General features: G+C 61.1%; 40 protein-coding genes. 13 read left to right on the top strand and 27 right to left on the bottom strand.

Annotated elements, in window-relative coordinates; translation table 11 throughout:
- Positions 1-201: 201 nt before the first annotated feature.
- The 5 genes from RHSP_RS05620 to RHSP_RS05600 form a co-directional block, all read right to left on the bottom strand.
- Positions 202-642, bottom strand: coding sequence for a YqaA family protein (locus tag RHSP_RS05620; RefSeq protein WP_004110274.1), 441 nt, complete (start codon positions 640-642; stop codon positions 202-204).
- Positions 643-726: 84 nt separating this feature from the next.
- On the bottom strand, positions 727-1,563 hold the full coding sequence (locus RHSP_RS05615; RefSeq protein WP_037149871.1) for a bifunctional allantoicase/(S)-ureidoglycine aminohydrolase: 837 nt from the start codon (positions 1,561-1,563) through the stop codon (positions 727-729).
- A gap of 90 nt (positions 1,564-1,653) precedes the next feature.
- On the bottom strand, positions 1,654-2,244 hold the full coding sequence (locus RHSP_RS05610) for an ankyrin repeat domain-containing protein (protein ID WP_004110269.1): 591 nt from the start codon (positions 2,242-2,244) through the stop codon (positions 1,654-1,656).
- 189 nt (positions 2,245-2,433) lie between these two features.
- Positions 2,434-3,156, bottom strand: a complete 723-nt coding sequence (locus RHSP_RS05605; protein WP_004110264.1) for an aspartate/glutamate racemase family protein — start codon at positions 3,154-3,156, stop codon at positions 2,434-2,436.
- A 22-nt stretch (positions 3,157-3,178) separates the two neighbouring features.
- Entirely contained in the window at positions 3,179-3,808 is a 630-nt protein-coding gene (locus RHSP_RS05600; RefSeq protein WP_037149869.1) for a flavin reductase family protein, read from the bottom strand.
- Between the two features lie 135 nt (positions 3,809-3,943).
- Here RHSP_RS05600 and RHSP_RS05595 point away from each other — a divergent pair, with 135 nt between their 5' ends.
- Positions 3,944-4,621, top strand: coding sequence for a GntR family transcriptional regulator (locus RHSP_RS05595; RefSeq protein ID WP_037149866.1), 678 nt, complete (start codon positions 3,944-3,946; stop codon positions 4,619-4,621).
- 23 nt (positions 4,622-4,644) lie between these two features.
- Here the strand turns inward: RHSP_RS05595 and RHSP_RS05590 are convergent, their stop codons facing one another.
- The 7 genes from RHSP_RS05590 to RHSP_RS05560 all read right to left on the bottom strand — a co-directional run bounded on the left by RHSP_RS05590 (position 4,645) and on the right by RHSP_RS05560 (position 13,145).
- Complete coding sequence (locus RHSP_RS05590; protein WP_037149863.1) at positions 4,645-5,622, bottom strand: ABC transporter ATP-binding protein; 978 nt, start codon at positions 5,620-5,622, stop codon at positions 4,645-4,647.
- The gene (locus RHSP_RS05585; protein ID WP_037149860.1) at positions 5,619-6,602 is read right to left on the bottom strand and encodes an ABC transporter ATP-binding protein; all 984 of its coding nucleotides are present in this window, start codon (positions 6,600-6,602) and stop codon (positions 5,619-5,621) included. Before RHSP_RS05585 ends, RHSP_RS05590 begins: the two co-directional genes overlap by 4 nt.
- Complete coding sequence (locus RHSP_RS05580) at positions 6,595-8,088, bottom strand: amidohydrolase family protein (RefSeq protein WP_004110256.1); 1,494 nt, start codon at positions 8,086-8,088, stop codon at positions 6,595-6,597. Before RHSP_RS05580 ends, RHSP_RS05585 begins: the two co-directional genes overlap by 8 nt.
- Complete coding sequence (locus RHSP_RS05575; protein ID WP_004110252.1) at positions 8,088-9,281, bottom strand: amidohydrolase family protein; 1,194 nt, start codon at positions 9,279-9,281, stop codon at positions 8,088-8,090. The genes RHSP_RS05580 and RHSP_RS05575 overlap by 1 nt, the downstream gene beginning before the upstream one ends.
- Before the next feature lie 4 nt (positions 9,282-9,285).
- Positions 9,286-10,239, bottom strand: a complete 954-nt coding sequence (locus tag RHSP_RS05570) for an ABC transporter permease (RefSeq protein ID WP_420820087.1) — start codon at positions 10,237-10,239, stop codon at positions 9,286-9,288.
- A 27-nt stretch (positions 10,240-10,266) separates the two neighbouring features.
- The gene (locus RHSP_RS05565; RefSeq protein WP_037149854.1) at positions 10,267-11,235 is read right to left on the bottom strand and encodes an ABC transporter permease; all 969 of its coding nucleotides are present in this window, start codon (positions 11,233-11,235) and stop codon (positions 10,267-10,269) included.
- Between the two features lie 344 nt (positions 11,236-11,579).
- A complete protein-coding gene (locus RHSP_RS05560; RefSeq protein ID WP_037149851.1) occupies positions 11,580-13,145 on the bottom strand; it encodes an ABC transporter substrate-binding protein in 1,566 nt (521 codons plus the stop codon).
- A 170-nt stretch (positions 13,146-13,315) separates the two neighbouring features.
- Here RHSP_RS05560 and RHSP_RS05555 point away from each other — a divergent pair, with 170 nt between their 5' ends.
- On the top strand, positions 13,316-14,791 hold the full coding sequence (locus RHSP_RS05555) for an amidohydrolase family protein (protein WP_004110241.1): 1,476 nt from the start codon (positions 13,316-13,318) through the stop codon (positions 14,789-14,791).
- Positions 14,792-14,844: 53 nt separating this feature from the next.
- On the opposite strand, the gene RHSP_RS05550 is transcribed toward RHSP_RS05555, so the two are convergent.
- The 3 genes from RHSP_RS05550 to RHSP_RS05540 all read right to left on the bottom strand — a co-directional run bounded on the left by RHSP_RS05550 (position 14,845) and on the right by RHSP_RS05540 (position 20,100).
- Positions 14,845-15,657: an alpha/beta fold hydrolase gene (locus RHSP_RS05550; protein WP_037149848.1), complete on the bottom strand. Its 813-nt coding sequence runs from the start codon at positions 15,655-15,657 to the stop codon at positions 14,845-14,847.
- A gap of 225 nt (positions 15,658-15,882) precedes the next feature.
- On the bottom strand, positions 15,883-18,957 hold the full coding sequence (locus RHSP_RS05545; RefSeq protein ID WP_004110238.1) for an efflux RND transporter permease subunit: 3,075 nt from the start codon (positions 18,955-18,957) through the stop codon (positions 15,883-15,885).
- Positions 18,958-18,966: 9 nt separating this feature from the next.
- Positions 18,967-20,100, bottom strand: coding sequence for an efflux RND transporter periplasmic adaptor subunit (locus RHSP_RS05540; protein ID WP_037149845.1), 1,134 nt, complete (start codon positions 20,098-20,100; stop codon positions 18,967-18,969).
- Positions 20,101-20,660: 560 nt separating this feature from the next.
- On the opposite strand from RHSP_RS05540, the gene RHSP_RS05535 reads away from it, so the two are divergent.
- Positions 20,661-20,963: a hypothetical protein gene (locus tag RHSP_RS05535; RefSeq protein WP_004110234.1), complete on the top strand. Its 303-nt coding sequence runs from the start codon at positions 20,661-20,663 to the stop codon at positions 20,961-20,963.
- 190 nt (positions 20,964-21,153) lie between these two features.
- On the opposite strand, the gene RHSP_RS34495 is transcribed toward RHSP_RS05535, so the two are convergent.
- The 3 genes from RHSP_RS34495 to RHSP_RS35440 all read right to left on the bottom strand — a co-directional run bounded on the left by RHSP_RS34495 (position 21,154) and on the right by RHSP_RS35440 (position 23,204).
- Positions 21,154-21,303 (bottom strand): hypothetical protein, encoded by a 150-nt coding sequence (locus RHSP_RS34495; RefSeq protein WP_157385295.1) that lies wholly within the window; start codon positions 21,301-21,303, stop codon positions 21,154-21,156.
- A gap of 357 nt (positions 21,304-21,660) precedes the next feature.
- Complete coding sequence (locus tag RHSP_RS05525) at positions 21,661-22,995, bottom strand: acetyl-CoA hydrolase/transferase family protein (RefSeq protein WP_004110228.1); 1,335 nt, start codon at positions 22,993-22,995, stop codon at positions 21,661-21,663.
- Between the two features lie 23 nt (positions 22,996-23,018).
- Positions 23,019-23,204: a hypothetical protein gene (locus RHSP_RS35440; RefSeq protein WP_037149838.1), complete on the bottom strand. Its 186-nt coding sequence runs from the start codon at positions 23,202-23,204 to the stop codon at positions 23,019-23,021.
- Between RHSP_RS35440 and RHSP_RS33350 the strand changes: the two genes are divergently transcribed.
- Together RHSP_RS33350 and RHSP_RS05515 are read left to right on the top strand one after the other, a co-directional pair.
- The gene (locus RHSP_RS33350; protein WP_240535368.1) at positions 23,118-23,396 is read left to right on the top strand and encodes a hypothetical protein; all 279 of its coding nucleotides are present in this window, start codon (positions 23,118-23,120) and stop codon (positions 23,394-23,396) included. The two genes, RHSP_RS35440 and RHSP_RS33350, sit on opposite strands and share 87 nt — an antisense overlap.
- A gap of 206 nt (positions 23,397-23,602) precedes the next feature.
- Complete coding sequence (locus RHSP_RS05515) at positions 23,603-24,481, top strand: glycosyltransferase family 2 protein (RefSeq protein WP_004110226.1); 879 nt, start codon at positions 23,603-23,605, stop codon at positions 24,479-24,481.
- 103 nt (positions 24,482-24,584) lie between these two features.
- Here the strand turns inward: RHSP_RS05515 and RHSP_RS05510 are convergent, their stop codons facing one another.
- The gene (locus RHSP_RS05510; protein ID WP_004110225.1) at positions 24,585-25,097 is read right to left on the bottom strand and encodes an NUDIX hydrolase; all 513 of its coding nucleotides are present in this window, start codon (positions 25,095-25,097) and stop codon (positions 24,585-24,587) included.
- Positions 25,098-25,512: 415 nt separating this feature from the next.
- Positions 25,513-26,187, bottom strand: coding sequence for a GntR family transcriptional regulator (locus tag RHSP_RS05505; protein ID WP_004110224.1), 675 nt, complete (start codon positions 26,185-26,187; stop codon positions 25,513-25,515).
- 302 nt (positions 26,188-26,489) lie between these two features.
- Here RHSP_RS05505 and RHSP_RS05500 point away from each other — a divergent pair, with 302 nt between their 5' ends.
- The 7 genes from RHSP_RS05500 (at position 26,490) to RHSP_RS05470 (ending at position 36,426) form a co-directional block, all read left to right on the top strand.
- Positions 26,490-27,518, top strand: coding sequence for a trans-3-hydroxy-L-proline dehydratase (locus tag RHSP_RS05500; protein ID WP_004110222.1), 1,029 nt, complete (start codon positions 26,490-26,492; stop codon positions 27,516-27,518).
- 89 nt (positions 27,519-27,607) lie between these two features.
- A complete protein-coding gene (locus tag RHSP_RS05495; RefSeq protein WP_004110221.1) occupies positions 27,608-29,347 on the top strand; it encodes an ABC transporter substrate-binding protein in 1,740 nt (579 codons plus the stop codon).
- A 188-nt stretch (positions 29,348-29,535) separates the two neighbouring features.
- Positions 29,536-31,386: an ABC transporter ATP-binding protein gene (locus RHSP_RS05490; RefSeq protein ID WP_157385294.1), complete on the top strand. Its 1,851-nt coding sequence runs from the start codon at positions 29,536-29,538 to the stop codon at positions 31,384-31,386.
- Positions 31,383-32,351, top strand: a complete 969-nt coding sequence (locus RHSP_RS05485; protein ID WP_004110219.1) for an ABC transporter permease — start codon at positions 31,383-31,385, stop codon at positions 32,349-32,351. Before RHSP_RS05490 ends, RHSP_RS05485 begins: the two co-directional genes overlap by 4 nt.
- Positions 32,348-33,301, top strand: coding sequence for an ABC transporter permease (locus RHSP_RS05480; RefSeq protein WP_004110218.1), 954 nt, complete (start codon positions 32,348-32,350; stop codon positions 33,299-33,301). Before RHSP_RS05485 ends, RHSP_RS05480 begins: the two co-directional genes overlap by 4 nt.
- Before the next feature lie 12 nt (positions 33,302-33,313).
- Positions 33,314-34,615, top strand: a complete 1,302-nt coding sequence (locus RHSP_RS05475) for an alpha/beta fold hydrolase (protein WP_004110217.1) — start codon at positions 33,314-33,316, stop codon at positions 34,613-34,615.
- A 14-nt stretch (positions 34,616-34,629) separates the two neighbouring features.
- Positions 34,630-36,426 carry an aminopeptidase P family protein gene (locus RHSP_RS05470; protein WP_037149873.1) on the top strand — a complete coding sequence of 599 codons (1,797 nt, stop codon included), beginning with the start codon at positions 34,630-34,632 and terminating at the stop codon, positions 36,424-36,426.
- Between the two features lie 64 nt (positions 36,427-36,490).
- Here RHSP_RS05470 and lhpI read toward each other — a convergent pair whose 3' ends face one another.
- The 7 genes from lhpI to RHSP_RS05435 all read right to left on the bottom strand — a co-directional run bounded on the left by lhpI (position 36,491) and on the right by RHSP_RS05435 (position 44,171).
- On the bottom strand, positions 36,491-38,179 hold the full coding sequence (gene lhpI / locus RHSP_RS05465) for a cis-3-hydroxy-L-proline dehydratase (RefSeq protein WP_004110215.1): 1,689 nt from the start codon (positions 38,177-38,179) through the stop codon (positions 36,491-36,493).
- Between the two features lie 72 nt (positions 38,180-38,251).
- Positions 38,252-39,493 carry an NAD(P)/FAD-dependent oxidoreductase gene (locus RHSP_RS05460; RefSeq protein ID WP_037149833.1) on the bottom strand — a complete coding sequence of 414 codons (1,242 nt, stop codon included), beginning with the start codon at positions 39,491-39,493 and terminating at the stop codon, positions 38,252-38,254.
- The gene (locus RHSP_RS05455) at positions 39,493-40,215 is read right to left on the bottom strand and encodes an amino acid ABC transporter ATP-binding protein (RefSeq protein ID WP_004110213.1); all 723 of its coding nucleotides are present in this window, start codon (positions 40,213-40,215) and stop codon (positions 39,493-39,495) included. Before RHSP_RS05455 ends, RHSP_RS05460 begins: the two co-directional genes overlap by 1 nt.
- Entirely contained in the window at positions 40,208-40,861 is a 654-nt protein-coding gene (locus tag RHSP_RS05450; RefSeq protein ID WP_004110212.1) for an amino acid ABC transporter permease, read from the bottom strand. Before RHSP_RS05450 ends, RHSP_RS05455 begins: the two co-directional genes overlap by 8 nt.
- Before the next feature lie 12 nt (positions 40,862-40,873).
- Positions 40,874-41,539, bottom strand: coding sequence for an amino acid ABC transporter permease (locus tag RHSP_RS05445; protein ID WP_037149830.1), 666 nt, complete (start codon positions 41,537-41,539; stop codon positions 40,874-40,876).
- A 69-nt stretch (positions 41,540-41,608) separates the two neighbouring features.
- Entirely contained in the window at positions 41,609-42,415 is an 807-nt protein-coding gene (locus RHSP_RS05440; protein ID WP_037149828.1) for an ABC transporter substrate-binding protein, read from the bottom strand.
- A 238-nt stretch (positions 42,416-42,653) separates the two neighbouring features.
- Positions 42,654-44,171 carry an aldehyde dehydrogenase (NADP(+)) gene (locus tag RHSP_RS05435; RefSeq protein ID WP_004110209.1) on the bottom strand — a complete coding sequence of 506 codons (1,518 nt, stop codon included), beginning with the start codon at positions 44,169-44,171 and terminating at the stop codon, positions 42,654-42,656.
- Between the two features lie 134 nt (positions 44,172-44,305).
- Between RHSP_RS05435 and RHSP_RS05430 the strand changes: the two genes are divergently transcribed.
- Complete coding sequence (locus tag RHSP_RS05430) at positions 44,306-45,343, top strand: Ldh family oxidoreductase (protein ID WP_004110207.1); 1,038 nt, start codon at positions 44,306-44,308, stop codon at positions 45,341-45,343.
- Positions 45,344-45,420: the final 77 nt, after the last annotated feature.

Here is a 45,420-nt window from a genome sequence, read left to right as displayed (position 1 = left end):
CCTTGTATTCAACTTGTCGACAAGAAATATGCAGCGAAGCAAATTTGCACCCGCCTGGATACGGTCATCGGTTTCATCGAAAATCAAGCACCCGGAAACGGAAGCGCCACCGTCATCGCCCACGAGTATTCCTTTGGCCAGGGCTCGATCTGCTAGAGCCTCCGGCGCTGCGGTGCGATTTACGCACGACCCCTTATTCCATCACGATGCCAAACTGGTCGCTGCCAGCGCCAGGACGGCATAGCGGCCGACCTTGGCAATGGCGACCAGCAAGAGAAACGTCGGCAACGGCTCGCGCAAGGCGCCTGCAACGACGGTGATCGGATCGCCTACGACCGGAAGCCAACTTGCCAGCAGCGACCATCGCCCGTAGCGGCGATACCAGCTCTGTGCCCGCGCCATGGCACTTTCACCGACCGGGAACCACCGCCGATGCCGAAAGCGTTCGATCCAGCGCCCGAGGCCCCAATTCACCAGCGAGCCAAATACATTGCCTAAGCTCGCGACGGCAACAAGCGCGGCGGCCGGATAGGACTCGGTCAGCAGCATGCCGACAAGCACGGCTTCGGACTGCATGGGCAGGATCGTTGCCGCGGCGAAGGCTGCCAGAAACAGGCCGAAATAGGCGGCAAGATCGAACATGGTTCAGGAATATCCGGCGGTTTTTCGTCCAGAATGCAAAAGCCCGCGCCGGTAAGGCGCGAGCTTTTTGAGAACTGGCCCTGCTTAACGACGTGCGCCGAACGGGCGGAGCGTCATATGGCGATTGACGTCTTTGTAAAGCAGGTAGCGGAACGGGCCTGGGCCGCCAGCGTAGCATGCCTGCGGGCAGAAAGCGCGCAGCCACATGAAGTCGCCGGCTTCCACCTCGACCCAATCCTGGTTCAGGCGATAGACGGCCTTGCCTTGCAGCACGTAGAGGCCGTGCTCCATGACATGAGTTTCGGCAAAGGGAATGACGGCGCCCGGCTGCAAGGTGACGATCGTCACATGCATGTCGTGACGCAGATCGGACGGATCGACGAAACGGGTCGTCGCCCAACGCCCTTCGGTGCCGGGCATGGTTGCGGGCGCGATATCTTTCTCGTTGAGGATCAGCGGCTCCGGATGATCCAATCCTTCAACGGCCTCATAGGCCTTGCGGATCCAGTGGAACCGGGCATGGCTGCCGGAGCGGTTGTGGAGCGACCATTTCAGGCCTGGCGGCAGAAAGGCATAGCCGCCCGGCTGGAGAACGTGCTTGCCGGCCGGCAGCGTCAGCTCGATCTCGCCATCGACGACGAAGAGCACGCCTTCGGCTTCCGGATCCTGTTCCGGCCGATCGCTGCCGCCGCCCGGCGCCACTTCCATGACATATTGCGAAAAGGTCTCGGCAAAGCCGGAGAGCGGGCGGGCGATTACCCAGCAGCGCGTATCGTTCCAGAAGGGCAGAAAGCTGGTGACGATATCCTGCATGACCCCTTTGGGAATGACCGCATAGGCTTCGGTGAAGACGGCTCGCCCCGTCAGGAGATCGCTCTGCGGCGGATGGCCGCCAAGAGAGGAATAATAGATTTTTTGCATCGTCTCGCCCTTCGTTCTCAGTATTTCCCGGGAGGCGCCAGCATTTACCTCCATCGCACTATTGGATGGCCGTAAAGCCTTAATACTGCGTCACTTCGCTCCCGCCTTTTCCAACAATGCCGCGATCTTGTCGTAACTGCGGCCACGAGCATGCTGCAACGGTGTCACACCTTCATGATCAGCGATATTGACATTCGCCCCAGCGCTGATCAGCAGCTCAACGATTCGCAGATGGCGAAGACCTCCGTCGCTGAGGATAATGGCCTCCAGCAGGGCCGTCCAGCCGAGCCGATTGACGTGGTCGACATTGATGCCCGCCTTGATCAGCGTATCGACCGTCTCGACATGACCGCGCTCCGATGCCGGAATGAGCGCCGTGCCGCCATAACGGTTTACGCTCGCAAGGTCCGCCCCGTGGGCAAGCGTGAGCTTGAGGATTTCGAGATGGCCGCGGGCGCCCGAATAGAGATAGGGGCTGTCCTGAATATCGTCCTTGGCATTGACGTTGGCGCCGGCCTCGATCAGCGCGCGTGCGGCATTTACCTTGTTGCCGTGCGTGGCGACCAGCAAAGCGGTCGCGCCGCTCTCGTCCCGCGCATCGATATTCGCGCCGCCCGCGAGAAGCCGCCGGATAGCCGCAACATCGTCCACAGCAGCCGCATTGTGCAATCGAAGATCCATGGAGTTACCACTAGCAAGAAGAGGAAGGTAAAGAATAGCGAGGAGGAGCCATGCGGAGAGCAAGGCCAGCTTCCATAGGTGCCGCCGCGTTGGCCTGCCAAGAACAGAGCCGGCAATAGGCCACGGCAGCACAAATCGAATATCCCAATCCCGGTTCATTCGGTATGAACGCTCTCGGTTGACGATCGGTTAGGCGCAGTTGCGGCGCGGCATTTCCTTGACGCGAGGATAATCATAGGCGTTGACCTTGGACGTCGTATAGCCTGCGCCGACGAGCGCTTCCGCAAGCTTGATGGCGGCCGTGACGCCGTCGATAACCGGTACGCCGGTTGTCGCCTGCAGCCGGTCGCAAAGGGAAGACATGCCCGCGCAGCCGAGAATGATAGCTTCGGCGCGATCTTCGCGCTTGGCTCTTTCGATCTCAGCGACCAGCAGCCGCTCAGCCTCGACAGGATCCTCCTCCAGACCAAGAACCGGCAGATCGATGGCACGTACATTGCGGCAATGGCGCTCGGCACCATAGTCGCTCACCAGATCCTCGATGATCGGGATGGAGCGCGGCAGCGTGGTGATAATCGAGAAGCGGCGGCTGATGGTCATGGCCACCTGTACGGCCGCCTGGCAGATGCCGACGACAGGCCCGCGCGCCACTTCACGCGCCGCGTGAAGGCCGGGATCGTCGAAGCAGGCAACGACATAGGCATCGACCCCGAGCATCTCGCCCTTGAGGATTTCGGCAAGCATTCCCGGCACGGCCGCGGCCTCATCCGCACCGCCTTCGATGCTGACGGGGGTGTCGAGCGGGTTCACCGCCGATACTTTGGTGTCCTGCTGCTTGACCCTTAATGCGCTGTCCAGCGCCTGTGACGTCATGGAAGCCGTGGAATTGGGATTGATGAGACGAATATGCATGAGAGGGACCTTTCATCCATCCTTAGTCGCGCGACGGCTTGATGAAATCGGTGATTGGCGGAGCCTTGAGGACGAACTGGCGATCCGAAACGATGTAGTTGTCGGCATGCAGGCGAGCAATCGGCTGATAATGTTCCGGGTCCACATAGTGACCCTCGGCGTCGAGGCAATTGCGCCGCACATGCATGTGGACGACTTCGCCCAGCACCAGTGTGCGGCGTGGATAGTCGATCAGGCGTTCGACGCGGCATTCGAAGACGCAGGGAGCCTCCTGGACGAAGGACGCATCGATCTTGCGGCAGGTGGACGGCGTGAGACCGGCCATGGCGAGTTCATCGAATTCGCTGTCGAAGCCCAGGCCGCAGATCAGCATCTGCTGCGAGATCCCCATGTCGACCATGTTGACCACGAATTCCTCGGTCCGCCTTATATTGGCGAGCGTGTCCTTCTCCTCGCCATTCAGGCGCGGCTGTATGCCCAGCACCACGATCGGCGGATCGTGCGAGAAGACATTGAAGAAGCTCATCGGCGCCGCATTGTTATGACCGGCGGACGAACGCGTCGTGACCAGCGCGATCGGCCGAGGTCCGATGAAGTTCGTCAGAAGCCGATAACGGCTCTGAGGCTCAAGTTCGGCAAAGTCGAATTCCATTGCGCATCCTGCGAGTTCATTATGATTGACAATGTCATTCCATATTGTCGACAATTCTGCAATCAAAAACCGATTGTTGTGATTGACTTTTCCCTTCGCTTCACGCTTCTCTAGCCGCAACGAGGAGTGAGATTCATGAGCGACCAAACAGGGGTCTCTGTTCAGCAGATTGTCGAGAAAGTCTGGCTGTCTATCGCCGAGCGACGGCTGAGACCCGGTGTCCAGCTCAAGGAAGAGCAGATGGCCGCCATCTTCAACGTAAGCCGCGCGCGCATTCGCCAGGCCCTGGCATTGCTGCAGCGCGACGGTCTCGTCGGCATCATCCCCAATCGCGGCGCCTTCGTGTGCAAGCCTTCCGTTGAGGAGGCCCGCGATGTCTTCTTCGTTCGTCGCACTGTCGAGCGCTGCGTGGTCGAGCGACTTTGCAAGGGGGTTTCCAAGGCCGACATCAAGCGCCTGCGCGACCATGTCGCCAAGGAGCGGATCGCCAATACGCAGGACATCACCACCGATATCATCAAGCTTTCCGGCGGCTTCCATCTGCTGCTGGCGGAGACGGTCGGCTCGGACTTCCTGTTTGCCACCATGCGCGATCTGATCTCCCGCTCCTCGCTGATCACGGCCGTCTACCGCAACACCAACCGTTTCAATTGCGGTCCCGACGAACATGCCGAGATCGTCGAGGCCATTGTCAACAACGATGCGGACAGGGCCACTCATCTGATGGCTCACCACCTCGAGCACGTCGAATCGGAACTCGACCTGACCGAGATCCGCGACCTCTCCCACGACCTGCGTGCCGCCCTGGCCTGAGCCGGCCGAGGCATCCGCCTCGATCACGCGTCCGTCACGAGATGGCAGGCCACCCTCGTTCCATTCGAGAGCCTGCGAACCTCAGGCACCTCCGCCGAACACCTCACGGTGGCAAGCGGGCACCTCGGATGGAAGGTGCAGCCCGATGGTGGCTTCAGGGGGCTAGGTACCTCGCCGCCCACCAGTTCCTGATCGCGTTTGGGGGCGTCGATGCTGGGGATGGTTTGCAGCAGAAGCTGGGTATAGGGGTGGCGCGGGCGAGCGAAGAGTTCTTCCGTATCCCCCTCCTCGACGATCCGCCCCAGATACATCACGGCGATGCGGTCGGACATGTGCCGCACGACGCTCATGTCGTGGCTGATGAAGAGATAGGTCAGGCCCAATTCGTCCTGCAGCCGCCGCATGAGGTTCAGCACCTGCGCCTGCACCGAGACGTCGAGTGCGGATGTCGGTTCGTCGCAGACGAGAAATTCCGGCTCGCTGGCAAGCGCGCGGGCAATGGAGATGCGCTGGCGCTGCCCGCCGGAAAATTCATGCGGAAACTTCTCGCCGTCGGAAACGGAAAGACCGACGGTCACCAGCAATTCCTCGACCCGCTCGGTAATCTCGGCCGCGGTGTTGCGCAGCTTCAACTCGCGCAGCGGCTCGGCGATGATGTTCTTCACCCGCCAGCGCGGATTGAGCGAAGCATAGGGATCCTGAAAGATCATCTGGGCAGAGAGCGGCGCGCCGCTGCGTCCCGGCGCAAAGCGGACTTCGCCGCCCGTCGGAGCGTAAAGCCCGGTCACGAGCCTTGCCACCGTCGATTTGCCGCAGCCGCTTTCGCCGACGATGCTGAGGCAACCGCCGGCAGGCACGGTAAAGCTGATGTCGTTGACCGCCTGAAGAAACTGGCGCGGTTTGCGTTCCACGACGCGGTTGAGCCAGGGGGCGGACACGTCGAACGTCTTGACCAGTCCATCGACGGTCAGAGCCGCTGTATTTCGAGAGGAAGTCGTCATACGGTGCCTCCCGCGTTGAGCCAGCAGGCGCTCGCGCCATCGCCGGCCGGGATCAATTCTGGCCGCTCGCGCCGGCAGCGCGGACCGGCGGATTTGCAACGCGGATTGAAAGCGCATCCTTGCGGAAGGGCATCCAGCCGGGGCATCGAGCCATCGATCTGATTGAGCTTTGCCACGCGCGCGCCAAGTGATGGAATCGAGGCCATCAGGCCTTGCGTATAGGGATGGCGCGGTGCGTGAAGCACCTGTTCCACCGGGCCGATCTCGATCAGCCGGCCAGCATACAATACCGCCACGCGGTCCGCCGCCTCGGCGATGACGCCCATATCGTGCGTCACCAGCATCACGGCTGCCTGCTTCTCCTTGCACAGCCGACGGAGCAGCGAGATGATCTGCGCCTGGATCGACACGTCGAGCGCCGTGGTAGGCTCGTCGGCAATGATCAGTTTCGGCGAGGCCGCAAGCGCAAGGGCAATCACCACGCGCTGGCGCATGCCGCCGGAGAACTGGTGCGGATAGTGATTGACCCGCTCCTCCGGCGAGGGAATGCCGACATCCCGCAATAGCTGGACGGCGCGCGCCTTTGCCTCGGCCTTGCCGAGCGACAGATGCTGCCGGATCGTTTCCGAAAGCTGCGCACCGACGGTGAACAGCGGATTGAGCGAGGTCAGCGGATCCTGGAAGATCGCACCAATTTCGCGGCCGCGCACACGCTCCATCGCCCGGTCGTCCAGCGTATCGATCCGTTGCTTGCCGAGCCAGATTTCGCCACCGGCAATGCGGCCGGGACGCTCGAGGAGCCCCTGAATGGCAAGCCCGGTCATGGATTTGCCCGCGCCGGACTCCCCGACGACGCCGAGGATTTCGCCGGCCCGGATGGACAGGCTTATGTCCGACAGCGCCGTGACCGTGCCCCGCCGGTTCGGAAACTCGACCTTGAGATTACGGACATCGATGACCGGCTGTTGCGCCTCAACCATGGCTCTCCACCTCGATCGGATAGCTGGGCGGGAAGATCTCCGACACAGGCGGATGGTTCCAGCTGCGCTCGGGATACTTGGCGATCAGCCCATCATATTGCGCTTGCGCCTGGACGCGCGCCTTTTCCATGTCGAAGCCGGCCAGCTTGCGGTCCAGCATCGAGACGCGACCATCGACGAAGACAGCGCGCGTCACCTTACCGGAACCGCCGACGACCAGTGTCGTGATCGGATCGACCGATGGCGCCATGATGGCGTCGTCCAGACTGAAGACGGCGATGTCGGCACGGGCTCCGGCCGACAGATGGCCGAGATCCGAGCGACCGAGCGCCTTGGCGCCGCCGAGCGTTGCCGCATCGAACAGATCGGCTGAGCGTACGCGGTCCGGCGCATGATCGCTGATGCGGCAGGTGATGAGGCCTGTAAGCAAGTTCATCAGCATGTCCGGCGGCGTCGTATCCGTGCCCATGGCGATGTTGATGCCGCGCTTGCGGCAGCTGGAGAAGGAATTGAGGATCGAGCCGCTGCGCGCTGAAACCAACGGACAATGCACGATGGAAACGCCGTTTTCGGCATAGAGCCCAAGATCTTCTTCCGTGGCATTCGTCGCATGAGGCGCAATCATCCGGTCGCTCAGCAGCTTGTGCTTGGCGAGCCAGACGGGAGCGGTCGAGCCATGCAACATGCGCACCGTGTCAACTTCCATCGTGCCCTGCGCCATGTGCAGGCGGAACTTGCAGCCGAGATCGCGCGCGGCCGCATCGGTGCGCTGCAGAAGGGCAAGCGTCGAGGTCTCCACCCGATCCGGCGCCAGGAGGCCGCGCACGAGATCGCCGTGCCGGCCATTCTGCCGCTCGATATAGGCGATCGCATCCTTCAGGCCCTGAAATCCGCGCTTTTCGTCGAAAACCGGAACCATCTTGCCCGGCGCTTCCAGAACCATGCCGCCCGAACGATAGGCGGGGCTCAGATAGACGCGCAGGCCAAGATCGCCGGCAGCATCGGCGGCAGCATCGAACTCGGCAACGGTCTCGCCCCATTCGCGATAGAACAGCGAGGCGATCGGAGCCGCAGTGGTGATGCCGTTCAGCAGGAGCTGACCGAAGGCAAAACGCTTCTGGAAAGCCAGCTCTTCTTGGCTATACATCTCGTAGGGACCGGCTTCCACATAGCTGCGCGGCCAGACGCGTCCCTTGGCCCAGCCGGGATGGCAGTCGATACCGAGGATGGTGGTATCCAGATCGGACAGCGCGTCGAGGTCGATCAAGCCGGGGCTGATCACGGAATTGCCGAAATCGATGCGACGCGCGACTTCGCCGGGGAAGTTGTGGCCGACGAAGAGAATGGCTCCGCTTTCGAACACGACCTGGCCGTTGCGGAGCAGCCTATGGCTGCCTTCCTTGTGGCCGACGACCCAGCTGGCGGTGATCAAGGTGCGCCCTTCCGGGCGCTGACCGAGCGAGAGGTTTTCCATTGCATGTGCCATCAGGGCATCTCCACCACGGCCTGACCACCGCGAGCCGTCACGCGGCCACCCTTGACCACGAGCGGGCGCGGCGCGATGTCGACGACAGCGTGAGCGAGCGTTTCGCCGGCCAGCAGGGTGAAATCGGCATCGCAGCCGACCTTCAGGCCGTAATTCTCGATCTGCATGACGTCAGCGCCGCCCTGCGACACAACATGGAGGACATGCTCCAGATCGCGGTCGGAGCGCAGTCCGTTCTTCATGCCGATGACCTGGGCGCGATCGAGCATGTCCGGGTGGCCCCAAGGACCCCAGGTATCGCGGATGCCGTCACAGCCGCCGCCGACGCGCACGCCTGCTTCCTTGAGCCGCAAGATCGACGGCACGGCCGCCGAAGGCGCGCCGGTGGTGAGGATTGCAATATCCAGCTTTGCGATTTCCTCGATCAGCTTGCCGACGCGCAGATAGTCGTTCATGCCGAGTGCGAAGGCATGGCTGATCGCCACCTTGCCCTGCATGCCGTTGGCGCGGATGCGCTCGAACATCAGCTCCATGGTGAAGGCACCGAGCTCGCCGGCTTCGTGCAGGTGGATGTCGATCGGAACGCCGTGCTTGGTGGCAAGGGCGAACAGGATGTCGAGCTGGCCCCTGGGATCGCGGTCGATGCCGCAAGGATCGATGCCGCCCAGGACTTCACAGCCCTGGCGCAGAGCTTCGTCGAGCAATTCCACAGTTCCGGGCATGACCATCACGCCGGACTGCGGGAAAGCGACGATTTCGATATCGATGATGCCCTTGAGCTTCTCGCGGGTTTCCCAAACGCCTTCGACGAGCCGCAAGCCGTGAGTGGGATCGATGTCGACGTGGCTGCGGATATGCGTGCCGCCATGCGCCGCAAGGCCGATAGCGTGGCGCATGGACTGGCGATGCGGATCGATACCGATTTCCAGACGATGCTCGCGCTCGAAATCGATACGTTCGCGCAGGACAGCGGCACGATTATTGACATGCCACGGCATGCCCCAGGTGGTCTTGTCGAGATGGGTATGGGCATCGATCAGGCCTGGCGCGGCGATCGCGTTGCCGCCATCCTCGACCGGCATGCCCGGCTCGGCTTCGAACTTTCCAAAGCCTGCAATCTTTCCGTCGCGGATGAGGATATCGCAGGTCTCTCCAGCCATTGGCCTGACATTACGGAGCAGAAGATCGTTCATGAACTTACCTCAGTTTGGGATTAAGGGCATCGCGCAGCCAATCGCCGAGCAAATTGACGGCCACGACAAGCAGGCAAAGCTGGATGACCGGGAAGAGCACGATCCACCAGGAACCGGCGAACAGGAACTGGTTACCGATGCGGATGAGCGTGCCGAGCGAGGGCTGGCTCGGCGGCATGCCGATGCCAAGGAAGGACAGCGTCGCTTCGGTGAGGATCGCCATGCCGAAATTGAGCGTCGCCGCAACCATGATCGGCGTCAGCGTGTTCGGCAGAATGTGCTTTGCCATGATGCGCCGGGCGGGCACGCCGATCAGCCTTGCCGCCTGTACATAATCCTTGCCGGCCTCGACGATCGCCTGTGCACGCACCGTGCGGGCATATTGCACCCAGCTCGACAGCGCGATGGCAAAGACAAGCACGGCAGACGCACCGATCTCCCGCAAGCTTTCCGGCAGCATCTGCCGCACGACCGTGGACACCAGGATCGCAACGAGGATGGTGGGGATGGACAGCATGACGTCCCCGATGCGCATCAGCAGATTGTCGATGAAACCACCGAAGAAACCGGCAACGAGACCGGCAACCAGGCCGATCAGCAGCGACAGCACGACGGAGGCCACGCCGATGACGATGGAAATGCGCGTGCCATACAAGACGGCCGACAGCATATCGCGCCCCTGCGTATCGGTGCCGAAGAGATAAGGCATTTCGCCGCCATCATGCCAGATCGGCGGCAATTCCGCCTTCCACATATCGAGCTGCGCGCCGTCATAGGGATTTTGCGGCGCGATCAGCGGCGCCAGCAACGCCGTCAGGATCAATATGGCGAGGATCGTCGCGCCGAAGATCGCCGTCTTGCTATGGGTAAAGGACCACCAGAGGTCGCTGCTGCGCAGGCGCTTGAAAAGCGATGGGTGGAGCGGCTTTTCCTGTTTCGACGTTTCGGACAGTTCCATGGTCATCGAGCTGGCTCCTGGTTTCGATCAGCGTGCAGTGCGCAGGCGGGGATCGATCACCGCATAGGCGATGTCCACCAACGTGTTGAGAACGACAAAGATGAAGGAGATGATGCAGAGGTAGGCGGCCATGACAGGAATATCGAGGAAGGTGACTGCCTGGATGAACAGCATACCCATGCCCGGCCACTGGAACACCGTCTCGGTGATCAGCGCGAAGGCGATCAGTGCCCCGACATTCATCGCCGTCATGGTGACGACAGGCATGAGACAGTTGCGCAGCGCATGACGGAAATAGATGCGCCAGCGCGGAATGCCGCGGGCGCGGGCAAACTTGATGTAGTCGGAGCGCAGCACCTCGAGCATTTCGGCGCGCACCAGACGCATGACCAGCGTGATCTGGTAGAGCGAAAGCGCGATCGACGGCAAAATGAGTGCCGCACGGCCCGTCCGCGTCAGGAAGCCTGTCGACCACCAGCCGATCTGCACCACATCGCCGCGCCCGAAAGCCGGCAACAATCCCAAGGTGACCGAAAAGCCAAGAATAAGCAGGATGCCGACGACGAAGCTCGGCAGTGACACACCGACAATAGAGAGAAACTGCAGCCCCTCCGTATACCATTTGCCGCGCTTGATCGCGGTCAGCACGCCGAGCGGAATGCCGAACAGCAGCGAGATCAGCGTCGCGACGAAGACGAGCTCCAGGGTCGCAGGGAAACGCTCGCCGATCAGCGGCAGCACCTTCTGGCCATTGCGGTAGGAGACGCCGAAGTCGCCCTCCGCCGCATTGACGACAAACCGCACATACTGCGTCGGCAGGCTGTCATTGAGACCCAACCGCTCGCGCAATGCGGCGCGATCCGCCTGAGAGGTCTGCTCGCCGACCATGAGTTCGACAGGATCGCCAGCGAGCCGGAAGATCAGGAATGCCAGCAAGGCAACGGCAAGCATGACCAGGATTGCATTCCCGAGACGCTTGATGATGAAAACCAGCATGGGGACCTCTAGGCTTCGCTTCGGTCTCCGCCAGACCTGCCTGGACAGCCTGACGAAATTCAAATTCGGCAGTATGGGAAATCGGCGTCAGTGAGCTGTTCGACTGTATGCTGCACATTGCCTGAAGCCGTCACTTTCGACGGCCGTCGCGACACGAGCATTGCTCGCTGCGAACCTCCTCCTTCACTCCCTTTGACAGCCATTAACGCAGATAATTCGGTGTTGTCAACGTGATTGTAGACAATATTGGACATTAATGTTGAACAGGGAACCGCAAAGGAAAAGAGCGCCCTGCGGGAACGCAAGGCGCTCTTTCATGTTTCGATATTGCCTCGGCTCAGTCGTCACTCGGCCATTTGCGTCAGCCACAGGCGCGGCTTGTTGTCGGCGCGGAAGTCAATGCTCTTCACCTTGCCCAGGACTGCCCAAGCGATCGGCTGCTGATGGAGCGGCACGAGCATGACCTGATCCTTGGCGATCTTCAGCGCCTGCCCTTCCAGGGCGAGCCGCTTTTCATTGTCCGGCTCCTGCGCCGCCTGCGCTACCAGCTTATCGAGATCCGGATTGGACCAGCCACCGTAGTTCGACACGCCCATGGCGCCCTTGCGGGTGGACAGAACCTGCGACAGCAGCGAGTAGGCATCGAGCGTCGGCTCGTTGGCCCAGCTCAGGTTGAAGACATCGGCCTTGCCGTTGCTGCGCTTGGGCGTCTGCACTGCGCGCGGACCGATATCGATGTTCGGCTGAAAGCCGCTGCGTTTCAGCATGTTGGCGAGGCCGGAGCAGATGTCTTCTTCGTTGATGCTCTCGTCGTTCATGCAGGTATAGGTAAAGGCGAGATTCTTCTGGCCGGCGTCGTCCAGCAGCTTCTGCGCAAGCTTGGGATCGGCAGGCTTGAAGGTATCGAGATCCTTCGCATAGCCGGAAATTTCCGGGGCGATCAGCGAGCCGGACGGACGGGCCAGACCACGCATCACCTTCTTGTTGATCAGATCGCGATCGACGGAGGCTTCGAAAGCCTGGCGCACGCGGATATCGCTGAACGGATTCGGCCGCCCGTCTTCCAGCTTATCCTTGCGATTGAAGGCGACAAAGACGGTACGCAGTTCCGTGCGTTTCTTCACCGTGATGTTCGGCGTGGACTCCAGACGAGGCAAATCCTGGATCGGTGCGGAATCGATGAAGTCGATCTCGCCCGAAAGCAGAGCGGCGACGCGCGTGGCGGCCGAGGCGATTGGCACGAACTCGATGCGATCGAGATTGTGCTTCTTCTGATCCCACCAGCTCGTATTGGCAACCAGTACCGTCTTTGCGTCGGGAACGCGGCTGTCGAGCTTGAACGGCCCGGTGCCGTTGGTATGCATCGTCGTGTAGCCTTCGACCTTCGATGCAAAATCCGTCGGCTTTTCGCTGTTATTGTCCTTCAGCCACTTGGCATTGAACATGAAAATATTGGTGATGTCGTTGAGGAACAGCGAAGTGGGCGCGGAAACCTCGATGTCGACCGTGTAGTCATCGACCTTCTGAATACCGGCATAGAGCGGAATATTGCCGCGCAGCGGCGAAGCTGGATCCGAAGCGCGCTTGAAGGATGCGACGACGTCATCGGCAGTGAAATCGGCACCGTCGTGGAATTTCACACCCTTGCGCAGGCTGAAGCGCCAGTGCTTGTTGTCGATCAGCTTCCATTCGGTGGCAAGTGCCGGCTCGATCTTGAAATTCGCATCATAGCGAACCAGCCCCTCATAGATGTGATTGAGGAAGGCAAGGTTCGACGTGGACGGAACCGAATCCGGATCCAGCGAGTAGATGTCCGCCCGGCTGCCCCAGCGCAATGTCGCAGCATCGACGGGCGCGGCCAGGGCGGCCGTGGCCAGTGCAGCGATGATGATCTTCTTCAAGCCAATCAATGTTTCCTCCCTCAGTTATTTGCTGGGTTCCGATCTGATCGGACCTGCCCAAGTTTGACCGGAGTATCAATGCGGCATCCGCTATTGTCAATTAAATTGTTGACAATTATCGTATCCAAAATTCGACCAGATCCGCGCCAAGTCGGGCAATTGAAATATCGGAGGAAAATATGGAAGACCTGCTTCTGCTGCATGGAACGATCGTTACCGTCGACACGGAGCGCCGGATCATAGAGGACGGCGCGCTCGCGATTTCCGGGGATCGGATTGTCGACATCGGCACCGCCGAGGACCTGGCACAGCGTCATGCCGGGAAAAAGGTGATCGATTGCCGCGGCAAGATGATCATCCCCGGCCTCATCGACGCCCATGGCCATGCGGGCCACACGCTGATCCGCAGCATCGCCGCCGATACCAATTCCCTATGGATGCGAGTGGTGACGCCGACCTATTATCACTACGTCACCCGCGACTTCTGGTATGCGGACGGGCTTGTTTCGGGCCTTGAGCGGCTTCGCGCCGGCGTGACGACAGGAGCGAGCATCATCACCTCGATGCCACGCGCCGACGACCCTGTCTTCGCCATCAATCATGCGCGCGCCTACGCAGAACTCGGTCTGCGTGAGATCGTCTGCATCGGTCCTTCCGGCCTGCCCTGGCCGCATCCCGTCACCCGGTGGGAAAGCGGCAAGCCCGAGCGGCGCGACATCGCCTTCGAAGAGATGATCGAGGGCTCGGAAGCGGTTATCGAGGCAGTGAACGGCAGCGCCGACGGACGTATCAGCGTCTTCCTGACGCCCTTTACCATCGTGCCGTCTGTTGAGCCGTCCAACGCATCGACGCCGGACCAGGCCGTTAACTTGACGGAGGATGACCGCATGCAGGCGCTCCGGGTGCGCGAGACCGCGCGCAAATGGGGCGTGCGCATCCATTCTGACGCCTTTGCGGGGCAGATCCGCATGGCGTTTCAGGACAAGGAGAACGCACTTCTCGGACCCGACATCCATCTTCAGCATTGCTGGGGCATCTCGCATGAGGAGATGGACATTCTGGCCGAGACGGGCACTCACGTTACCCACGCGCCACCCGGTCGATCCACGCCGGTGCTGGAAATGATGGCAAGAGGTATCTCTCTGGCCATCACCACGGACGGCGTTTCTCCCAGCCGGCACTTCGATGTGCTCCAGACCGCCAGGCTGTTCCAATCGACGCAGCATATCCTGCACAACCACGACCGCTACCTGCTGCCGCCGGGCAAGGTCTTCGAAATGATCACCATCGATGCCGCCAGGGTCCTCGGCATGGAACACGAGATCGGGTCGCTCGAAGTCGGCAAGAAGGCGGATATTGCCATCATCGACATGCGCAAGCCGCATCTGATGCCGAACTGGATGCCGGTTCATCGCCTGATCCACCAGGTCATCGGCAGCGATGTCGACACGGTCATCGTTGACGGCAAGATCCTGATGGAAGGCGGCAAGGTGCTGACGGCCGATGCCGATGCCGCGCTCGATTTCGGCCAGCGGGAAGCGCTTGCCCTTGCCGATCGGGCCGGCCTGCGCGCTCATATGCACGATCCCGGCTGGGGCAAGCTGCAGCGTACTTTTGCCGAACCGGTGCGGCCGCCGCAGGCTCCGGACTGCTAAGGCCGAAGCCGCCGCCGCGCACGGGCTAACCGATCGATCCGCCGCCCCGAGGCTTAGCGATCGTCGGCCGCCTTTGCGAAAGCGACGTCCGCCGAAGAAAGCCAGCGTTCGATCACCTCGACCAGCAATTCCGGACACTCCTTATGCGGTGTGTGCCCGATGCCTTGCAGGATACGGCATTCTCCATGCGTCCCCGCAATCCGGCGGGGATGAGCAACGGAGCCGAATTCATCGTGTTCGCCGTGGATCGTCAGCTGCGGGCAACGAAGTGACTGAAGCGCTGCATCGAGGTTCCAATCGCTGAATGCCGGGGCGAGCCATGTGTCTATCCAGGCATGCAGAACCCATTCCGCCTTGTCGCCATGGTACTTGGCCAGACGGTTCATGTTCTCCGGCAATTCGAACTCTTTTTCGGCGACCCTGATCCCCGCCAATGTCCGGTCCTCTACAAAGGCCTGGGCGGCGATGCTGATGACCGCCTTGCACTGCACTGGAAATCTCGCGCCCGCCCATATCGCCATGCCGCCGCCGACGCTGTGCCCGCAGGCGATGAAGTCCGCGATCGCCAGCTTCTCGCATAGAAGAGGCAGATATTGCGCCGCTTCCACAGCGATGAAATCCCGGCTGAGAATATCCGCGCGGCGATCGGAGCGGCCGAAGCCCAGGCGGTCATAGGCGATCACCCGCCGATTGAGGGTCGCGGCCAGCAATTGCGGAAACTGCCTCCAAAGCGCGATGCAGCCGAGCGAGTCGTGAAACAGGATCAGCGGCGTGTTTGAAGCCGGATCGCGCGGCGTCCAGGACTCGGCAAAAAGCCGCCCGCCCGGGCTCTCGATCCAATATTCCTTTTCGCTGATCTCAGTCACGTCAACTCTCCGAACCATTGTGCCGCCCCATACATCCGGCGCCCTATGCATCCCGCGAGGGTGTCATGTCTGGATGGCGCCCGCTTGGCAATATGTTTTTAGTACCGTTTCTCATTGGCTCACGCTGCGGCCCGCTCGGCAAGGATCAGATTTTCCGGGCCTTGCGACGGCCAGTCCTGGTTCCGACTGGGATGGCAACGAACTGTGTTCAGCGACGTTTCGAAATCAATGCGCTGGAGCCGGCTCGGCTTCCGACGCCTTCCGCTCATGGTGGTCGGCGGCAAGCAGCATGTAGACCGCAGGCACGACGAAGAGCGTGAACAAGGTGCCGATGGCAAGCCCCGTCGCAATCACCAGGCCCATATTGAAGCGCGATGCCGCACCGGCGCCGGTTGCCAGGATCAGCGGTATCACGCCGAGAACCATAGCACCCGTCGTCATCAGGATCGGACGCAGTCGGATGCCGCAAGCGCCCTCGATCGCTTCGCGCTTGGACTTCCCCGCCACCTGCAGCGTGTTTGCCACTTCGACGATCAGGATGCCGTGCTTGCTGATCAGCCCCATCAGCGTGACCAAGCCGACCTGGGTGTAGATATTCATCGTTGCCCCGCCGATGCCAAGGCTGATGAAGGCCAGCGCGCCTGCAATCGACATGGGCACCGACACCAGAATGATCAGCGGGTCGCGGAAACTGTTGAACTGAGCCGACAGCGCCAGAAAAACGATGATCAGCGCCAGAGCAAACGTGGTGGCCATGCCACTGGACTCCTGCACGAACTGCCGGGACTGGCCACCATAATCGACCGAATATCCCTGTGGCAGCGTGCGCGCAGCAATCGACTTGAGCGTATCAAGAGCATCGCCGACGGCAACGCCCGGCGCCGGCACGCCCGCGATGGTGGCGGAGTTCAGTTGCTGGAAATGCGCAACCGAGCGCGGCGTTGCCTCAAGCTTTGCCGTCGCGATCGCCGAAAGCGGGATCTTCGAACCATTCACGTTCGCGATCGGATAATTCATGATCTGATCGATGGTCTGGCGCCAGCGCTGCTCCACCTGCGGAATGACCTGGTAGGAACGGTTGTCGATACTGAAATAGTTGACGTAACCGCCGCCCAGCATGCCGGCGAGCGCCGCTCCCACATTGTTCATGGACAGGCCAAGCGCCGAAGCCTTGCTGCGGTCGATCTGGATCGAATATTGCGGATTGTCGATATTGAGATCTTTCACCACGAAGATGAACATACCGGACCTTTGCGCTTCCTGCAGGAAAGCGCTGGATACCTCATTCAGCTGGCGGAAGCTGCCGGTGGTGCCGATGGCAAATTGTACCGGCAGACCGCTGGCGCCTGGCAGCGGCGGTATCTGGAAGACCACCGCCTGGCCGCCGGCAATTTTAGCCATCTCAGCCTGCACCAGCGGCTGAAGATCGTTCGCCGTCCGCTTGCGCTGGTTCCATGGCTTCAGCACCATGCCTTCGAACGACGTGCCCGGCGCCTCGACCTGCAGGGTCTTGTCGGTTTCCGGGAAGCTGCCGAAAATCTTGGTGACCTGATTGGAATTGAGAAGCTTCTGCTGAAGCGTCGCGTTGGGCGGGTTGGTCACCTGCGCGCCGAGGAAGCCCTGATCCTCGTTCGGGGCAAGCTCGTTTTTGGCGCTCGTATAAAGGAAATAGATGCTGCCGAGGACGATTGCGGCGAAGACCAATGTCACCGCCACCGTGTTCAGGCTGCCATGCAGCATCCAGACATAAGGCCGATGGATCTCCGAGAAGCGGCGGTCGATGAAATCGGAAATCCTCTCCTCCCAGCCGTGGCGGTCCGTCAGATGCGGCTTCAGGATGCGAGAGCACATCATCGGCGTCAGGGTCAGCGCGATGATCATGGAGACGGTCACGGCACCGACCAGCGTGAAGGCAAATTCGGTAAACAGCGCTCCCGTCAGACCGCCCTGGAAACCGATCGGCACATAGACGGCGACCAGCACGACGGTCATCGCCAGGATCGGTCCCACCAGTTCATGGGCGGCCGCCAATGCTGCCTGCATGGGTGCCGCGCCCTCCTCGATATGGCGATTGATGTTCTCCACCACGATAATGGCGTCGTCGACCACGAGGCCGATGGCCAGTACCAGGGCGAGCAATGTCAGAAGGTTGATCGAGAAGCCGAAAACGAGCATCATCGCGAAGGTGCCGACCAGAGATAGCGGTATGGCAACGATGGGAATGGCGACCGAACGCGGCGAGCCGAGAAACGCGAACACCACGAAAATGACGATGGCCAAGGCCTCGACCAGGCTCTTCACCACCTCGTCGATCGACGTGGTGACGAAGGTGCTGGAATCATAGACGATGTAGCCCTCAAGCCCTTGCGGCAGCTGCGCCTGAATATCCGGGAACACCGCACGCACGCCCGCGATCACATCGAGCAGGTTTGCCGTCGGTGCGATCTGGATACCCATGAAAACGCCGGTCTGCGCATCGAAGCCGATCTGCACTTCGGTATTCTGCGACCCGAGCGCAACGGTCGCGACATCTTTCAGGCGCACGATCGTGCTGCCGATCTGCTTGACCACCATCTCGTTGAATTCGTCGGCCGAATGCAGATCGGTCCGCGCGGTAAGCACCGTCTGCGTCATCTGTCCGCGTGTCGTGCCGATACCGGAGATGTAGTTGTTGGCTCCAAGGGCTGTCCACACGTCGCCGGCGGTCAGGCCATAGGCGGCCAATTTCTCGGGCTTCAACCAAGCCCTCAGCGCAAACGTTCTGCCGCCTAGAATTTCGGCCGTCTGAACGCCTTTGACGGTCTGCAGCTTTGGTTGGACCACGCGCGACAGATAGTCGGTGATCTGGTTGCTGGCGAGAACATCGCTGCGGAAGCCGATATACATCGCATCGATCGTCTGGCCGACGGAGACCGCCATGATCGGTTGCTGCGTTCCTGTCGGCAATTGATTGAGAACCGAGGATATCTTGGCATTGATTTCCGTCATCGCCGCGTCGGCATTGTAGTTGAGGCGCAGGTTGACGGTGATGGTGGAGCTGCCGCTGGTGCTCGACGAGGTCATGTAGTCGATGCCGTTGGCCTGAGCGATGGCGGTTTCAAGCGGCGTCGTAATGAAGCCGGCGACCACGTCGGGCGCTGCACCCGGATATATGGTCGTCACCGTGACCACGGCATTCTGGGTCTGCGGATACTGGCGCACGGTCAGCGAGCGGTACGACTGATAGCCGATCACGACAATCAACGCGCTCACCACCAGGGCAAGCACGGGGCGCCGGATGAAGATGTCGGTGACGTTCATCGCCACACCTCAGTTGGGGTTTACCGGTTTCGCATTGGGATCGTTCGACGGCTGCACCTCGTTGTTGATGATGACAGGCGACCCGTTGCTCAGTTTCAGCTGGCCTGATGTCACCACCACCTCGCCGACATTCAACCCCTGGGTCACCGCGATCTGGTCGCCGCGCGCCTGTCCGGTGCTGACGAACTTCTGATTGGCAACGAGCTGCGGCTTTCCATCCTGCCCATTGCCCTTCTCGGTCACCACGTAGACGACGTTGCCGTAAGGGTTGATAGTGACTGCGGTCTGCGGCAAGGCAATATAGTCCTGCGGCTCGCCGATCACCACAGATACATTGCCGAACATGCCGGGCAGAAGCTTGCGGTCGGCATTGGCGAAGGTCGCCCGAATGGTGAGATTGCGGCTCTGGACGTCGACCAGTGGGCTGATCGCCGTGATCTTGCCGTCGAAGGTTTGGCTGCCATAGGCGTCGACCGTTGCCGTTACCGCCTGGCCGACCTTCAGCTGCGACAGAGCCTGTTGCGGCATGGAAAAATCGAACTGAATAGGATCGAGCGACTGCAGGGTCACCACAGCGGTGCCGGCCGCCAGATATTGGCCGAGACTGACCAGCTTGATGCCGAGATGCCCGTCGAAGGGCGCACGTATGGAATATTGATCAACCAGCGCTTGCTGCGCCGCGACCTGGGCCTCCGCGGCCTTCAAATTCGCCAGATTGGTATCGACCTGGCTTTGCGCGATGGTGTTGGCCTTAATCAGCTTGGAATCGCGGTCATAGGCGATCTGCGCATTGGCGGCCGAGGCTTGGTATTGCTGCAGCGTCGCCATCTGCTGGTCGGCTAGCAACTGGACGATCAAGTCGCCGCTCTTGACGTCCTGGCCATCCTGAAAGCCGATCTTCTGGACGATGCCCTGAACTTGCGCCGAAAGGCTGGCGCCCTCGACGGCATTGAAACTGCCGACCGACTGCAACGTGGTCTGCCACGCGCTCATCGCTGCCGGGATTGTCGAGACGGTCTGCGGCGGCGCCTTCAGATTGGCCAGATACGCCGCAATCATGCGGTTCTTGAATGCCTGAAAGCCGAAGATCCCGCCCAGGATCAGGCCTATGACGATCAGCATGATCACCATGCGTTTTATCATGACGATAGACTCTGCTCTTCAGGGATGGGTTCTATGAGGTTTGATGGCATGGGCTTTAGCGCATCTCACCTAAAGCGGCTTTCAGCCAGCCCGGGAGCGAGCATGTCGCAGCTTGCTTTCACGGCCTGCCGGACGATCGATAGCCACGCGGATTGCAGGCGGCGCGCAGACGGACACTCTTGCATCGAAGAGCAACGCTGACCAACACCTTCTGCTCGCTTCAGGCAATTTTCACTCTCGCCCGCTGGAGGCTGGCAATGCCCATGCCGACCATTCTCACGCAAAACGGACCAGTCAAACGTCATGGGCGAGCCTCCGCTCCGATCGCACACGAGCTACCGCGACCAAGCTTAGGATAACCGATTTGTTCTACCCAGACCATATCCAAGAATCTGAAGCGGTGGCCATGGTTGCGGCAACGCTCTCATAACTGTTCTGCCTTTCTCCGGTGGCCAGGCAGATTTACGCGCACCTTTCTACTGCCGGATGATCACATTCAGCTGCAGGCATTGATAACTTCGGCAGCTAGCCCATGTTTAAAAAGACGTAGGAGGAACGTCATGGAGTTGAGTACCGAGGAACTTGAAGGACGGTTTTCAGAGCTCACGGTTTCCACGCGGCGAGCCCTTGTCGACCATCTCAGGGCGACGATCGCAGATCTCGCCTACGATCTGGCGGTAGACGGACTTTCGGACCTTATTCCCCCGATGCTGGTCATAAACGACGCCCTCGGGGGCTTGATGGATGAGATCTCCAAGGCCGATACCAGCTATTCGGACGAGATTATCTTGGCGACGGTTCGTCTCATCAGGACATCGCGAGCCCTGCTCACCGAAGAGGTCGCCGTGCAGACGATCCATTAAGGCTGAGGCGCAGGAGCGACGCAAGCCGCTCATTATCGGATTGGCAAGCGACGGCAGCAGCGACAAACGCCGGCGTAAAGTCGGCGACAAGTTCGTTCCTGCGGTAACTATCCGGCTCAAGGAGCGGCATGTCGCCGATGAGCTTCGAGAAACCGTTGCAATTTCACGTCATGCTGAAATTGCCCCGGCCTCACGCGCCGCAAATAGCGTGCGCGAGCAGGAAGAAGGAGACGAGAACCATTACCGCCGCTGCCAGATGGTGCAGGAAAGGCCTGATGTGCCGGCTTGTCGCCACTGCGGGTCGGGTGGCGAGAGAGGCGAGATAAAGAACAGTATCCATGAAAGCTCCCAGCGATGGCGCCCACTGCTCTTCATGCCAGAGCAATGGAGCGGCCGTAGACATATGCAATTTACGAATATGATTTTATCTATAAAATTTATGTACTAAAGGAACGATTTTCCCCGAGACAAGGGCTTCAATAAATTCGACGTTCCGAGGCGCACTATGCCGGGAAAACAGAATGCACGCATCGTTTCGAAAGCCGTCCTGACGATCCGACCGACAGCTGCAGCGTTTGATTCAAGGTCGCAGCGGCTATCAATGCCGCTGCTTCAAAGCGACGGCATCCCCATTGAGAGCGGAGCAATCCGCCACCGGGAGCCCTATCTCGAAGTCGAAAATGCGTCGCCCGAGGCGTTAGCCCGGCGTGTAAAGTCCGGCCGCATGGGCCGCCCGGTCCAGCTCCTCGCGAAAATTGGGGTGAGCCAGCCCGATCAGCGCCTTTGCCCGCTCGGCTACGGATTTGCCCTTGAGATTTGCCCATCCATACTCGGTGACGACGATATGCGTATCGTTGCGCGGTGTCGTCACCGGTCCCGCCAGCGTCGGAACGATGCGCGAGAGCGTACCCTTCGCCGCCGTCGAATGGCAGGCGATGATCGATCGCCCGCCACGCGAGGCATAGGCGCCACGCACGAAATCCACCTGGCCGCCGGTCGCGCTGAATTGCCTTCCGTTGACGAATTCCGAATTACACGCGCCATTCAGGTCGATCTGCATCGTCGCGTTGACCGACACCGCCCGGTCATTCCGGGAAATCACGAAGGGATTGTTCACATAGTCGACGGGATGGGCTTCGATATCCGGATTGTTGTTCAGGAAATCGTAGAGCGCCTGGTCTCCGAGCGCGAAGGTGAAGATCGAGCGACCGACATGGGTCTGCTTGCGGCTATTGTCGACCACACCTGCCTTGATCAGATTGGCAAGGCCGGTCGTCATCATTTCCGTGTGGATGCCAATGTGGCGGTGCTGCAAAAGCCGTGAGCACACCGCATCTGGCAAGGCGCCGATGCCCATTTGCAGGCAATCGCCGTCTTCGACGAGGCCCGCAACTGTCGCGCCGATGGCATCGTCGACCTCGTTACGGGGAGCGGCTGGCAGGATCGGCAGGCCGACGTCGTGTTCGACCAGCGCCGTCACGCTCGATACGGGGATCATGCAATCGCCCCGCACATAGGGCATATTGGCGTTGACTTCGAGGATCAGCCGGATTCCGGGTTTTCTTGACACCGTGAGCGCGTAGTCGGTGCTGGCGCCAAGGCTGAAATTGCCGTCGGCATCCATCGGCGCGACGGTCGCGATCAACGTATCCACACCGACATGCTCGACCAGCGAGCGCGGCACCTGGCTGAAGTGGCAGGGCACCAGATCGACGGCGGGCAGAGCCTCCGCCAATCGCCTCTTGTCGAGCGCGCGCTCCACGCCGCCATGAAAGTAGCTTATGGGAATGATCCGATGGCGCAGATCGAAATCGAAGACGCTGGCGCCTGCGACGCCGGTGCAAAGGAGATAGTGGAGCTTTATGTTTTCAACGGCGTGCGTCCGGGCCTGCTCGGCCAGCGCCGCAAGGATGCCGGGTGGCTGGCCTGCGGCTATCGGCATTGCGACCTTCGCGCCTGACGGGATTAAAGCGACGGCCTCTTTTGCTGAGCGCAGGCGTTCACGATACAGTGTCTGATGGATACTGGTCATTGGGCCCTCCTCCCGACGCCATTTCAGAGCAAAACGGCATCGATTGCAATGGGCGGCGTCTCGCGGGCATTTGCAGGCGTTCCCGCAGGAGGATGGCGGCCCAGCGCGCTACGGAGACGCAAATCGCCGAGCTGCCGCTCCTGCTCGTCGAGATGGAAAAAGCGGGCGACGATGGCGAACGTTTTGCCGCGCCGGACCTCGCCTTTCACCAGGCCATCCTGCGCATGTCCGGCAAGGGAGCCGATCGGCTCCCTTGCCGCGCTGACCGAGACGGCGCTGAGTCATCAGCTTCGGTCTCACCGACGATAATCCGCAGGGTCAACGTCACTCCTTGCCATTGCACCGCAATGTGGTGGAGAATATCGCGGCGCGCGATCCGGAGGCCGACGGCGATGCTCTGATCACATTGCTCGACCCGGCCGAAGAGGATGTGAAATCCGCATTGGCGGCACGCGCGCGGAAGGGCTGAACTTGCCCCTCCGTGCCGGCTGATACGAGGAGTCCGATGGGTTGCCGAGGGTATTGCGACGCCTGGGAACATCGGCACAACCAAGAATTAAGAGGTTGATGGTTCTGTACATCCGAATTCACGCGCGGGGGAAGCGCCATGAAAATTGCCGTGGGTGTGGCGACAAGCGGTCGCAGAAAGATCTTGGCCTGTATGATCGACCGGCTGGCGGCACAGACACGCAAGCCGGATCATCTGTTTCTAAGCCCCGCCACCGATGAAGACATCGATATGGAGCACCTGCGCTCGGTGCCGTTTCCGGTGAGTATCGTATCGTCGCCAAAAGGCAGTTGCCCGCAGCGGAACGCGATTATCAACGCAGCCGCCGGCATGGATGCTCTTACCTTTTTCGACGACGACTTCTTTCCGGCCGCCAACTACCTCGCCGAAACGGAAGCGCTGCTCGAGGCAGACGAGACTATTGTCGTGGCGACCGGACACGTCATTTTCGACGGCATCCACGGGCCTGGCCTGCAGGCGGGGGAAGCAGACCGGATCATCAGGGAAGACCCGACCCCGGACCCTGCCCCGGCCGTCGTCCCCGCGCATAATGCCTATGGCTGCAACATGACGTTCCGCCTGCAGCCTATCCTAGCCCACCGCATCTTTTTCGACGAGGAACTGCCACTATACGCCTGGCAGGAGGATGTCGATCTTTGCCGGAGGCTGTCTCCCTATGGCAAGATCGTCGCCTTCAATCGGCTGCGTGGCGTTCATCTCGGGGTCAAGGCCGGACGCACGTCGGGCTTGCGCTTTGGATATTCGCAAATCGCCAATCCGCTCTACCTGGTCAAGAAAGGCTCGGTGTCGCTGAAATGGGCGCTGCGACTGATGGGCGGTAATATCGCCTCGAATATCATCGGCTCGATCAACCCGCCGCCCTATGTCGATCGCCGCGGCCGCCTTCGCGGCAATCTGATTGCGCTGAGGCATTTGCTGCTGGGGGCGCTCGACCCGCGACACATTACCAATATGTAATATATCACTTACATATATATATATATATATATATATATATCCGACTGGCTCCGTCGCGCCGCGTGCGCACCGGACTTCGGTGGACTTCGATGCCGATCGGCTCCTATTTCGTTGCCGAACCTTTTGCCTTTTTATCCTTTGTCAATGCGACCCCGACCATGCGGAAAAGACTTTTCAATTCCGGTTCCCGCACCAGGCTCGCCGCGTCATTCGGGGAGAGCCATCGAAGCCGGCGCTGGCCGTGTTCTGGAAACTCCGCGCTCGTCGCAGCGACTTCAAGAAGATGAACCTGCACCACTGACGGTACGGTCTCGCCGGTATCAAGGGATTTGAGATAGGTGTAATAGCCGAAGCTTCTCTTCCTGGCCTTTCCCTTGACCCCCGCTTCCTCCCAGGCCTCGCGCTCAGCAACCTGATGCGGCAACTTCTTCTCCATGGGCCATCCCTTGGGGATGACCCACCGGCCGCTTTCGCGCGATGTGATCAGCAGAACCTCCACCTCCTGGCCGTCGTCCCGCCGTCGGTAGCAAATCGCTGCATATTGCTCGACTGTCTGGCCGGAGAAGAGCTTATCGGCCTCGCCCGCCAGATGTCTGAGATAGGTTTTCCTTGGCATCTATCTGCCGTCGCGGCTGCAAATCCAGCCGAACCGGGCCCGATCCATACCTCGAAGAAGCAAGTCGGAACACTCTGCCAAAATAATGGATTCCCGAATAGCCGCCATGCACCGCTCCGTATCTGCGCTGCCCGAACAGAACCGGGCAGCCATGCCGCAATCAACCAAATCTCTTTAGCCGACTATAGTTCCCCCATGTCATAGCGCCTGCGGCAGGCATTGTCATATAAACGTTACGAAATATTTTTTACCATGCAATAACAATAATATAGCCGCATGAATACCTTGTCGCAAAGAGCAGTGAGCTATCACCTCTGATGCTGCCGCAGCGGGCAGGCAGAGACGGCACGGCTCAGACGCACTCCGCCTGACACGGACCGAGCGAAGGAAGCGTCTGAAATGATTCGTAAAATCGCTAGGTTCGCCGCCCGGGAAGATGATGCATCAGGGACTGGCAGGCACGCATCATATGTGCCGTCAGAAAGTCAGCCGCCTTCTCCGCATCGCCTGCCTTGCACAGCGCCAGCAGCTCGCGATGCTCGCGATCGGCGGTTTCCAGGCCACGCGACAGAGTAAGCTGAATCCGCAGATAACGCTCCAGCCGGTCGTTGATGGACCGGATCGTGCTGACGAGATAGGGCCTTTGCGCGTCTTCATAAAGACAGCTGTGGAATTGCCAATTCAATTCAGACCAGCGCGCAACATCGGCTTCCTGCGCAAAGGCATCGCAATAGGCCTGCGCCTTTTCAAAGGTCTTTTCCGTCATGAAGGGAATGGAAAGCTTGAGCGCGTTCGATTCCAGAATGGCCCGCACCTCGAAGATCTGCACGATTTCAGGCTCTGAAACGGTGGTGACGATCGCACCCTTGTTGCGATGGAACTCGACCAGCCCCTCGGCCTCGAGCCTCTTCAGCGCCTCGCGAACCGGAATCTTACTCACGTTGAAGAGACGTGCGACGTCATCCTGCCGAATAGGTTCACCTTCATCGAGGGAACCGTCCGCGATGGAATCTCGGATGAATTTCAGGATTACATCAGAAGTGCTCGGCGCCTTTCCCAGATTGGGTATCTGATCAATGTTGAGGGGCATTCAGTCGTCGTTCCCAGGATAAGTCGCAAGGTGAGCAAGGGATATGGAGCTCGCAATCTTCCCTCAATACCGTGATCTCGTTCTGCGACGCAAGGGCGCATCCCGCGTGTAGAGCCAACGGAAACACTACCATCTTCTTCCCGTTCAAAGGCGGCTTGACGCTCGATCAAAATCGTATACGTTATCCGAAAATAAGATAACGTATACGATTTTGATCGTCGAGGGAGGAATAAGCATGTCGGCTCTTGGGGTGCCGCATGTCCGCTATTCCACCTCAGTATTCGGAAGGAACTGAAGCGGAAATGCGTACATCGAAAGTCGTCCATGTCGTGAGCTGTCACGCCGAGGGAGAAGTCGGCGACGTGATCGTCGGCGGGGTAGCTCCCCCTCCCGGCGCCACCGTGTGGGAACAGTCGCGCTGGATTGCGCAAGACGAAACCTTGCGGAATTTCGTTCTCAACGAGCCGCGCGGCGGCGTCTTCCGGCATGTGAACCTGCTGGTTCCGCCGAAAAATCCCAAGGCGCAGATGGCCTGGATCATCATGGAGCCGGCGGATACGCCTCCGATGTCCGGATCGAATTCGATCTGCGTTTCGACCGTTCTGCTCGACACCGGCATCATTCCGATGCAGGAGCCGATCACGCGGATGGTTCTGGAAGCGCCGGGCGGCCTGATCGAAGTCGAAGCGGAATGCCGCAACGGCAAGGCCGAGCGCATCCATGTGCGCAACGTACCGTCCTTTGCCGACAAGCTCGATGCCAAGCTGGAAGTGGAAGGCATCGGCACGATCACCGTGGATACCGCTTATGGCGGTGACAGCTTCGTGCTCGTGGACGCAGCCTCGCTCGGCCTCAGCCTGCAGCCGGATCAGGCGCGCGACATAGCGCGCCTTGGTGTCAAGATCACCCAAGCGGCCAACGAACAGCTGGGCTTCAGCCACCCCGTCAACGACTGGAACCATATTTCCTTCTGCCAGATCACCGATCCGGTCCAGATGCAGGACGGCGTGCTCCGGGGGAAGAACGCCGTTGCCATCCGCCCAGGCAAGATCGACCGCTCGCCGACCGGCACCGGATGTTCAGCCCGCATGGCCGTTCTGCATGCGAAAGGTCAGATGAAGGTCGGGGACAAGTTCGTCGGCACGTCTCTCATCGACACGGAATTCCACTGCAGCATCGACAGCGCAGTCGATCTCAACGGCAAATCTGCCATCAGCCCGATCATTTCCGGGCGCGCCTGGATCGTGGGGACGCACCAGCTGATGGTGGATCCCGCAGATCCGTTCCCGGCCGGCTATCGGCTGTCGGACACCTGGCCGATGGATCTCTGAAGTAAAAACTGCCTCATCGCAGGGAAGGCATTTGGAGGAATGCCTCCCCCGCGATTTGAAATACACGCAAATAGATTGGGAGGACAAACATGCGTTCCTTATTGAAATCGACCGTTTCGGTCGCATCCTTACTTATTGCACTTTCATTGCCGGGCTTTGCCATGGCGGACGAGCCCGTCAAGGGCGGCACGCTGCGAATTCTTGCCACCGGCGAGCCGGACCATATCGATCCTGCACTGGCCGGCATGGTGAATACCAACAACCTGCTGCGCGCCATATCACGGCAGCTGGTCAGCTATCAGGCCTCAACCGACCCGGATGTCGCCATCAAACCGGTCGGAGATCTGGCGACCGAAGTCCCCCAGCCGACGGATAACGGGCTGACCTATACGTTCAAGCTGCGCCAGGGCGCCATGTGGAACACGCCATCCGGCGCGCGGCAAATTACGTCGGCGGACGTGAAGCGCGGCTTCAAGCGGCTTTGCAACCCACACATGCAGGCTTCGACGCTGACCTATTTCACCGCGCTCATTTCGGGCCTGAGCGAATTCTGCGACAGCTTCGCCAAGGTCCAGCCGACCGTGGCCGATATGAAGAAGTATATGGAAGGAAATGACGTAAAGGGCATCGAGACGCCCGATGACCAAACCGTCGTTTTCCGGCTCAAGGAACGCGCCGGCGACTTCATCTACACGCTCTCGCTGCCCATGCCGGCACCGGCGCCGATCGAGGTGCTCGACTATATTCCCGATAGCCCGGAATACCGTACGCATTTCGTCGGCAGCGGCCCCTATACGATCGGCGAGTATACGCCTGATACCAGTCTGAAGCTGGTGCGCAATCCCGCCTGGAAGGCGGAAAGCGATCCGCTGCGCAAGGCCTATGTCGACGATATCGAGATCACCATGGGACTGCAGGCCGATGCCATCATGCAGCAATTGCAGTCGGGCGACGCGGATCTTGCCTATGACATCAATGTGCCGACGGCCATTCTGGCGACCCTTGCCGCCAATGGCGATGAAAAGCTGACCGCACTGTCGGCAGGCAACACCAACTTCCTGTTCATCAACACTGTCTCCGGCAACAATAAGGGCGCATTGAAGGACATCCGCGTCCGGCAGGCGCTGTCATATGCTGTCGACAAGGCTGCGATCGTACAGCAATGGGGCGGCCCGAAGGTGGCGGAGCCCGCGACAGGCATTTTCGGACTTGGCGTGCTCGGACATCACAAGTTCGACCTTTATCCCTCGCCAGACTCGAAGGGCGATCCGGAAAAGGCCAAGGCCTTGCTGGCCCAGGCCGGCTTCCCGAACGGCATCACGCTGAAGATGCCCTACCGCAACAAGGATCTGGAAGTGGCAACTGCCGCCACCATTCAGGCCAGCATGGCGCGCGCCGGCATCAAGCTCGAACTCGCGCCGGTCACAGCCGCCGACTATTACTCCAAATTCATGACCAATCCGGTGAATACGAAAAACGGCACCTGGGACATTGCGCCCGTGGGCTGGACGCCGGACTGGGTCGGTGGCGCCGCGCGATCGGTCTTCCAGCCGCAATTCACCTTCGAGGGCACGCACCAGACCTACAACTACACCGACTACAACAATCCGAAGGCCAACGAGACTGCCGCGAAGGCAACCAACGCCACCACGCCGGCGGAAACCGGAAAACTGTGGGCTGAAGTCGACGAGATGGTCATGGCCGATGTGCCGGTGGTTCCGTTGATCGCCAACAAGGCCCCTCGCTATCGCGGCGAAGCGGTGAAGAACTTCCAGCCCTATGCCTTGGGCGTGGAAGGCGATTGGACAAACCTCTGGATCGAACGCTGATCCGGCCCCCCTGCATGGCGCCGCAGCCAAGCTGCGGCGCCTGAACGCAACATCGGCTAGAGCCGGATGATTTCAGGTCTGTTCGACCTAAAATCTGAATCCGCTCTACAATCAAATAAGTAGAGCATGATGTCGTCCGAAAACCGCCTACACTTTTCGGCATCACGCTCTGGAATGCGAGTTTACCCTTGACCATTCTGGAGGCAAAGGGACTGACGGTCGATATCCCGACCGAGGATGGCGTCGTGCATGCCGTGCGCAACGTCTCCTTTTCGATCAGGCCCGGTTCGATTTTCGGCATTGCAGGCGAATCCGGCTCGGGAAAGAGCGTGCTGACACAGGCCGTCATGGGGCTGCTGCCCAATGCCGACATCCGTGGCGAGGTCTGGTTCGAGGGCCGCAACCTTCTCAGCCTGCCGCAGTCGGACATGCGCCGCCTGCGCGGCGGACGCATCGGCATGGTGTTTCAGGACCCGTTGTCGAGCCTGCATCCCTTCTACACGATCGGCGCGCAGATCGCCGAGGTCCTGCATGCGCATGAGACGATCGATCGCGAAGCCGCCCGGGCTCGTGTGATCGACATGCTCGGCAAGGTCGGCATCCCCTCGCCCGCCGAGCGTTTCGACAGCTATCCGCACCAGTTTTCTGGCGGGATGCGCCAGCGCGTCATGATCGCCATGGCGCTGATCCTTAATCCTGCGCTCATCATCGCCGACGAGCCGACGACCGCACTTGACGTCACCGTTCAAGCCCAGATCATCGATCTGCTCGACACCATGCGGCGCGATTTCGGCACGACCATCATCCTGATCACGCACGACCTCGGCCTGCTGTCGAGCGTCGCCGACGATGTCATGGTCATGTATGCCGGCAATCGGCTTGAATATGGTCCCGCCCGCAATGTGTTCCGCTCGCCGGCCCATCCCTATACGGCGGGGCTGCTGCGATCGACGCCGGCGAGCTATGCGCCGGGCGCGCAGTTGGTCCCAATCAAGGGACGGCCACCGAGCCTGCTTGCAACGCCTGCCGGGTGCATCTTCGCCCCACGCTGCAGCGAGCAGCTTGCCGATTGCACGAAGCAGCGCCCGCCCTTGCGCGTCTACAGCGATGGTGTCGAATCCCTCTGCCTGCTGGAACCGAGGACTGCGCCGCCTTCGCTTGCCGGGGCGGCCGAGACGATCGAAGTCAAGACCACGCCCTCCGAACAGATCGCCAGGATTGAAGACGTCCGCCTCACCTATCATGCCGGCAGCTTCTTCGGGCAAAAACGCACCCTCGAAGTCCTCAAAGGCATCGACCTGACGATTGCGCGCGGAGAGACGGTGGGCCTCGTCGGCGAGAGCGGCTGCGGGAAATCCACGCTGGCGCGCATCGTCGCCGGACTGACGCCGGCGACGTCGGGCAAGATCAATGTGCTTGGCCATGATATGAGCCATCTCAAGGGCCGCGAATGGCGCGAAATGCGCCGGCAGATCCAGCTCGTCTTCCAGGACCCCTTCGGCTCCCTCAATCCGCGCCGCCGCGTTGGCGCGATCATCGGCGACCCCTTCCGTCTGCACGGTGTCGCAGCTGGAGAGGAACGCCGCGAAAAGGTGCGGCATCTGATGGAGATGGTCGGCCTCAACCCCGAACACTACAATCGCTTTCCAGCCGAATTCTCCGGCGGCCAGCGCCAGAGGATCGGTATCGCCCGGGCCTTGGCCCTCAATCCCGCACTCATCATCTGCGACGAACCCGTCTCGGCGCTCGACGTATCGATCCAGGCCCAGGTCCTCAACTTGCTCAAGGAATTGCAGCGGGAGCTGGGTCTGACCTACCTGTTCATCTCGCACGATCTATCTGTCGTGCGCCACATCTGCGACCGGATCGCCGTCATGCAAGGCGGCAAGATCGTCGAGCTGGCCTCGTCCGAGCAGATCTTTGCCAATCCGCAGCACTCCTATACCCGCACTTTGCTATCCGCGTCGAAAACGCTCTCCGTTGCCGACGATGACGGCGTCGCGCGGTCATTGATCGAGACGAGACAGGTGACAGCATGAACGACGTCGCGACATCAGATCCTTCGACACAGACGGACGTGGTACAGCGCGGCTCGCTCGAGCTGACGCTGCGCCGCCTGCAGCGTGACAAGGCAAGCATGATCGCCCTTTGCGTCATTCTGGCCGTCGTCGTGCTCGCGATCATCGCCCCGTGGATCTCCACGCTGACCGGGCATTCGCCCATCGAGCAGTTCCGCGATATCGGCCTTTCGCCGGCGGGCATTCCGGTCGGTCCGGGCGAACAGTTCTGGCTCGGCACAGACCAGCTGGGCCGCGATGTGCTGGTGCGGCTCGCCTATGGCGCCCGTATTTCCCTGCTGGTGGGAGTATTTGCCTCGGTGCTGGCGTCGACGATCGCCGTGATCGTCGGCACGACGGCCGGCTATCATGGCGGCCTGACCGATATCGTGCTCAGCCGGCTGATGGACCTCGTCATGAGCGTTCCCTTCCTGCTCTGTGCCCTTGCGCTCGTATCGGCCTTCGGTCCCAGCCTGACACTCAGCGTCTGCGTCATCGTCTTTTTCAGCTGGGCCCCTATGGCGCGCGTCATCCGCGGTCAGGTGATCTCGCTGCGCAAGCAGGATTTCGTTCAGGCGAGCCGCTCGCTCGGCGCTGGTCCTCTTTCGATCATGGTCGTCGACATCCTGCCCAATCTCGCGGCTCCCATCATTGTCTACACCACCATGCAGATCCCGAGCTCGATCGTCTTCGAGGCGACCCTGTCGTTTCTCGGCATGGGGATCGTACCGCCAACGCCGAGCTGGGGTGGAATGCTGGCGGATGCGTCGTCAAACTCGCTCTACCTCGTCGCCTGGTGGTTGGTCTTCGTGCCCGGTACGGCGCTGCTGCTGACGACGCTCGCCTTCAATATACTCGGCGACGGTCTGCGCGATGCACTCGATCCGAAAAGTGCGCGCACCGTCCGCCGTTTCAGACTGCAATCCAAAGGAGCGTCCAAGCGATGATCCGATTTCTTACCCAGCGCCTGATCTTCGGCGCGGGCGTCCTGCTGATGCTCTCCGCCTTCGTGTTCTTCCTGTTCTTCGTCGCGCCCGGCGACCCCGCACGCATGATCGCCGGCGACAAGGCGACCGAGAGCCAGCTCGAACAGATCCGCAAAAATCTCGGCGTCGACCGGCCGATCATCGTGCAATATGGCGCCTTCATGCAGAAGGCACTGTCAGGTGACCTCGGCTTTTCCTACCGCAACCAGCAGCCGGTCGCGCCGATCATCGTTCGGCGCATTCCAATCACCCTGTCTCTGGTTCTGGGCGGCGCACTGCTCTGGCTCTCAATCGGCATCCCGATGGGCATCATGTCGGCGCGTTACGCAGGCGGCCTGCGCGACCGGATCGGACAGGCCTTCATCCTCGTGGGCCTGAGCTTTCCGACCTTCGTCCTTGGCATGATGTCGCTTTACCTCCTCTATTTCGTCCCCAAGCAGGCAGGTTTCACCCTCTTCCCTCCCGGCGGATATAAGGCGCTGACCACACAGCCGCTGCTCTGGGCATGGCATCTCATCCTGCCATGGACCACGCTCGCCCTGACCATGGCGGCCGTCTATGCCCGACTGACGCGCGGCCAGATGCTGGATGTGATGGGTGAGGACTATATCCGCACCGCCCGGGCCAAGGGCCTCAGCGAACGACGTGTGGTCTGGAAACATGGTCTGCGTGCAGTGCTGACGCCGCTTGTCACCCAGCTCGGCGCCGACATCGCCATGCTGCTCGGCGGCGTGATCATCATCGAGCAGGTATATGGGTTGCAGGGGGTGGGAGCACTTGCGGTTCAGGCGGTCGCCAATCAGGACCGCCCGATTATCATCGGTGTCGTATTGCTGGGCGGAGTGTTCATCGTCATATCGAATATCATTGTCGACCTCTTCTATGTGTTGCTCGACCCCCGAGTCCGCTGAAAGAACATCATCATGATCGTTTCCGAATACACCATCCCCGGAATGCATATCCGCGATCACGTCCTCACCGTGCCGCTCGACTGGTCCGATCCATCGGGCAAGACCATGGAGTTTTTCGCGCGCGAGGTAGTCGATCCGGTCCGCAAGGCCGAAACGCTGCCGGTTCTCTGCTTCCTGCAAGGCGGCCCAGGCGGTAAGTCGCCCCGCCCAACGCGCGGCGGGCCGTCATGGCTGGCCGAGGCCCTGAAAACGCATCGTGTCATCCTGCCGGACCAGCGCGGCACAGGGCGTTCCACTCCAGTCGACACGGCAACGATCGGCCAGTTCGACGGCGAAGCGGGCGCGAACTTTCTTGCCTGCTTCCGCGCCGATTCCATCGTTAGGGATCTGGAGCATTTCCGCAAAACGGTGCTTGGCGGACGGCGCTGGCAGACGCTTGGCCAGAGCTACGGCGGCTTTCTTACCCTCACCTATCTCAGCCAGGCACCCGAGGGCCTAGCCGCCTGCTACATCGCTGGCGGCATCCCCAGCCTTCAGCCTGACGCCGACGAGGTCTATCGCCACACCTATCCTCGCGTGCGGGCCAAAAATACCGCTTACTACAAGCGCTATCCGGGCGATGTCGCGCTCGTCGGCAAGATTGCAGATTTCATCGCTGGCAACGACATCCGCCTGCCCGACGGCGACCGGCTGACCGTACGCCGCCTTCAGAGTATCGGCCTCGATTTCGGCATGGCACATGGCTTCGAGAATATTCACTGGCTGATAGACGAAGCTTTTTCGGATCGGAAAGGAGACCGACTTTCGGATCACTTCCTGGCCTCGGTGATGAATCTGACCTCCTATCATAGCGGTCCACTGTTTGCTGCTATCCACGAGGCGATCTATGGCGAGGGTAACGGCGCGACGGCCTGGGCGGCTGAACGGCTGCGGGCCGGCTTCCCCGAATTCGATCCTGCTGCCCGGCCTTTATTGTTTACGGGCGAGATGATCTATCCGTGGATGTTCGAGGAGATTTCCTCCCTCAAGCCATTCAGGGCGGCTGCCGAAGCGCTGGCCAAGCGACCGCATCACAGCGCGCTCTATGATCGCGATCGTCTTACCGTAAACGAGATCCCGATCGCCGCCGCGATCTACCATGACGACATGTATGTCGATGCCGGCCTTTCGCTGCAAACCGCGCGCGCGGTCGGCAATCTGGATTTCTGGATCACCAATGAATTCGAGCATGACGGCATTCGCCAGTCGGCATCGGTGTTTGAACGGCTGGCGGCGCTTGTTGCTGAAAAAGGCGGGCCGCTTGCGGCGGAATGATCGTGGGGATGACGATGAGCAAAACTGAAAATGCCGGCAAGCTTGCCAATGTACGCTCCTGGCTTGCGCGGGCGAAGCTGGACGGCCTGATCGTCCCGCGAACCGACGCCCACCAAAGCGAAGTCACGGCAGAGCATGATAATTGCCTGGAATATATAAGCGGCTTCACCGGTTCCGCCGGCATGGCGCTCGTGCAGCCAGGAGAGGCGCTGATTTTCGTCGACGGACGCTATCAGGTGCAGGTGCGCAATGAGGTGGATCTATCCGCCTTTGCCGTACACCATCTCCATGACGATCCGCTCGATCTCTGGCTGAAGCACCATGGAAAGCCCGGCTGGCGGATCGGCATTCATACCCTGCTGATCAGCGGCGCACTCTATGAAAGGCTTCTGGCGGGATGCAAGGCGGCGGGCGTCGAACTGATCGCGCTCGACGCCGATCCGTTCGACGACATATGGACTGGCCGTCCGCCTCGCCCGGTCGGCCTCATCCGGGCGATGCCGCCTGCGGTTTCCGGCGAGACATCGGCCAGCAAGCGCGACCGGATCGCAAGCAAGCTGAAGGCGCTGGGCGCGGACCAGCTCATAGAAACCTCGCCCGACAATATTGCCTGGCTCCTGAACGTGCGCGGCTCCGATGTCGCCATGGACCCTGTGCCGCATTCCTTCCTGCTGCTCGATGCCGACAATCAAGCGCAATGGTTCGTGGATCATCGCAAGCTCGGCAACGATCGCGCTGCGTTCGAATTGTCCGACGTCACGATCGCCGATCCGGAGGATTTTCTCGGGGCTGTCGGAAAGACGTCAGCCGGCAAGACGACGCTGATCGACCCCGACTTTGCGCCGCAGGCGGTCCGTGCCCGTATCAAGACGGCCGGCGGCCAGACCATCGAGCAGACGAGCCTTCTTGCAAGCGCCAAGGCCACCAAGAATGCTACGGAGCTGGAAGGCTTTCGCGCTTGCCATATCGAAGACGGGATTGCACTTACCAATTTCCTGGCCTGGCTCGACAGCGAATGGCCTCGCCGGCAAACCGCAGACCTGCCTTTGACGGAACTGGACGCAGAGGAACAGCTGATCGCCTTTCGCGCCAGACATGCCGGCTATTTCGAACCGAGCTTCCGCACGATTTCGGCCGCCGGCGGCAATGCGGCCATGTGCCATTATCACGCCCAACCCGACACGAACGCTGCCATTGAAGAGAATAGTTTCTACCTGATCGATTCCGGCGGCCAATATGCCAATGGAACGACCGATGTGACGCGCACCGTTCTGTTCGGCAAGGCAACCGATGAAATGCGGGAAACATACACCGCGGTCCTGAAGGGTTTCATCTCGCTGCTAACCGCGCGCTTCCCGCTTGGCACGCAGGGGCATCAGCTCGATGCGCTGGCGCGTCGTCCGCTATGGGACATGGGGCTCGACTACGACCACGGAACGGGACATGGCGTCGGCCATAATCTGCTGATCCATGAATATCCGCATCGTTTTGCGAAAAAGCCCAATCTTCACAATCTCGAACCCGGCACGATCATGACCGTCGAGCCCGGCTATTACAAAGCGGACGTCTTCGGCATCCGGATCGAGAACCAGGTAGAGGTCGTCGCCGATAGACCGGGCTTCTGCCGCTTCGATAGCCTGACGCTGGCACCTATCGATCTCCGCATGGCCGGGCTCGACAGCCTGACGGTGGCGGAAATCGCGTTTCTTGACGATTACCACGCGCAAGTCCGCACGGAGCTTTTGGACAGGGTCGAAGAGGGGACCCGGTCCTATCTGCTCTGGCACACACGGCCGATCGCAGAGCGCTGAAACGCACAACTGCCGTCCGACGCGGAGTTCATTCGCGTCGGACCGGACTCACCTGCTTTTCCCGTCAGATCCAGTTCGGCAAGCCGGCCGGAACGCGTCCAGTCACCGCTGCCTCCACACAGTTGGCAAGGCTGCCGAAGCGTACGACGCGGCCGCTGAGACCCGGTCCGTAATGGGCATATTTGCCCGAATTCGTCATGACTGCACGCGTTCCGGGCGGAAAGACGGGCTCGGAGATCGAGCACCAGCAAAGATCGGGCAGAACCTGCACGCCGCTGTCGCGCAACCGCCCAAGCGTGCCGTCGCTCTCGGCAGCGGCGATGACATCGCGCCCAGCCGTGACGATGACCATCACTCCCGGCAGACGATGCCCACCCGAAAATGCGTCGGCAAGGGCACGACATTCGTCAAGCGAGGCGTGCGGGCTGCCGATGGCGACCAGCTCCACCTCTTCCGGTCCTGCATTCAGCATCTTCCAAGCAGCGGCCATGTCTGCGCGCGTGATGGCGCGATGGTCCGCATTCGGATGCTGAGCTCCTCCGGCTTCAGGCGTTGCGCCCTCGACATGGAGCATGGGAGCGGCCGAGGTCGTGCCGAAAGCGGCGCAAAGCGCCTTCAGATCGTCGCGGGATGGGCTTCCCGCAGCAAGACCGCGCAGCAGCGGAATGCGATCCGGCGAAGCCTTTCCTGCGAGATAGCCGATGAGCGGCCAGAAGGCATCGTCGCGACCTTCGGGCAGTTCGACGTCCAGAATACGGGTCGCCTTCCGGTTTTCATCCAGGTACACGCCGGAAAGTGGTGCACGGCCCGTCAAGGCAATGCAGAGATCGAGGAAATCTGGATGCTTGGCCGTGCGTGCACCAAGCACGCTGTTCGCAAAAATCACCGCGTTGGATTCGGCCCAGCCGATGGCCTCGCCGGCGCCCGGCGCGCTATCGAGCAGATAGGGCGAACAGGTAAATGTCGGGCGGCAGCCCATGCGCACATAGGCGTCCGCCAGCCGCGCGGCCGGGTCGCCGAAATCCTCCGGCACGCCCTGCGAGCGCCAGTTGGCGCGATCGACGGAAATGGCGTTCATGGTCGTGGGCACGCGCACGCGTCCCCCGAGTTCCGCCATCTTTTCCGCAAAGGTCAGATTGGCCGGGCTTGCATAGATGCATCCGTCGATATGGCCCTGCGTCACATCGATCAGAGAGGTGGCGCCCTGTTGTGCTGCCATGGCGGTCAATATCCGCATGGCCTGGGCAACCGCAACGCCCTCGCCGCCCTCCAGCATGGACCTGTCCGCGTCCGTCAGCGAAAGGGCTGAGGTAGCCGGCGGGAGAAGGGCAATCGTCCGGTCATCCGCGACGATGGCTTCCGCTTCGATCCGAATGGTGTTTACCTGCGACAGGCTGGCAAAGACATCGGGACGCAGGCGCACGACCGGCAGCTGCCGGCCGAACATCTCTGCGGCGACAAGCGCGCCGAGCGTCAACACATCCTCGGCCTCGCAAAAGACGAGAGCAGCCGGCGCGCGTCCCGTCAGTGCCAGATCGAGCAGCACGCCGGACCCGGTGCAGGAGCCCCGGCTCGACGGCATCATCAGCACCGCGCCGGTCAGGCATTCACCATGCAGGGGATGATGGATATCGATCACCTTGCCGGTGGCGGGATCGACACCGCCCCAGAAGCTTAACGCCTCCTGAGTGGCGACGACACGGCCCTCTGCCGTGCCTCCCATGATGCTGCGAGCAGGTGCCGTGTGGTTCATGTCATCTGGTCCATATGCAGGAAGGTCTCGATCGGCGTGACGGAAACGGCGAGCGTGACCTTGCGATTTCCATCAGAAGCGTTGCGGCGAGAATGGCGTGAGATCGATTGCCGGTGCCTGCCCTATGAGCAGATCGGCAACGAGACGTGCCGTACCTGCGGACTGGGTCAAGCCGAGATGGCCATGGCCGAAGGCATAGATCACATCCGGTGTCGCCCTGGCGCGGCCGATCGCAGGCAAGCTGTCGGGCAGCGACGGCCGGAAGCCCATCCATTGCTTTCCCCCCTCCGGGTTGAGGCCGGTCAGGAAGGTTCGGGCCTTCTGCAGCATGGCTTCCGAGCGTTTGAAGTTCGGCGGCAGCGCCAGTCCGCCCAACTCCACGGCACCACCGACGCGAATGCCCGTCGAGAGCTTGCTGACGACGAAGCCGTGGCCGCCGAAGGTTATCTGCGTACGCAGATCGAAGGCATCAGACGGAAGCGTCGTGTTGTAGCCGCGCTCGGTTTCGAGCGGTATGCGCTCACCAAGCGATTTGGCGATCCGATGCGAGAAAGCGCCGGCGGCCAGAACGACCTTGCCGGCCTGGCGCAATTTTCCATCCGTTGCGACGGCTTCGACACCGCCCGGAAGCGCACGAAGCGACGCAATCTCCGCCCTCTCGATGACACCGCCCCGGCTGCGGAAATGCTCGGCCAGCGCCAGCGTGTAAAGCTTGGGATCGGCAATGGAATACCATCCGGGCGTAAACGTGCCGAGCACGAAGCGCGATGCCAATCCCGGCTGGATCGCCGCCATCTCGTCGGCCTTCACATGCCGGAATTCGATCCCGTGATTGCGGCGAACCTCCCAGCCGGGCAGCGAAGCGCGGAATTCCGCCTCGCTCTCATAGACCTGGAAATTGCCCTCCTTGCGCAGCATGGAGAGCGTATCGGTCGCCGCGAGGAAGGGCTCAAGCTCCGCCCTGGAAAGGTCCATCAGGCTTGTCTGCGCCGCCGTGGAGTGGGCAACGCGCGAGGGCTGGCAGGCCCGCCAGAAGCGAAACATCCAGGGCGCGATCTGAAACGCGTAGGCTGGCGGCACGGAAAGCGGCCCGAGCGGATCGAGCAGCCATTTCGGCGCCTTCTTCAGGATGCCCGGAGATGCGAGCGGCAGGATATCCGTGAAGGCGAAGGCGCCGGCATTGCCGGCTGAAGCACCGGCGGCCGGTCCCTCACGGTCGACGACCAGAACATTCAAGCCGCGCGACTGGGCCGCAATCGCGGCGGAGAGGCCGACGACGCCGGCCCCGATGACGATAACGTCCGGTCGCGCCATCAACGCACGCTCGCAAGAAACTTCTGCGTTTCCGGATGCTGCGGCGCGCCGAAAATCTGCTCCGGCTTGCCGATTTCGGCCATCACGCCCTGATGGAAGTAGGCAACACGATCCGAGACATCGCGGGCAAACGCCATTTCATGCGTCACGCAGATCATGGTCATCCCCTCCTCCGCCAGCATCTTCAGCGTATCCAGCACCTCTCCGACCAGCATGGGGTCGAGTGCGGACGTCACTTCGTCAAACAGCATATATTCCGGCGACATGGCAAGCGCTCTTGCAATCGCCATACGCTGCTGCTGGCCGCCCGACATGCGCGTCGGATAGACCGAGAGCTTTTCGGCAAGGCCGACATGGGTAAGCTGCTTGACGGCCATTTCCTCCGCCTGCTGCCGGCTGATGCCGAGCACTTTGCGCGGCGCCAGCATGACGTTTTCCAGCACGGTGAGATGCGGGAACGCGTTCCATTGCTGGAAGACGATGCCAACTTTGCGGCGCAGCTTGTTAAGGTCGGTCGATTTTGCGTGCACTTCCGTGCCGTCGATGAGGATCCGGCCGGTATCGATCGGCTCCAGGCCGTTGATGCAGGTCAGGAGGGTCGACTTGCCCGAGCCGGACCCGCCGATGATGGTGACCACCTCGCCCTTGTTGACGGTGAGGTTGATCCCCTTCAGCACTTCGAGCTGACCGAAGGACTTGCGGACATTTTCGATCTCAATCATTGGGGGACCACCGTTTTTCGAGATAACCGCCGAGGCGGGCGACCGGGAAGCTGATGATGAAGTAGATCACGCCGCAGATCGTCAGGATCAGCAGCGGCTCGTGCAGGCGGGTCACGAGAACCTGCGAGGCGCGCAGCAGCTCGATCAGTCCCAGCCACAGGACCAGTGCGGAATCCTTCATGACGCCAAGCGAAAGACCGATCCACGAAGGAAGTGCGACGCGCGTGGCAAGCGGCGCCACGATGTAGCACATGTCCTGCCGCCAGCTCATGCCAAGCGAACGTGCGGCGCGGCGGGTATTGGGCGGGACGGCGGCAATGCCGCCACGCACGATTTCGGTGCAATAGGCAGCCGTATAGAGCGACAGCACCACACAGGACGTGGTGAACGGCGCCCAACCGAGCTTCAGGATCGCCTGCAGTGCATTGCCGAGAACCAGCTGGATGAGCAGCGGTACGGAGCGAAACACGTCAAGCACGAAGGTCAACGGCGCCGACAGGATGGGACCGGCCTGGACACGGATTACCCCGAAGACGATGCCGAGTATCGTGCCTGCGACAACGGACACACCGGTAACCACGAGCGTCATCCAGGCGCCTTTGGCCAGAAAGAGGAGGTCACTCCAGGTGAGGGCAGTATCGAACATCTCTCACCCCTCTCAGTAGCGGAACATGCGCCAGGCGGCGAGCCGGGCTAGGAGCGTGACGAGCTTGGCGATCAGATAGTAGATCACGGCGGCCAGCGCGAAGAATTCGAAGGTACGGAAGGAGCGCGCATTCAATTCCTGCGTGACACCTGCAAGATCCGTATTCATGCCGACGGTGACACCGAGCGACGTCATCAGGATCGCCCAGACCATCTGATTGGTGACGGGCAGGAAGGCGATGCGCAGCATCTGCGGCATGACGATCAGCCGGAAGGCTTGCAGCGACGTCATGCCAAGCGAACGGCCGGCGCGGGTCTGCGTGTCGGGAATTGCCTTGAGCGCGCCGCGGAAATTCTCGGCAAGATATCCGGCATTGTTGAAGGCAATGCCGACCAGCAGCGCCGTAAACGGATTGAGGTGGATGCCGAAATTGCCGAACCCGAAATGGGCCATGTAGATCTGGAAGAGCGCCGGCGTATTGCGGGCAACCTCGACCCAGGTCGAAGCGATGCCCGTCAGCAAGCGGCTGCCGGAGAGCCTAAAGAGCGTAAGCGCTATGGCGCAAACGAGGCCGATCGCCATCGACAGGATCGCGATCTGCAGGGTGACCACCGCGCCGTCGAGCAGCTGCGGCAATACCTTGAAGGCCTGATTCCAGTGGAAGGTGTAGCTGAACATGAACGTCCACCTTTCGGAAGGTCAAACGGCGCGGCCATCATGGCCACGCCGTCGTTAAAAGCGATCCGATTAGCGATAGACGCTGCCCACCGTCAGGGACGGCAGTGCGCCGCCGACCCACTTCTCGTAGAGTTCGGCGTAGCGGCCCGTGCGGACCTGCTGGTTGATGAACAGGTTGAGATAGTTGATGAGGCCGTATTCTTCACGGTTGGTGAAGAGAGAGACGTAGTCCGTCTGGAACGGCGCCTTGCCAACCACCGAGATGCCGGCGAACTTGCCGGACTTCACGGTTGCCTGGGCAACAGTCGAGGTGGAAACGGTCGCGTCGATCTGGCCCTGGCTCAGCGCCAGGAAGACGTCGGCCTGCGTCTGATAGGGGCGAAACTCGCCGCTACCCCAAGCCTTGACCTGCTTTTCGAGCGCGATCGCTTCGAAGGTGCCGGCCGTCGCGCCGACGGTCTTGCCCTTCATGCCTTCGAAGGACTTGATGCCCGACTTGTCGTTGGACGTGACGGCCATTTCGAAGGCGAAATAGGGGACGCTCATGCCTACGGTCTTTGCGCGCTCCAGCGTATCCGAGGTCGAAGCAACGCCGACATCGACGCGGCCGGACATCAGCGCCGGAATGCGCTCGGGGAACGGCGTTTCGACAATCTCGGCGGTGACGCCGAGCACTTTGGCGAGATCGTTGCAATAGTCGACGTCGAAGCCGATCGGATTATTGTTTGCGTCGCGCGAGCCCATGGGCGGGAAGTCGAGCACGACGGCACAGCGCAGCGTTCCCGAGGAAATGATGTCGTCCAGCTTGTCGGCCTTGGCCGGCGAGATGGCGGAAGCGGCGGCCAGAAGGCCAAATGCGATGACCATTTTTTTCATTAGATTCTGCTCTCCCAGTTGGTCGGCCATTTGCGGCCACCATCATCTAGCGCATTTCGCGATCGTAAATCAAATTAAAAATACAAATAGTATACAAAAAGAATTTCTGGGCAAAAAAAGCAATTGCCGGACAACCGCTTGCAGCTATCAACCCATGTGGAAGCACAGCTGCCGCCGGGTCGCCAACCCACGGCTGGCGACTTTCGGGCGCGATATCGACACCGTCTCCAGACGCGGATCAATCCGCGAGATCCTCGGGGAGCAGGTCCACCGGCAGGTTTTGATAGGATACCGGACGCAGGAACCGCCGGATCGACATTGTCCCGACGCTGGTCGCGCCGAAATTGGTCGAGGCCGGATAAGGACCGCCGTGAACCATCGAATCCACGACCTCGACACCCGTCGGGAAGCCATTGACCAAGACACGCCCGGCCTTGCGCTCCAGCACAGGCAGAAGGCGGCGAGCTGCCGCAGTATCGTCGGCGTCCATATGCAGGGTCGCGGTCAGCTGCCCCGCGAAGCTGCGGGCGAGGCTTTCCATTTCGTCGAGCGAACCGACGCGGATCACGAGCCCGAGTGGACCGAACACTTCCTCACCCAGCAAATGATCTGCCAGGAAGGCTGCACCCGTCGTTTCGAATAGGTTAGGAGCCGCGCTGCGCCCGGATTGTTCGGTAACCAGAAGAGGCTCGACCCCTTGCCGGGAAGCGAAACGCTGCTGGCCATCGCGATAGGCCTTGGCGATGCCGTCGGTCAGCATGGTTTGCGGCGCGACGTTCGCAAGCGCCTCGACCGTTGCCTTCACGAAGCGATCGGCATCGGAGCCATCCAGCACCACCGCAATGCCGGGATTGGTGCAGAACTGGCCGGCACCCATCGCAAGCGACGCCGCCCAGCCCTGCCCCATGGCTTCGGCGCGCGCCTGCATGGCATGCGGAAGGGCGAACATCGGGTTCACCGAACCGAGTTCGCCGAAGAAGGGAATTGGCTCCGGGCGCGCGGCGCACAGATCGAACAGCGCGCGGCCGCCGGCCAGCGAGCCGGTAAATCCAACGGCCTTGATCATCGGATGCCGGACGAGCGCGTAGCCGACTTCCCGGCTACCACCCTGGATCAGCGAGAAGACGCCAGGGTGCATGCCGGTCTTGCGGATGGCGGCATTGATGGCCTCGGCAACGATCTCGCCGGTGCCGGGATGGGCCGAGTGACCCTTGACCACGACCGGGCAACCGGCCGCAAGTGCTGCAGCCGTATCGCCGCCTGCCGTCGAGAAGGCGAGCGGGAAATTGGACGCACCGAAGACCGCGACCGGACCGATGGGGCGCTGAAGCAGGCGGATTTCCGGGCGCGGCGCCGGCTTGCGATCCGGCAAGGCCGCATCGAGGCGCCGATCGAGATAATCACCCTTTTCGATATGATCGGCAAACAGGCGAAGCTGGCCGACCGTCCGTCCGCGCTCGCCTTCGAGCCGCGCCTCGGGCAGGCCGGTTTCCTGGCTGCCGATCATGGTGATGGCAGCAGCGCGCGCCTCGATCTCCTCGGCAATCGCCCGCAGGAGAGCGGCGCGCGTGCTGCGTGCGGAATAACCGTAGCTCCAGAAGGCATCTTCCGCTGCCTCGCATGCGCGGGCGACCAGCTCAACCGTGCCGATGGAGAAATCATGCGCTTGGCCATGCGCCGGAGCAGAGGGAAAATGCCCTGTGCCTTCGAGCCATTCGCCGGCAATCAGATGCTTTCCGTGAGGGGTGAAATCCATCGCTCTTCCCTTTCCTTCGCAGAAGCGTCACAAACGCTACGCGGCTTTTTCTGTTTGCATGTCGATTTTTTGTATACTTTATGTATTTAAAAATTCAACCTCTATAGTGAACCACGGAAACATAGGAGAATCAGATGAGCGACGTCACCACCCTGACAACGGACGCACTTCACAGCCGCGTCTTGGCGATCCTCTCGAAGGCAGGCCTCAATGCGATGCAGGCAGCGGCGATCGCGCGCGTCATCGTCGCCGGCGAACGCGACGCTTGCAAGTCGCACGGCATCTATCGCATCGAGGGGGTATTGCGCGCCGTCAAGGCCGGAAAGGCGCTCCCGGATGCGGTGCCGGTGCTGGAGCAAAACGATGCCTCCGCCATCGTCAAGGTGGATGCCAAGAGCGGCTTTTCGAACGCCGCCTTCGAACTCGGCGTGCCCGTTCTTGCCGAGCGGGCTCGCCGCTTCGGCATTGCCGCGCTCGCCATCAACGACTGCACGCATTTCGCCGCCCTCTGGCCGGAAGTCGAGGCCCTGACGGATCGCGGCCTTGCCGCCTTCGCCATGTGCCCGAGCTATTCCACGGTCGCGCCCGCCGGCGGCACTGCGCCGCTCCTTGGCACCAACCCCTTCGCCTTTGGCTGGCCTCGCCTCGAGAGCCCGCCCTATGTCTTCGATTTCGCGACCTCGGTTGCTGCGCGCGGCGAAATCGAACTGCATCGCCGAGCCGGCAAATCTCTGCCGGAAGGCTGGGCTATAGACGCCAACGGCCAGCCGACGACAGATCCGGAAGCCGCGCTTGCCGGCGCGATGCTGCCTTTCGGCGGCCACAAGGGCTCGGCCATCGGCACGATGATCGAGCTTCTGGCCGGCGTCATGATCGGCGACTTCACCAGCCGCGAGGCGCTTGATTATCTCGGGTCTACCGCGTTTGCCCCGCGCCACGGCGAACTCATCGTCGCCTTTTCGCCGGAAGCCTTCTCCGCCGGACGGCCCGGCAATCCGCTTGCGCGCGCCGAAGCGCTGTTCGAGGCGATCGCCGGCCAGGGTGCCCGCCTTCCCTCGCAGCGCCGCTTCGCTGCCCGCGCTCGCGCAGAGAAGGATGGTATCACGCTCACCGCAGACGAAATCCGCCAGCTAGACCACCTGCTGGAACACGGCCTCGACGCCGTGGCCTGAGCAACACGCAGACGCGCGGAGCAAAACCGGCACAGACATGCAAAAGGCCCCGGAAGGGGCCTTTTGCAATTGCATCG

The organism is Rhizobium freirei PRF 81 (genome assembly GCF_000359745.1).
In the GTDB taxonomy this organism is placed as follows: Bacteria; Pseudomonadota; Alphaproteobacteria; order Rhizobiales; family Rhizobiaceae; genus Rhizobium; species Rhizobium freirei.
The sequence above is the reverse complement of the archived record's forward strand: the minus strand, read 5'-3'. Positions and strand labels throughout refer to the sequence as shown.

Bases quoted from the DNA above. Each gene is read 5' to 3' on its own strand.
- RHSP_RS05605 (WP_004110264.1), bottom strand. From the start codon at position 3,156: ATGCATATTCGTCTCATCAATCCCAATTCCACGGCTTCCATGACGTCA.
- RHSP_RS05575 (WP_004110252.1), bottom strand. From the start codon at position 9,281: ATGAACGATCTTCTGCTCCGTAATGTCAGGCCAATGGCTGGAGAGACC.
- lhpI (WP_004110215.1), bottom strand. From the start codon at position 38,179: ATGAACCACACGGCACCTGCTCGCAGCATCATGGGAGGCACGGCAGAG.
- RHSP_RS05590 (WP_037149863.1), bottom strand. From the start codon at position 5,622: ATGACGACTTCCTCTCGAAATACAGCGGCTCTGACCGTCGATGGACTG.
- RHSP_RS05470 (WP_037149873.1), top strand. From the start codon at position 34,630: ATGAGCAAAACTGAAAATGCCGGCAAGCTTGCCAATGTACGCTCCTGG.
- RHSP_RS05615 (WP_037149871.1), bottom strand. From the start codon at position 1,563: ATGCAAAAAATCTATTATTCCTCTCTTGGCGGCCATCCGCCGCAGAGC.
- RHSP_RS05455 (WP_004110213.1), bottom strand. From the start codon at position 40,215: ATGATTGAGATCGAAAATGTCCGCAAGTCCTTCGGTCAGCTCGAAGTG.
- RHSP_RS05460 (WP_037149833.1), bottom strand. From the start codon at position 39,493: ATGGCGCGACCGGACGTTATCGTCATCGGGGCCGGCGTCGTCGGCCTC.
- RHSP_RS05510 (WP_004110225.1), bottom strand. From the start codon at position 25,097: ATGCCAAGGAAAACCTATCTCAGACATCTGGCGGGCGAGGCCGATAAG.
- RHSP_RS05595 (WP_037149866.1), top strand. From the start codon at position 3,944: ATGAGCGACCAAACAGGGGTCTCTGTTCAGCAGATTGTCGAGAAAGTC.
- RHSP_RS05500 (WP_004110222.1), top strand. From the start codon at position 26,490: ATGCGTACATCGAAAGTCGTCCATGTCGTGAGCTGTCACGCCGAGGGA.
- RHSP_RS05585 (WP_037149860.1), bottom strand. From the start codon at position 6,602: ATGGTTGAGGCGCAACAGCCGGTCATCGATGTCCGTAATCTCAAGGTC.
- RHSP_RS05600 (WP_037149869.1), bottom strand. From the start codon at position 3,808: ATGGAATTCGACTTTGCCGAACTTGAGCCTCAGAGCCGTTATCGGCTT.
- RHSP_RS05485 (WP_004110219.1), top strand. From the start codon at position 31,383: ATGAACGACGTCGCGACATCAGATCCTTCGACACAGACGGACGTGGTA.
- RHSP_RS05515 (WP_004110226.1), top strand. From the start codon at position 23,603: ATGAAAATTGCCGTGGGTGTGGCGACAAGCGGTCGCAGAAAGATCTTG.
- RHSP_RS05580 (WP_004110256.1), bottom strand. From the start codon at position 8,088: ATGGCACATGCAATGGAAAACCTCTCGCTCGGTCAGCGCCCGGAAGGG.
- RHSP_RS05475 (WP_004110217.1), top strand. From the start codon at position 33,314: ATGATCGTTTCCGAATACACCATCCCCGGAATGCATATCCGCGATCAC.
- RHSP_RS05430 (WP_004110207.1), top strand. From the start codon at position 44,306: ATGAGCGACGTCACCACCCTGACAACGGACGCACTTCACAGCCGCGTC.
- RHSP_RS05535 (WP_004110234.1), top strand. From the start codon at position 20,661: ATGGAGTTGAGTACCGAGGAACTTGAAGGACGGTTTTCAGAGCTCACG.
- RHSP_RS05450 (WP_004110212.1), bottom strand. From the start codon at position 40,861: ATGTTCGATACTGCCCTCACCTGGAGTGACCTCCTCTTTCTGGCCAAA.
- RHSP_RS05445 (WP_037149830.1), bottom strand. From the start codon at position 41,539: ATGTTCAGCTACACCTTCCACTGGAATCAGGCCTTCAAGGTATTGCCG.
- RHSP_RS05435 (WP_004110209.1), bottom strand. From the start codon at position 44,171: ATGGATTTCACCCCTCACGGAAAGCATCTGATTGCCGGCGAATGGCTC.
- RHSP_RS05525 (WP_004110228.1), bottom strand. From the start codon at position 22,995: ATGACCAGTATCCATCAGACACTGTATCGTGAACGCCTGCGCTCAGCA.
- RHSP_RS05480 (WP_004110218.1), top strand. From the start codon at position 32,348: ATGATCCGATTTCTTACCCAGCGCCTGATCTTCGGCGCGGGCGTCCTG.
- RHSP_RS05565 (WP_037149854.1), bottom strand. From the start codon at position 11,235: ATGCTGGTTTTCATCATCAAGCGTCTCGGGAATGCAATCCTGGTCATG.
- RHSP_RS05495 (WP_004110221.1), top strand. From the start codon at position 27,608: ATGCGTTCCTTATTGAAATCGACCGTTTCGGTCGCATCCTTACTTATT.
- RHSP_RS05620 (WP_004110274.1), bottom strand. From the start codon at position 642: ATGTTCGATCTTGCCGCCTATTTCGGCCTGTTTCTGGCAGCCTTCGCC.
- RHSP_RS05440 (WP_037149828.1), bottom strand. From the start codon at position 42,415: ATGAAAAAAATGGTCATCGCATTTGGCCTTCTGGCCGCCGCTTCCGCC.
- RHSP_RS05505 (WP_004110224.1), bottom strand. From the start codon at position 26,187: ATGCCCCTCAACATTGATCAGATACCCAATCTGGGAAAGGCGCCGAGC.
- RHSP_RS34495 (WP_157385295.1), bottom strand. From the start codon at position 21,303: ATGGATACTGTTCTTTATCTCGCCTCTCTCGCCACCCGACCCGCAGTG.
- RHSP_RS05545 (WP_004110238.1), bottom strand. From the start codon at position 18,957: ATGAACGTCACCGACATCTTCATCCGGCGCCCCGTGCTTGCCCTGGTG.
- RHSP_RS05540 (WP_037149845.1), bottom strand. From the start codon at position 20,100: ATGATAAAACGCATGGTGATCATGCTGATCGTCATAGGCCTGATCCTG.
- RHSP_RS05570 (WP_420820087.1), bottom strand. From the start codon at position 10,239: ATGGAACTGTCCGAAACGTCGAAACAGGAAAAGCCGCTCCACCCATCG.
- RHSP_RS05555 (WP_004110241.1), top strand. From the start codon at position 13,316: ATGGAAGACCTGCTTCTGCTGCATGGAACGATCGTTACCGTCGACACG.
- RHSP_RS05610 (WP_004110269.1), bottom strand. From the start codon at position 2,244: ATGGATCTTCGATTGCACAATGCGGCTGCTGTGGACGATGTTGCGGCT.